This window comes from Pseudomonas sp. LS-2 (assembly GCF_003605735.1).
Taxonomy (GTDB): Bacteria; Pseudomonadota; Gammaproteobacteria; order Pseudomonadales; family Pseudomonadaceae; genus Aquipseudomonas.
The window spans coordinates 207,594-264,076 of record NZ_QXTJ01000015.1 but is presented as its reverse complement, the minus strand read 5'-3'; the positions used below and the strand labels follow the sequence as shown (position 1 = coordinate 264,076).

General features: G+C 58.1%; 55 protein-coding genes, 2 tRNA genes and 1 pseudogene (1 of these 58 only partly in view). 37 read left to right on the top strand and 21 right to left on the bottom strand.

Translation table 11 applies throughout. From position 1 onward, the window contains the following. The 4 genes from kdsA to ispD all read left to right on the top strand — a co-directional run. A protein-coding gene (kdsA, locus tag D3M70_RS09540; protein WP_120125524.1) for a 3-deoxy-8-phosphooctulonate synthase crosses the window boundary here: on the top strand, positions 1 to 742 show its 3' portion. It extends 104 nt beyond the left edge of the window; only the last 742 of its 846 coding nucleotides appear in the window; the start codon falls outside the window, past its left edge; its stop codon occupies positions 740 to 742. 171 nt (positions 743 to 913) lie between these two features. Further along, a complete protein-coding gene (gene eno / locus D3M70_RS09535) occupies positions 914 to 2,200 on the top strand; it encodes a phosphopyruvate hydratase (RefSeq protein WP_120125523.1) in 1,287 nt (428 codons plus the stop codon). Positions 2,201 to 2,357: 157 nt separating this feature from the next. Beyond that, positions 2,358 to 2,636, top strand: a complete 279-nt coding sequence (ftsB, locus tag D3M70_RS09530; protein ID WP_120125522.1) for a cell division protein FtsB — start codon at positions 2,358 to 2,360, stop codon at positions 2,634 to 2,636. A gap of 10 nt (positions 2,637 to 2,646) precedes the next feature. Continuing rightward, entirely contained in the window at positions 2,647 to 3,357 is a 711-nt protein-coding gene (gene ispD / locus D3M70_RS09525) for a 2-C-methyl-D-erythritol 4-phosphate cytidylyltransferase (protein ID WP_120125521.1), read from the top strand. Between the two features lie 95 nt (positions 3,358 to 3,452). Here ispD and D3M70_RS09520 read toward each other — a convergent pair whose 3' ends face one another. Further along, positions 3,453 to 4,346 carry a LysR substrate-binding domain-containing protein gene (locus D3M70_RS09520; RefSeq protein ID WP_120125520.1) on the bottom strand — a complete coding sequence of 298 codons (894 nt, stop codon included), beginning with the start codon at positions 4,344 to 4,346 and terminating at the stop codon, positions 3,453 to 3,455. 103 nt (positions 4,347 to 4,449) lie between these two features. On the opposite strand from D3M70_RS09520, the gene D3M70_RS09515 reads away from it, so the two are divergent. The 8 genes from D3M70_RS09515 (at position 4,450) to rpoS (ending at position 11,757) form a co-directional block, all read left to right on the top strand. Beyond that, on the top strand, positions 4,450 to 5,562 hold the full coding sequence (locus D3M70_RS09515) for an S-(hydroxymethyl)glutathione dehydrogenase/class III alcohol dehydrogenase (RefSeq protein WP_120125519.1): 1,113 nt from the start codon (positions 4,450 to 4,452) through the stop codon (positions 5,560 to 5,562). 100 nt (positions 5,563 to 5,662) lie between these two features. Next, complete coding sequence (fghA, locus tag D3M70_RS09510) at positions 5,663 to 6,508, top strand: S-formylglutathione hydrolase (RefSeq protein ID WP_120125518.1); 846 nt, start codon at positions 5,663 to 5,665, stop codon at positions 6,506 to 6,508. 110 nt (positions 6,509 to 6,618) lie between these two features. Then, entirely contained in the window at positions 6,619 to 7,092 is a 474-nt protein-coding gene (ispF, locus tag D3M70_RS09505; RefSeq protein ID WP_120125517.1) for a 2-C-methyl-D-erythritol 2,4-cyclodiphosphate synthase, read from the top strand. Further along, on the top strand, positions 7,089 to 8,147 hold the full coding sequence (truD, locus tag D3M70_RS09500; RefSeq protein WP_120125516.1) for a tRNA pseudouridine(13) synthase TruD: 1,059 nt from the start codon (positions 7,089 to 7,091) through the stop codon (positions 8,145 to 8,147). The genes ispF and truD overlap by 4 nt, the downstream gene beginning before the upstream one ends. Continuing rightward, the gene (gene surE, locus D3M70_RS09495; RefSeq protein WP_120125515.1) at positions 8,135 to 8,884 is read left to right on the top strand and encodes a 5'/3'-nucleotidase SurE; all 750 of its coding nucleotides are present in this window, start codon (positions 8,135 to 8,137) and stop codon (positions 8,882 to 8,884) included. The genes truD and surE overlap by 13 nt, the downstream gene beginning before the upstream one ends. Continuing rightward, the gene (locus D3M70_RS09490; RefSeq protein ID WP_120125514.1) at positions 8,884 to 9,561 is read left to right on the top strand and encodes a protein-L-isoaspartate(D-aspartate) O-methyltransferase; all 678 of its coding nucleotides are present in this window, start codon (positions 8,884 to 8,886) and stop codon (positions 9,559 to 9,561) included. Before surE ends, D3M70_RS09490 begins: the two co-directional genes overlap by 1 nt. Before the next feature lie 190 nt (positions 9,562 to 9,751). Next, positions 9,752 to 10,648, top strand: coding sequence for a peptidoglycan DD-metalloendopeptidase family protein (locus tag D3M70_RS09485; protein WP_120125513.1), 897 nt, complete (start codon positions 9,752 to 9,754; stop codon positions 10,646 to 10,648). A 104-nt stretch (positions 10,649 to 10,752) separates the two neighbouring features. Then, positions 10,753 to 11,757 (top strand): RNA polymerase sigma factor RpoS, encoded by a 1,005-nt coding sequence (gene rpoS, locus D3M70_RS09480; RefSeq protein ID WP_120125512.1) that lies wholly within the window; start codon positions 10,753 to 10,755, stop codon positions 11,755 to 11,757. A gap of 574 nt (positions 11,758 to 12,331) precedes the next feature. On the opposite strand, the gene fdxA is transcribed toward rpoS, so the two are convergent. Beyond that, complete coding sequence (fdxA, locus tag D3M70_RS09475; protein ID WP_120125511.1) at positions 12,332 to 12,655, bottom strand: ferredoxin FdxA; 324 nt, start codon at positions 12,653 to 12,655, stop codon at positions 12,332 to 12,334. 231 nt (positions 12,656 to 12,886) lie between these two features. Next, positions 12,887 to 15,454, bottom strand: a complete 2,568-nt coding sequence (gene mutS, locus D3M70_RS09470; RefSeq protein WP_165869771.1) for a DNA mismatch repair protein MutS — start codon at positions 15,452 to 15,454, stop codon at positions 12,887 to 12,889. Between the two features lie 518 nt (positions 15,455 to 15,972). Here mutS and D3M70_RS09465 point away from each other — a divergent pair. The 3 genes from D3M70_RS09465 to recX all read left to right on the top strand — a co-directional run bounded on the left by D3M70_RS09465 (position 15,973) and on the right by recX (position 18,102). Then, a complete protein-coding gene (locus D3M70_RS09465) occupies positions 15,973 to 16,473 on the top strand; it encodes a CinA family protein (RefSeq protein WP_120125509.1) in 501 nt (166 codons plus the stop codon). 85 nt (positions 16,474 to 16,558) lie between these two features. Beyond that, positions 16,559 to 17,623, top strand: coding sequence for a recombinase RecA (gene recA, locus D3M70_RS09460; RefSeq protein ID WP_120125508.1), 1,065 nt, complete (start codon positions 16,559 to 16,561; stop codon positions 17,621 to 17,623). Positions 17,624 to 17,631: 8 nt separating this feature from the next. Beyond that, entirely contained in the window at positions 17,632 to 18,102 is a 471-nt protein-coding gene (gene recX, locus D3M70_RS09455; RefSeq protein ID WP_120125507.1) for a recombination regulator RecX, read from the top strand. Between the two features lie 72 nt (positions 18,103 to 18,174). Here recX and D3M70_RS09450 read toward each other — a convergent pair whose 3' ends face one another. Further along, entirely contained in the window at positions 18,175 to 19,290 is a 1,116-nt protein-coding gene (locus tag D3M70_RS09450; RefSeq protein ID WP_120125506.1) for an LOG family protein, read from the bottom strand. Between the two features lie 494 nt (positions 19,291 to 19,784). On the opposite strand from D3M70_RS09450, the gene D3M70_RS09445 reads away from it, so the two are divergent. Continuing rightward, on the top strand, positions 19,785 to 19,976 hold the full coding sequence (locus D3M70_RS09445; RefSeq protein WP_120125505.1) for a hypothetical protein: 192 nt from the start codon (positions 19,785 to 19,787) through the stop codon (positions 19,974 to 19,976). A gap of 9 nt (positions 19,977 to 19,985) precedes the next feature. On the opposite strand, the gene D3M70_RS09440 is transcribed toward D3M70_RS09445, so the two are convergent. Continuing rightward, positions 19,986 to 20,411, bottom strand: a complete 426-nt coding sequence (locus D3M70_RS09440; protein WP_120125504.1) for a PA3611 family quorum-sensing-regulated virulence factor — start codon at positions 20,409 to 20,411, stop codon at positions 19,986 to 19,988. A 218-nt stretch (positions 20,412 to 20,629) separates the two neighbouring features. Between D3M70_RS09440 and D3M70_RS09435 the strand changes: the two genes are divergently transcribed. Then, the gene (locus tag D3M70_RS09435; protein WP_120125732.1) at positions 20,630 to 21,340 is read left to right on the top strand and encodes a tRNA-uridine aminocarboxypropyltransferase; all 711 of its coding nucleotides are present in this window, start codon (positions 20,630 to 20,632) and stop codon (positions 21,338 to 21,340) included. 88 nt (positions 21,341 to 21,428) lie between these two features. Here D3M70_RS09435 and D3M70_RS09430 read toward each other — a convergent pair whose 3' ends face one another. Continuing rightward, positions 21,429 to 22,319: a DMT family transporter gene (locus tag D3M70_RS09430; RefSeq protein ID WP_120125503.1), complete on the bottom strand. Its 891-nt coding sequence runs from the start codon at positions 22,317 to 22,319 to the stop codon at positions 21,429 to 21,431. A gap of 226 nt (positions 22,320 to 22,545) precedes the next feature. On the opposite strand from D3M70_RS09430, the gene erdR reads away from it, so the two are divergent. Both erdR and D3M70_RS09420 read left to right on the top strand, forming a co-directional pair. Further along, complete coding sequence (gene erdR / locus D3M70_RS09425) at positions 22,546 to 23,193, top strand: response regulator transcription factor ErdR (RefSeq protein WP_120125502.1); 648 nt, start codon at positions 22,546 to 22,548, stop codon at positions 23,191 to 23,193. 106 nt (positions 23,194 to 23,299) lie between these two features. Next, complete coding sequence (locus D3M70_RS09420) at positions 23,300 to 23,668, top strand: diacylglycerol kinase (RefSeq protein ID WP_120125501.1); 369 nt, start codon at positions 23,300 to 23,302, stop codon at positions 23,666 to 23,668. 131 nt (positions 23,669 to 23,799) lie between these two features. Here the strand turns inward: D3M70_RS09420 and D3M70_RS09415 are convergent, their stop codons facing one another. Beyond that, entirely contained in the window at positions 23,800 to 24,726 is a 927-nt protein-coding gene (locus tag D3M70_RS09415; RefSeq protein ID WP_120125500.1) for a LysR family transcriptional regulator, read from the bottom strand. Between the two features lie 122 nt (positions 24,727 to 24,848). On the opposite strand from D3M70_RS09415, the gene fpr reads away from it, so the two are divergent. Then, complete coding sequence (fpr, locus tag D3M70_RS09410) at positions 24,849 to 25,628, top strand: ferredoxin-NADP reductase (RefSeq protein ID WP_002554680.1); 780 nt, start codon at positions 24,849 to 24,851, stop codon at positions 25,626 to 25,628. 275 nt (positions 25,629 to 25,903) lie between these two features. Here the strand turns inward: fpr and tsaA are convergent, their stop codons facing one another. From tsaA to rimO, 5 genes are all read right to left on the bottom strand, one after another. Continuing rightward, a complete protein-coding gene (gene tsaA, locus D3M70_RS09400; protein WP_120125498.1) occupies positions 25,904 to 26,608 on the bottom strand; it encodes a tRNA (N6-threonylcarbamoyladenosine(37)-N6)-methyltransferase TrmO in 705 nt (234 codons plus the stop codon). 17 nt (positions 26,609 to 26,625) lie between these two features. Further along, complete coding sequence (locus tag D3M70_RS09395) at positions 26,626 to 27,087, bottom strand: DUF1456 family protein (protein ID WP_120125497.1); 462 nt, start codon at positions 27,085 to 27,087, stop codon at positions 26,626 to 26,628. Between the two features lie 69 nt (positions 27,088 to 27,156). Continuing rightward, complete coding sequence (locus tag D3M70_RS09390; protein WP_120125496.1) at positions 27,157 to 27,867, bottom strand: rRNA pseudouridine synthase; 711 nt, start codon at positions 27,865 to 27,867, stop codon at positions 27,157 to 27,159. Positions 27,868 to 28,030: 163 nt separating this feature from the next. Then, positions 28,031 to 28,486 carry a GNAT family N-acetyltransferase gene (locus D3M70_RS09385; protein ID WP_120125495.1) on the bottom strand — a complete coding sequence of 152 codons (456 nt, stop codon included), beginning with the start codon at positions 28,484 to 28,486 and terminating at the stop codon, positions 28,031 to 28,033. A gap of 111 nt (positions 28,487 to 28,597) precedes the next feature. Then, positions 28,598 to 29,935: a 30S ribosomal protein S12 methylthiotransferase RimO gene (gene rimO / locus D3M70_RS09380; RefSeq protein ID WP_120125494.1), complete on the bottom strand. Its 1,338-nt coding sequence runs from the start codon at positions 29,933 to 29,935 to the stop codon at positions 28,598 to 28,600. Between the two features lie 271 nt (positions 29,936 to 30,206). Between rimO and D3M70_RS09375 the strand changes: the two genes are divergently transcribed. Continuing rightward, positions 30,207 to 32,105 (top strand): potassium transporter Kup, encoded by a 1,899-nt coding sequence (locus D3M70_RS09375; RefSeq protein WP_120125493.1) that lies wholly within the window; start codon positions 30,207 to 30,209, stop codon positions 32,103 to 32,105. A gap of 244 nt (positions 32,106 to 32,349) precedes the next feature. Here D3M70_RS09375 and D3M70_RS09370 read toward each other — a convergent pair whose 3' ends face one another. From D3M70_RS09370 to D3M70_RS09355, 4 genes are all read right to left on the bottom strand, one after another. Continuing rightward, positions 32,350 to 33,651, bottom strand: coding sequence for a virulence factor family protein (locus D3M70_RS09370; protein WP_120125492.1), 1,302 nt, complete (start codon positions 33,649 to 33,651; stop codon positions 32,350 to 32,352). Then, complete coding sequence (gene mprF / locus D3M70_RS09365; protein WP_120125491.1) at positions 33,651 to 36,293, bottom strand: bifunctional lysylphosphatidylglycerol flippase/synthetase MprF; 2,643 nt, start codon at positions 36,291 to 36,293, stop codon at positions 33,651 to 33,653. The genes D3M70_RS09370 and mprF overlap by 1 nt, the downstream gene beginning before the upstream one ends. Positions 36,294 to 36,629: 336 nt before the next feature. Beyond that, positions 36,630 to 36,706 (bottom strand) — tRNA-Met (locus tag D3M70_RS09360). A gap of 250 nt (positions 36,707 to 36,956) precedes the next feature. After that, positions 36,957 to 37,033, bottom strand: a tRNA-Met gene (locus D3M70_RS09355). 243 nt (positions 37,034 to 37,276) lie between these two features. On the opposite strand from D3M70_RS09355, the gene dinB reads away from it, so the two are divergent. Continuing rightward, the gene (gene dinB / locus D3M70_RS09350) at positions 37,277 to 38,335 is read left to right on the top strand and encodes a DNA polymerase IV (RefSeq protein ID WP_120125490.1); all 1,059 of its coding nucleotides are present in this window, start codon (positions 37,277 to 37,279) and stop codon (positions 38,333 to 38,335) included. A gap of 8 nt (positions 38,336 to 38,343) precedes the next feature. On the opposite strand, the gene D3M70_RS09345 is transcribed toward dinB, so the two are convergent. The 3 genes from D3M70_RS09345 to D3M70_RS09335 form a co-directional block, all read right to left on the bottom strand. Then, positions 38,344 to 39,300 (bottom strand): hypothetical protein, encoded by a 957-nt coding sequence (locus tag D3M70_RS09345; RefSeq protein WP_120125489.1) that lies wholly within the window; start codon positions 39,298 to 39,300, stop codon positions 38,344 to 38,346. Positions 39,301 to 39,384: 84 nt separating this feature from the next. Further along, entirely contained in the window at positions 39,385 to 41,100 is a 1,716-nt protein-coding gene (locus tag D3M70_RS09340; protein WP_120125488.1) for a proline--tRNA ligase, read from the bottom strand. Positions 41,101 to 41,274: 174 nt separating this feature from the next. Further along, positions 41,275 to 42,597 carry an OprD family porin gene (locus D3M70_RS09335; RefSeq protein WP_120125487.1) on the bottom strand — a complete coding sequence of 441 codons (1,323 nt, stop codon included), beginning with the start codon at positions 42,595 to 42,597 and terminating at the stop codon, positions 41,275 to 41,277. Positions 42,598 to 43,599: 1,002 nt separating this feature from the next. Here D3M70_RS09335 and D3M70_RS09330 point away from each other — a divergent pair. After that, positions 43,600 to 44,031 carry an HIT domain-containing protein gene (locus D3M70_RS09330; RefSeq protein WP_120125486.1) on the top strand — a complete coding sequence of 144 codons (432 nt, stop codon included), beginning with the start codon at positions 43,600 to 43,602 and terminating at the stop codon, positions 44,029 to 44,031. Next, positions 44,028 to 44,234 (top strand): SlyX family protein, encoded by a 207-nt coding sequence (locus D3M70_RS09325; RefSeq protein WP_120125485.1) that lies wholly within the window; start codon positions 44,028 to 44,030, stop codon positions 44,232 to 44,234. The genes D3M70_RS09330 and D3M70_RS09325 overlap by 4 nt, the downstream gene beginning before the upstream one ends. A gap of 50 nt (positions 44,235 to 44,284) precedes the next feature. Here D3M70_RS09325 and D3M70_RS34125 read toward each other — a convergent pair whose 3' ends face one another. Both D3M70_RS34125 and D3M70_RS34120 read right to left on the bottom strand, forming a co-directional pair. Continuing rightward, complete coding sequence (locus D3M70_RS34125; protein WP_218568412.1) at positions 44,285 to 44,506, bottom strand: cold-shock protein; 222 nt, start codon at positions 44,504 to 44,506, stop codon at positions 44,285 to 44,287. Between the two features lie 60 nt (positions 44,507 to 44,566). After that, positions 44,567 to 44,890 (bottom strand): annotated as a pseudogene (locus D3M70_RS34120) (cold shock domain-containing protein membrane protein); the annotation flags it as partial. A gap of 461 nt (positions 44,891 to 45,351) precedes the next feature. Between D3M70_RS34120 and D3M70_RS09315 the strand changes: the two are divergent. From D3M70_RS09315 to D3M70_RS09255, 13 genes are all read left to right on the top strand, one after another. Further along, entirely contained in the window at positions 45,352 to 45,825 is a 474-nt protein-coding gene (locus D3M70_RS09315) for a Dps family protein (protein ID WP_120125483.1), read from the top strand. 418 nt (positions 45,826 to 46,243) lie between these two features. Then, on the top strand, positions 46,244 to 46,585 hold the full coding sequence (locus D3M70_RS09310; RefSeq protein WP_120125482.1) for a ribbon-helix-helix domain-containing protein: 342 nt from the start codon (positions 46,244 to 46,246) through the stop codon (positions 46,583 to 46,585). Between the two features lie 281 nt (positions 46,586 to 46,866). Next, positions 46,867 to 48,642: an aspartate--tRNA ligase gene (gene aspS / locus D3M70_RS09305; RefSeq protein WP_120125481.1), complete on the top strand. Its 1,776-nt coding sequence runs from the start codon at positions 46,867 to 46,869 to the stop codon at positions 48,640 to 48,642. 127 nt (positions 48,643 to 48,769) lie between these two features. Next, positions 48,770 to 49,516 carry a YebC/PmpR family DNA-binding transcriptional regulator gene (locus tag D3M70_RS09300; RefSeq protein ID WP_120125480.1) on the top strand — a complete coding sequence of 249 codons (747 nt, stop codon included), beginning with the start codon at positions 48,770 to 48,772 and terminating at the stop codon, positions 49,514 to 49,516. 126 nt (positions 49,517 to 49,642) lie between these two features. Next, on the top strand, positions 49,643 to 50,167 hold the full coding sequence (gene ruvC / locus D3M70_RS09295) for a crossover junction endodeoxyribonuclease RuvC (protein WP_120125479.1): 525 nt from the start codon (positions 49,643 to 49,645) through the stop codon (positions 50,165 to 50,167). 114 nt (positions 50,168 to 50,281) lie between these two features. After that, complete coding sequence (gene ruvA / locus D3M70_RS09290) at positions 50,282 to 50,890, top strand: Holliday junction branch migration protein RuvA (protein WP_120125478.1); 609 nt, start codon at positions 50,282 to 50,284, stop codon at positions 50,888 to 50,890. Further along, the gene (gene ruvB / locus D3M70_RS09285) at positions 50,891 to 51,946 is read left to right on the top strand and encodes a Holliday junction branch migration DNA helicase RuvB (RefSeq protein WP_120125477.1); all 1,056 of its coding nucleotides are present in this window, start codon (positions 50,891 to 50,893) and stop codon (positions 51,944 to 51,946) included. It abuts the gene before it with no gap. Positions 51,947 to 52,084: 138 nt separating this feature from the next. Next, entirely contained in the window at positions 52,085 to 52,555 is a 471-nt protein-coding gene (gene ybgC / locus D3M70_RS09280; protein ID WP_120125476.1) for a tol-pal system-associated acyl-CoA thioesterase, read from the top strand. Further along, a complete protein-coding gene (gene tolQ / locus D3M70_RS09275) occupies positions 52,545 to 53,240 on the top strand; it encodes a protein TolQ (protein ID WP_081565917.1) in 696 nt (231 codons plus the stop codon). Before ybgC ends, tolQ begins: the two co-directional genes overlap by 11 nt. A gap of 14 nt (positions 53,241 to 53,254) precedes the next feature. Then, entirely contained in the window at positions 53,255 to 53,719 is a 465-nt protein-coding gene (gene tolR / locus D3M70_RS09270; RefSeq protein ID WP_062382730.1) for a protein TolR, read from the top strand. Next, on the top strand, positions 53,719 to 54,789 hold the full coding sequence (tolA, locus tag D3M70_RS09265) for a cell envelope integrity protein TolA (RefSeq protein ID WP_120125475.1): 1,071 nt from the start codon (positions 53,719 to 53,721) through the stop codon (positions 54,787 to 54,789). The genes tolR and tolA overlap by 1 nt, the downstream gene beginning before the upstream one ends. Next, the gene (gene tolB, locus D3M70_RS09260) at positions 54,786 to 56,087 is read left to right on the top strand and encodes a Tol-Pal system beta propeller repeat protein TolB (protein WP_120125474.1); all 1,302 of its coding nucleotides are present in this window, start codon (positions 54,786 to 54,788) and stop codon (positions 56,085 to 56,087) included. Before tolA ends, tolB begins: the two co-directional genes overlap by 4 nt. Before the next feature lie 52 nt (positions 56,088 to 56,139). Next, on the top strand, positions 56,140 to 56,483 hold a 344-nt coding region (locus D3M70_RS09255), incomplete at its 3' end, for an OmpA family protein (RefSeq protein ID WP_256659801.1).

Below are 56,483 nucleotides of genomic sequence, written 5' to 3'. Positions count from 1 at the left end.
GCAGGTCTGCGAAGAGTATGTGCGGGTTACCGAGAAACTCGGTATCCCTTATGTGTTCAAGGCCAGCTTCGACAAAGCCAATCGTTCTTCCGTGACCTCGTACCGTGGTCCGGGCCTGGAAGCGGGCATGCGCATTTTCGAAGAGATCAAGAGCACCTTCGGTGTGCCGGTGATCACTGACGTGCATGAGCCTCATCAGGCTGCGACCGTCGCTGAAGTCTGCGACATCATTCAGTTGCCGGCTTTCCTGTCGCGCCAGACCGATCTGGTCGTCGCCATGGCCAAAACCGGTGCGGTCATCAACATCAAGAAAGCCCAGTTCCTCGCGCCTCAGGAGATGAAGCACATCCTGAACAAGTGCGAAGAAGCGGGTAACGACCAGTTGATCCTCTGCGAGCGTGGTTCGAGCTTCGGCTACAACAACCTCGTGGTGGACATGCTTGGTTTCGGCATCATGAAAGCGTTCGAATACCCTGTGTTCTTCGACGTCACTCATGCATTGCAGATGCCGGGTGGTCGTTCGGATTCTGCCGGTGGCCGTCGCGCTCAGGTAACTGACCTCGCCAAGGCCGGTATCAGCCAGGGTCTGGCGGGTCTTTTCCTCGAGGCGCATCCGGATCCGGACAACGCCAAATGCGATGGTCCTTGCGCATTGCGCCTTAACAAGCTGGAGCCGTTCCTGACCCAGCTCAAGGCGCTCGATGACCTGGTCAAGAGCTTCCCGACAATCGAAACGGCTTAAAACCCGCTTCTCCGGCACTGACGCCTCCGGTACAGTGCCGTGCGCTTTCTTTCCCGACCAATGGGTCGGGGATTTTTGTCGTCTCGGGCCTGCCCGCTGTCTAGTGCCTCGGGACGTCAGTCGTTTTTTCCCAGCTGCGTCGTTTTCGTCAATCTTGGAGTGTTAACAACAATGGCAAAAATCGTCGACATCAAAGGTCGTGAAGTTCTCGACTCCCGTGGCAATCCCACCGTGGAAGCAGATGTGCTCCTCGACAACGGCATCATCGGCAGTGCGTGCGCGCCGTCCGGTGCTTCCACCGGCTCGCGTGAAGCACTTGAGCTGCGTGATGGCGACAAGAGCCGTTACATGGGCAAGGGCGTTCTGAAGGCAGTGGCCAACATCAACGGCCCCATCCGCGACCTGCTGCTGGGCAAGGACCCGGTTGACCAGAAAGCGCTGGATCACGCGATGATCGAGCTCGACGGCACCGAAAACAAAGCCAGCCTGGGCGCCAACGCGATCCTCGCTGTTTCTCTGGCTGCTGCCAAGGCTGCTGCTCAGGATCAGGACCTGCCGCTCTACGCACACATCGCCAACCTGAACGGCACGCCGGGCGTTTACTCGATGCCGGTTCCGATGATGAACATCATCAACGGTGGCGAGCACGCCGATAACAACATCGACATCCAGGAATTCATGGTTCAACCGGTCGGCGCCAAGACCTTCTCCGAAGGCCTGCGCTGGGGCACCGAGATTTTCCACCACCTCACGGCCGGCCTGAAGGCCCGTGGCCTGACCACCGCTGTCGGTGACGAAGGCGGTTTCGCACCGAACCTGAACTCCAACGCCGATGCTCTCGACGCAATCGCCGAGGCTGTTGCGAACGCCGGCTACAAGCTGGGCACCGACGTGACCCTGGCTCTGGACTGCGCCGCGAGCGAGTTTTACAAGAACGGCAAGTACGTGTTGAGCGAAGAAGGCGAGTACGACTCAGCCGGTTTTGCCGACTACCTGGCCGATCTGGTGAGCAAACACCCGATCATTTCCATTGAAGACGGTCTGGACGAGTCCGACTGGGATGGCTGGAAAGTCCTGACCGACAAGATCGGTGACAAGATCCAGCTGGTGGGCGACGACCTGTTCGTGACCAACACCAAGATCCTGAAAGAAGGCATCGAGAAGAAAATCGGTAACTCGATCCTGATCAAATTCAACCAGATCGGCACGCTGACCGAAACGCTCGAAGCTATTCAGATGGCCAAGGCTGCCGGATACACCGCCGTGATCTCCCACCGTTCCGGTGAAACCGAAGACTCGACCATTGCCGACCTGGCCGTAGGCACGTCCGCTGGTCAGATCAAGACCGGTTCGTTGAGCCGTTCCGATCGTATCTCCAAGTACAACCAGTTGCTGCGTATCGAAGAGCAACTGGGCGCCAAAGCTGTATACCGTGGTCGCGGCGAGTTTCGCGGCTGACTGCAAGATGGTAAAAAGGCAGCAGGCGCAGTAGGGAAATTCGCTTAAAGCGATTTATCCTGACGTCCTGATCCATGAGCCCGGTGACCACCGGGCTCATGGTCATTTGAAATGGTCGGTTTTGCTGTCTTTCTCCACCGGGTAACAGATATTCACAATGCGCAGTCCTAACTGGTTGTTCCTCGTTCTGCTCTTGCTGCTCGCTGGCTTGCAATACCGCTTATGGGTGGGTAACGGCAGTCTCGCGCAGGTCGCCAGTCTGACCCAGCAAATCGCCGATCAACATGCCGAAAACGAAACGCTGCTGGAGCGCAACCGGGTCCTGGATGCGGAAGTGCTGGAGCTGAAGAAAGGCCTGGAGACCGTGGAAGAGCGTGCCCGTCACGAGTTAGGCATGGTCAAGGACGGCGAGACCCTTTATCAGTTGGCACAGTGACGTTGGCGTAATGACACAATTGCTTCCTGCCTTCTGGGCAGTGATTCCCGCAGCGGGCGTTGGTGCTCGCATGGCGGCAGACCGTCCCAAGCAGTACCTGCAACTGGGCGGCCTCACGATTCTTGAACACAGCCTGCTTTGCTTTCTCGATCATCCTCGACTCAAGGGTCTGGTGATCAGTCTGGCTGTGGATGACCCTTATTGGCCCACGTTGCCTTGCGCTCTGGATTCGCGAATCCAGCAGGTCGCGGGTGGCAGGGAGCGTGCGGACTCGGTGCTCAATGCCCTGCTGCATCTGCACGCCAATGGTGCCGATGACAATGACTGGGTGCTGGTACACGACGCCGCACGACCGAATCTGGCGCGTTCGGATCTGGACAACCTGCTCAACGAACTCAAAGACGATCCGGTCGGTGGCTTGCTGGCCGTCCCTGCCAAAGACACCCTCAAGCGGGCAGATGCGCATGGTCGCGTGACCGAAACCGTTGATCGCAGCCTGATCTGGCAAGCCTATACGCCACAGATGTTTCGTCTGGGGGCGTTGCATCGGGCCTTGGCGGACAGTCTTGTGTCGAACGTTTCGATCACTGACGAAGCGTCGGCCATTGAGTGGGCGGGGCAGTCGCCTCGTCTGATCGAAGGTCGGGCTGACAACATCAAGGTCACACGGCCCGAAGACCTCGAATGGCTGCGTCAGCGTCGTGGTGAATTCAAGCGGTAGGGATATTTCCATCCTGTAGCAGTCCGGCTTGCCGGCGGTAGCGATCGTGAATTCATCACCGCCGGCAAGCCGGACTGCAGGGTAGATGAACGCTGCTACCGATACTCATCCCTCAACGCCAACCCCGACTTCAGATAATCCACCAGCTTTCTGACCTTCGGCGACAGATGTCTTTGCTGTGGATATAACGCCCACACCGCAGTATTGGGCGGCTGGTGCGCGTCGAGCAGTGAAATCAGCGCGCCGCTCTTCAAATGTTCAAGCACGTAATAGTCCGGCAACTGACACAATCCCACGCCCAGCAGTGCGGCGTCCAACACGGCCTGGCCGCTGTTGCAGCGCCAGTTTCCATGGATTCGCTGGGAAAATTCCTTGCCGTTCTGTTGCAGCAGCCAACTGTCGGAGCTACCGATCAGACAGTTGTGCCGGTTCAATTCCGACACGCTGTGCGGGCGGCCATAACGTTCTAGATAGGACGGCGAAGCACACAGATACATCCGGCGAGGCGCCAGACGCGTTGCAACCAGTCGGGAGTCCTGCAAGCGACCCAGCCGGATCGCCAGATCCATCCCTTCATGCACCAGATCCAGGGTGTTGTTCGTCAATTCAATGTCGACCCGCAGTTGCGGGTATTCGTCCATGAATCGCGTCACCAGCGGCGCAATGAAGCGTTCGCCATAGGCGACCGCGCAGGTCATGCGCAGCAGGCCCTTGGGCTCGCTTGTCAGGTCGACCACGGCACGCAATGCCTCTTCACGACTGTCCTGCAAGCGCTGGCAATGATGGAGAAAGGTCTGGCCCGCCTCTGTGAGCGCGACTTTTCTCGTGCTTCGGTACAGCAGGCGTGTTTGCAAGCGTTCTTCAAGACGGGCAATTTGCCGGCTGATGTGTGAGGACGACACGCCCAGTCGTTCCGCTGCCGCCGTGAACTGCCCACACTCGGCTACAGCGACGAATTCATCGAGGCCTTCCCAGCGATTGGTGTACATCGATTGTCCCTGTGCAGCATTAATGTTTTGCTTTTGCGCAGATTATTAATCAAACAGCACTGCTTTACACTCGTCGCTCGTTTTTACTTCGCTGGAGATCATGATGATCAAGTCACGTGCTGCCGTCGCTTTTGCGCCCAACCAACCGCTGCAAATCGTCGAAGTGGACGTCGAGGCGCCGAAGGCAGGTGAGGTGTTGATCCGTACCGTTGCCTCCGGTGTCTGCCACACGGATGCCTACACCTTGTCCGGCGCTGATTCGGAAGGCGTATTCCCGTGCATTCTGGGTCACGAAGGTGGCGGTATCGTTGAAGCGGTCGGCGAAGGTGTGACCTCGCTGGCGGTCGGTGACCATGTCATCCCGCTTTACACGGCCGAATGTCGCGAGTGCAAATTCTGCAAATCCGGCAAGACGAACCTCTGCCAGAAGGTTCGCGCCACGCAGGGCAAGGGCCTGATGCCTGATGGCACCACACGTTTCAGCTACAACGGTGAGCCGGTCTACCACTACATGGGCTGCTCGACCTTCTCGGAATATACCGTGGTTCCGGAAATCTCCCTGGCCAAAATCCCTAAAGAGGCGCCGCTGGAAAAGGTCTGTCTGCTGGGTTGCGGCGTGACCACCGGCATCGGCGCCGTGCTGAACACCGCCAAAGTAGAAGAGGGCGCCACCGTGGCCATCTTCGGCCTGGGCGGCATCGGTCTGGCGGCGATCATCGGCGCGAAAATGGCCAAGGCCTCGCGCATCATCGCCATCGACATCAATCCGGCGAAGTTCGACGTCGCACGTGAATTGGGTGCCACCGACTTCATCAACCCTAAAGAACACACCAAGCCAATCCAGGACGTCATCGTCGAATTGACCGATGGGGGTGTCGACTACAGCTTCGAGTGCATCGGCAATGTTCAGTTGATGCGTGCCGCGCTGGAGTGCTGCCACAAGGGTTGGGGTGAATCGATCATCATCGGCGTCGCGCCGTCCGGTCAGGAAATCGCGACTCGTCCGTTCCAACTGGTCACCGGTCGCGTCTGGCGCGGTTCCGCATTCGGTGGCGTCAAGGGCCGTACCGAGCTGCCAAGCTACGTCGAAAAATCCCAGACCGGCGAAATCCCGCTGGACACCTTCATCACCCACACCATGGGTCTGGACAAAATCAACGAAGCGTTTGATCTGATGCATGAAGGCAAGAGCATTCGTTCGGTCATCCATTTCTAAGAAGCCGCACTGAGCTTCAGGCTTCAAGTTGCAGGAAGGCACGCCACTGTCCCTTTTTGCAACGTGTGGCTCATCGCTCATCGCTGGGAGGAACGACCCTATGAGTCTGGAAAATCTCTCGTGCCAGAAAAGCTTCGGCGGCTGGCATAAACGCTATAAACATCACTCCGATGTGCTCGGCTGCGACATGGTGTTTGCCGTTTACCTGCCGCCTCAGGCAGAGCAGGGCGGCAAGCTGCCGGTGGTCTACTGGCTGTCGGGGCTGACCTGCACCGATGAGAACTTCATGCAGAAGGCCGGCGCGCAGCGCATCGCCGCTGAGCTTGGGCTGATCATTGTCGCCCCGGACACCAGCCCGCGTGGCGCCGACGTGCCGGGTGATCCGGACAACGCCTACGATTTCGGTCTGGGCGCAGGCTTTTATCTCAATGCCACGCAGCAGCCCTGGGCTCGGCACTACCGCATGTACGATTACGTGGTCAGCGAGCTTCCTGCCCTGATCGAAGCGCATTTTCCGGCTTCGGAGAAACGCAGTATCAGCGGTCATTCGATGGGCGGTCACGGGGCGCTGGTCTGCGCGCTGCGCAACCCTGGTCGTTACAAATCGGTGTCGGCGTTCTCGCCCATCACCAACCCGATGGATTGCCCATGGGGGCAGAAGGCCTTTTCGCGTTATCTGGGGGAAGACCGTTCGCGTTGGCGCGAATGGGACGCCAGTGTGCTGATCGCCGAGGCCACCGAGCGTCTGCCGTTGTTGGTGGATCAGGGGGACCGCGACGACTTTCTTGCCAACCAGCTCAAGCCACAGGCGTTGGTGCAGGCGACGAAGGCCGCAGGTCATCCGCTGGAGTTGCGCATGCAGCCTGGTTATGACCACAGCTATTTCTTCATCGCCAGTTTCATCGAGGATCACCTGCGCTATCACGCAGTGGCATTGGCAGGCTGACGAAAAGGGCATTCAATCGCAGCAAGCTCGCCCGCAATTGAGTGCCACCAGGCCCTAATGTCCGACAAAGTAGGTAGAATCACGCCCTGACTTTTTCAGGGCGTTTTTTTATGCGTATTGGCCACGGCTACGATGTGCACCGTTTCGCTGAAGGCGATTTCATTACCTTGGGTGGGGTGCGGATCGCGCACACGTTCGGTTTGCTCGCGCACTCCGATGGCGATGTCCTGTTGCACGCATTGAGCGACGCCTTGCTGGGCGCGGCGGCGCTGGGCGACATCGGTAAGCACTTTCCCGATACCGATCCGCAGTTCAAGGGCGCAGACAGCCGTGTATTGCTGCGTCACGTGCTCAAACAGGTACAGGCCAAGGGCTGGAAAGTCGGCAATGTCGACGCCACCATCGTCGCCCAGGCGCCAAAGATGGCGCCGCACATCGACACCATGCGCGCGCTGATTGCAGAAGATCTGCAGGTTGAACTCGATCAGGTCAACGTCAAGGCCACCACCACCGAAAAGCTCGGGTTTACTGGCCGTGAAGAAGGCATCGCGGTTCACGCCGTTGCGCTGTTGATCGCAGCATGACTGAACTCGAACTGTTGGGCCCTCGGGCCTATGGTGATGCGTTGGGCACTGCAGTTCTCAAGGCGAGCGCCGAAGATTTTCAGGTGGATGAGGTACTCGACATTCCTCTGTCCGGCGATGGCGAACACCTGTGGCTATGGGTGGAAAAACGTGGTCTGAACACAGAAGAAGCAGCCAGGCGACTGGCCAAGGCTGCTGGCGTACCTCTGCGAACTGTGGCCTACGCGGGTCTGAAAGATCGCCAGGCCCTCACGCGGCAGTGGTTCAGTATCCAGTTGCCGGGCAAGGCCGATCCGGACATGGCGGCGGCGGAGAACGACACCCTCAAAATCCTCGATAGCAAACGGCACAAGCGCAAACTGCAACGCGGCGCCCATGCGGCCAACGGGTTCACCCTGCGCCTGACCCGGTTACAGGCTGACAAGGCTGCGCTGGATGCTCGTCTCGAAGCGATCAAGCTCGACGGTATCCCCAATTATTTCGGTGCGCAACGTTTCGGCTACGAGGGCGGGAACGTCGGCGAAGCCAGGCATTATGCCGAGCGCCAGGCCCTTCCTGAACAGCGCAACGTGCGTTCTCGGCTGCTCTCCACCGCTCGCAGTTATCTGTTCAATCAGGTGCTGGCTGAGCGTGTCGGCGACGGTTCCTGGAACAAGGCTCAGGTGGGCGACTTGCTCGCATTCACCGACAGCCGCAGTTTTTTTCCAGCCGGCGAGGCCGAATGCAGCGATCCGCGTCTGGCAATTCTGGACCTGCACCCGACAGGCCCTCAATGGGGCGAGGGGCCTTCCCCGGCTTGCGGCGCAACTGCCGAGCTTGAAAACAGCGTCGCGCTGCGTGAATCGTCGCTCTGTAACTGGCTGATCAAGGCCGGGATGGAACACGAACGTCGCATCCTGCGACTGCCCATCGGGCGGTTGACGTGGCATTATCCCGAGCCTGACATTCTGCAACTGGAATTCGTCCTGCCGGCCGGATGCTTCGCCACCGCTTTGGTGCGTGAACTCGTCGATCTGGCGCCCGCAGGACAGACGGACAGCTCATGCGTATTCTGATTTCAAATGATGATGGGGTCTCGGCACCCGGGCTTGCTGCGCTCTACAGGGCGATGGCGGGCTATGCCGAGTGCGCGGTCATCGCTCCCGATCAAGACAGAAGCGGCGCCAGTAGCTCACTGACTCTTGATCGACCGCTGCATCCCCATTGGCTGGACAACGGCTTCATCAGCCTCAATGGCACCCCGACCGATTGCGTGCATCTGGGCATTCATGGCTTGCTGGAGCACGAACCGGACATGGTGGTATCAGGCATCAATCTGGGCGCCAACCTGGGCGACGATGTGCTGTATTCCGGCACCGTCGCTGCGGCGCTTGAGGGACGCTTCCTGCAACGCCCGTCGTTTGCTTTTTCATTTTTGTCGCGGCAGGTCGATAACCTGGCAACCGCCGCGCATTACGCTCGGCTTCTGGTCGAGGCTCACGAGCAGCTCGATCTTCCACCTCGTACCGTATTGAACGTGAATATCCCAAACCTGCCGCTGGAACACATACGCGGTATTCAACTGACTCGCCTGGGGCATCGGACCCGCGCTGCGGCGCCGGTGCGCGTGGTCGATCCCCGCGGCAGGGCCGGCTACTGGATTGCCGCTGCCGGAGACGCCGAAGATGGTGGCCCTGGTACGGACTTCCATGCCGTGATGCAGGGCTACGTGTCAATTACACCGTTGCAACTGGATCGGACCTATCAGGATGGTTTCAACAGCCTGAACGCATGGCTGGAGGGAATGGCCTGATGTCGCGTGAGCAAGATGATCTGTTACGTCGTGGCGTGGGTTTTACCTCGCAGCGTACCCGTGAGCGGCTGATTCAACGGCTGTACGAGGAGGGCATCAGCAACACCCAGGTGCTGGACGTCATTCGCAAGACGCCTCGGCATCTGTTCGTCGATGAGGCGCTGGCCCATCGCGCCTACGAAGACACGGCACTGCCAATCGGCAATAACCAGACCATTTCCCAGCCTTACATGGTCGCTCGCATGAGCGAATTGCTCCTGGCAGCGGGGCCGTTGGACAAAGTGTTGGAAATCGGTACCGGGTCCGGGTATCAAACGGCGGTGCTGGCGCAACTCGTGGAGCGAGTGTTCTCCGTGGAGCGGATCAAGGTACTGCAGGATCGGGCCAAGGAGCGTCTGGTCGAACTCAACCTGCGCAACATGGTGTTTCGCTGGGGCGATGGCTGGGAAGGCTGGCCTGCGCTTGCGCCGTACAACGGGATCATCGTCACAGCAGTCGCCACCGACGTGCCTCAAGCGTTGCTTGATCAACTGGCGCCGGGAGGTCGGCTGGTGATCCCGGTGGGGGCAGGTGAAGTCCAGCAGTTGATGCTGATCATTCGAGAAGAAAACGGTTTCTCGCGGCATGTGCTCGGCGCGGTACGCTTCGTACCTTTGCTCAACGGGCCGCTGGCGTAAGCGTTGTTTTGCAGCTGCAATGAATTCCGCGAGGTGCCGCCTGTCTACAGGCTGGCGATTTGCGATGAGGGGTTACCCGCACGCTACACGCCGAGATGAACATTTTTCGACACCGTTTTTCCATGGCTGCCTGTCATCATCACGACACATAAGGCAGCTTTAATTCAGTCACCAGTAAAGGGAGTGGCGGGTGAGTCTCACAGTCATTCGGCAGCGTAGGTCTTCAACAAGTTTTCAGCGTCTGGTGATTGGCATTGCCCTGAGTGTCCTTCTGGTCGGCTGCTCCAGCACGCCGTCGGGCGGAGTTCGCGTCGTTGATCGAAATGGTGGCAAGCCTTCAGCGCCTGTCCGCCAGCCGGTGACTACCGGTCAGTATGTGGTCAAGCGCGGCGATACCCTGTTTTCCATTGCATTCCGCTACGGTTGGGACTGGAAAGCGCTGGCCGCGCGCAACAATATCCCGGACCCCTATACCATTCACGTCGGTCAGGCGATTCGCTTCGACGGGCGCTCGAGCTCGACTTCTACGGCGGTAGCGGCAGCGCCGGTGGTGGTTCCGCAAACCACCACCGGCAGCTCGAGTTCGCCATCGGGTTCAATCAAGACCACGGTCATTACACGTCCAGTAGGAGCAACTTCGGGCACTACGGCGCCTGCTGCAACGACACCGGTAACCACTCCTGTTAATACGCCCGTAGTTGCCGGAGCGCGTTCGGCGAGTGGTTGGGCGTGGCCAACTAACGGCGTTTTGATCGGCAAATTTTCTTCAAACGGTAGTTTGAATAAAGGAATTGATATCGCCGGAGATTTGGGACAGCCTGTTTTGGCCGCGTCTGATGGTTCAGTGGTTTACGCCGGAAGTGGATTAAGGGGCTACGGCGAGTTGGTAATCATCAAACACAGCGATACCTATGTCAGTGCTTACGGTCACAACCGTAGGTTGTTGGTTCGGGAGGGGCAACAAGTCAAGGCAGGGCAGACAATTGCCGAGATGGGATCCACGGGGACTGACCGGGTCAAGCTGCATTTCGAGATTCGCCGTCAGGGTAAACCGGTAGATCCGCTGGAATTTTTGCCACGTCGTTGATTTGTTTCCAGCCTGTTCCTGACATAGAGGGGACAGGCTCAAGTGATGCCATGGAAAAAGGTGCCACTGGAGCTTGAGGTCGAACTCACCAAAGGACTATAACAATGGCTCTCAACAAAGAAGTGCCGGAGTTTGACATAGACGACGAAGTTCTCCTGATGGAGCGCGGGATCGTCCTGGATTCTGCAACGGATGAGAAGCCAGCTACACCTTCTGTTCGTGCGAAGACGAAAAACTCCGCAGCACTCAAGCAGCACAAGTACATCGACTACACGCGGGCACTGGATGCCACGCAGCTGTATCTCAACGAGATCGGCTTTTCTCCCCTGTTGTCCCCGGAAGAAGAGGTCCATTTCGCGCGGTTGTCGCAAAGTGGTGATCCGGCCGGACGCAAACGCATGATTGAAAGCAATCTGCGCCTGGTGGTCAAAATCGCCAGACGCTACGTCAATCGTGGCCTGTCATTGCTGGACCTGATCGAGGAGGGCAATCTTGGCCTGATTCGAGCGGTCGAAAAATTCGATCCGGAGCGCGGTTTCCGCTTCTCCACGTACGCGACCTGGTGGATTCGTCAGACCATCGAGCGCGCGATCATGAATCAGACACGGACCATCCGTTTGCCGATTCATGTGGTCAAGGAGCTCAACGTCTATCTGCGCGCCGCGCGAGAGTTGACGCAGAAGCTTGATCACGAACCTTCACCCGAAGAGATCGCCAACCTGCTCGAGAAGCCCGTGGGCGAGGTCAAGCGCATGCTGGGCCTTAACGAACGAGTGTCTTCGGTCGATGTGTCCCTGGGGCCAGACTCCGACAAGACCTTGCTCGATACCCTGACCGATGATCGTCCTACCGATCCTTGCGAACTGCTTCAGGATGATGACCTGTCCCAGAGCATCGACCAGTGGCTGTCCGAACTGACCGACAAGCAACGGGAGGTGGTGGTGCGCCGCTTCGGCTTGCGCGGGCATGAGAGCAGCACGTTGGAGGATGTCGGCCTGGAAATCGGTTTGACTCGCGAGCGGGTGCGGCAGATCCAGGTTGAGGGGCTCAAACGTCTGCGTGAGATACTTGAGAAGAATGGCCTGTCGAGTGAGTCACTGTTTCAGTGAGTCCTGGCCATACTAATGGCTAACGAGTGTCACCTGAAAAGCCCCGATTGTTCGGGGTTTTTTTATTGTTTCGGAACAAGGTACATACGAGAATATTCAATTAATCAACCCTCTATATGTCACTTTTAATATGGATGAATGCGTAAGTGACACTTACTTTGGTTGTAAGCGTTTTCTTACGTAAGGTGTGAGACATCGCATTATTTCTCGAGGGTAAACGGTAGCGGTCAATCATCAATCATAGTTATCCGCTTGATTTGGCATGCCTTTATTTTCACAGCCGCGATGGGTTGGTATTTTTTTGAAAAGTCTCGGGTGTTGCTCTGTCTCGGTAAATCACTAATATCAGAACTGTGCCAACGGACTGGCACAGGCGGTCAAGGAAGACTGCTTCAGGGACATCGCAGGATGCGATTCATCAGGATGATGAAAATGGATTAAAGGGATTATGGAAAAAATGTGGGCGGGTCATACCGCCCCTTTTTTTTGCCTGCGAAAAAGACCCGCGGATATTTCCCGGCTTCTGAAACGCAAAAAGACCCCGAAGGGTCTTTTTCGCAGTTCGCGCGGGAGCTTAGCGTTCCAGGTCAGCGATCTTGCCAGTTTTGCCGTCCCACTCCTCAGCATCCGGCAGCGCGTCTTTGCGCTCGGTGATGTTGGGCCAGACGTCAGCCAGCTCGGCGTTCAGCTCGATGAAGTTTTCCATGCCTGCCGGGATTTCATCTTCCGAGAAAATCGCATTGGCGGGGCATTCAGGCTCGCACAGAGCGCAGTCGATGCACTCATCCGGGTGAATCACCAGGAAGTTCGGGCCTTCGTAAAAGCAGTCCACCGGACACACTTCTACGCAGTCGGTGTACTTGCACTTGATGCAGTTGTCGGTGACGACGAAGGTCATTTCTAATTCTCTCCTCAGGCGGCGGCAGCAGAGCCCTTCACGGTAGGGTTGCTCGGTTGGGAACGTTCCCGGGCCATTCAGAACGCAGTCAGCCCGGCTCCAGACCAGTGAGGCCCGCGAGCGGAGCTTTGGTTCGCTGCGTTCGAACGCGGCTCGGATCTCTTACTGCCCGGCTAGAGGCTGTACCGTTCCCAAACCGCGCGGGATTCTAACAGCTTGTTACGGATACCGTTAGATCCGGTTTTGCAGTCCATATAACCATTCGATAGCTTGGCGTGGCGTCATATCGTCGATTTTCAGCTTCGCTAACTCCTCCAGTACCGGGTGCGGCAGGCTGGCGAACATATCGCTCTGCATCGGTACGGGCGGCTTGCCAGGTTTCGGTTTGGGCTGTTCATGGGGCAGGCTGGTGGTTTCCAGGCGCTGCAAATGCTCCTTGGCGCGACTGATAACCTTGCCTGGAACCCCCGCCAGTTGGGCGACCGCCAGGCCATAGCTCTGGCTCGCCGGTCCCGGGAGCACCCGATGCAGGAACACGATGCGTTCATTGTGTTCGGTAGCGTTGAGATGCACGTTCGCCACCAACGGCTCGCTTTCCGGCAGTACGGTCAATTCGAAATAGTGTGTCGCGAACAAGGTATAGGCACGCAATTGGGCGAGGCATTCTGCCGCAGCCCATGCCAGCGACAGACCGTCGAAGGTACTGGTGCCGCGTCCGACTTCGTCCATCAACACCAGACTCTTGTCCGTGGCATTGTGCAGGATGTTCGCGGTTTCGCTCATTTCCACCATGAACGTCGAACGCCCGCCGGCCAAGTCATCGCTGGAGCCGATACGCGTGAAAATGCGGTCGACCAATGAAAGTTTGCAACTGGCCGCCGGAACGAAACTGCCGATATGGGCCAGCAGTACGATCAATGCTGTCTGGCGCATGTAGGTGGATTTACCACCCATGTTCGGACCTGTGATCACCAGCATGCGGGTGTCGTCGTTCAGGTTCAGGTCGTTGGCCACGAATGGTGACGACAGCACTTGCTCGACCACTGGGTGGCGACCTTGCTCGATGCGCATGCATGGCTCATCGGTGAAGCGCGGGCGATTCAGATCCAGATTGAGCGCGCGTTCGGCGAGGTTGCTCAGCACGTCCAGTTCGGCCAGGGCGGCAGCAGTGTCCTGCAGCGGTGCCAGATGCCCGATCAGATCTTCGAGCAGCGCTTCATAGAGCATTTTTTCCCGAGCCAGCGCGCGGCTCTTGGCTGACAGTGCCTTGTCTTCGAACTCTTTCAGCTCCGGGGTGATGAAGCGCTCGGCGCCCTTGAGCGTCTGACGTCGAATGTAATCGGCAGGGGCTTGTTCGGCCTGCTTGCTCGGCAGCTCGATAAAGTAGCCATGCACGCGGTTGTAACCGACTTTCAGATTGGCGAGGCCGGTGCGCGCTTTCTCACGAGCTTCCAGGTCGATCAGAAACTGACCCGCGTTTTCGCTAAGGGACAGCAGCTCATCAAGCTCGCCGTCATAGCCGGTTTTCAGTACACCGCCGTCGCGGATGACGGCTGGTGGGTTATCGATGATTGCCCTTTGCAACAGGTCGGCCAGTTCCGGGTAAGTGCCGGCGGCTTTTGCCAATTGTTGAATGTGCGGCGCTTCCAGTTCGGCCAGCGCCAGTTGCAGCTCCGGCAAGGCACCCAGGGCGTCACGCAGACGCGCCAAGTCTCGCGGCCGCGCGTTGCGCAGGCCGATTCGCGCCAGAATGCGTTCGATGTCGCCAATTTCTTTCAATTGGGGCTGCAGGTTTTCGAAACGGTAGCGCTCAAGGAAGCAGCTGATCGATTCCTGCCGTGCCTCCAGGACTTTCAGGTCTCGCAACGGGCGATTCAACCAGCGTGTCAGTAGCCGCGTGGCCATGGCAGTCTGGCAACGGTCCATGACCGACTGCAGCGTGTTGTCACGTCCGCCCGACAGGTTGGTGTCCAGCTCCAGATTGCGGCGGCTGGCACCGTCGAGGATAACCGTATCGTCCATCCGTTCATGGCGCAGGCTGCGCAGGTGTGGCAGGGCAGTGCGTTGTGTTTCCTTGGCGTAGCCCAGCAGGCAACCGGCAGCGCCGATTGCCAGGGTCAGCATCTCGCAGCCGAAGCCTTTCAGATCCTGGGTCGAAAACTGCTGACACAGACTTTTATGTGCCGAATCTCGCTCGAAATCCCAAGGCGCACGACGACGTGAACCACGACGCCTCTCGGCGGGCAGACCCTGCGGCCAGTCATCGGGAATCAGCAATTCAACCGGGTTGATACGTTCCAGTTCCGCCAGCAAGTTCTCCCAACCCTTGATCTCCTGAACGGTGAAGTTGCCGCTGGTGATGTCCAGCACTGCCAAACCGAACAGACGCTCGTCGCCCAGTACGGCTGCGATCAGGTTGTCGCGTCGTTCATCGAGCAGCGCCTCGTCGCTCACCGTACCCGGCGTGATAATGCGCACGACCTGACGCTCGACCGGGCCTTTGCTGGTCGCCGGATCACCGATCTGTTCGCAGATGACCACGGACTCGCCCAGCTTTACCAGTTTGGCCAGATAGCCTTCGGCCGCGTGATAGGGGATGCCGCACATGGGAATGCTCTGCCCGGCAGACTGCCCGCGGGCGGTCAGCGTGATATCCAGAAGCTTGGCCGCCTTCTTGGCGTCTTCGTAGAAAATCTCGTAGAAGTCGCCCATGCGATAGAACATCAACTGGTCTGGATGCTGGTTTTTCAGCTTCCAGTACTGCTGCATCATGGGGGTGTGCGAAGAGAGGTCGGAAATTGCTTTATTCATCAGTTATTTAGGCAAATTCGTTGGGAGATTGAGGCAAATGAGTAGCGCCGCGTGGAACACCACCTACGTGGGCCGACGTCAGATCCGATTGCTTTTGCGATGGGCGCAAGGTTACCACGCACGTTCGCAGGCCGCAGGTTCCGGTTATTCGTGACGACTCGTTTCCAGACCTTCATTACCCGCTCCGGGCTGGCTAGGCTGTGGCGGTCGCTGTCCGATTCCGGGCAGCCAGTGTGAAAAAAAGGATTTTGTATGCGACGCAAACGTGGAAGGGATTCAACCAACGGGCGCTTCATCACCCTTGAAGAGGCGCGTCAGCGTCCTCGTGAAACCATCGTTGAAACAGTCAAAAAACCGTGTCCCGACAAGAAACAGGGATCAGCCACGCAACAGGAGAACGCATAGGCACTCACGCAGGCGTGGCAGCATTCGGGCGCGTACTGTCTTGCGCATGAATGAGGCTCGTGTAGCGTGTCTTCATTGCTTGAACGATAGGGAGAATCCTGGTGGATGACATCACTCAACTGGCTGCGCAATTGGGGCAGCTTCTGCTCGAGGCGGGTGCGCAGGTCAGCACCGCTGAATCCTGTACGGGCGGAGGCATTGCCGAAGCCATTACCCGGATTCCTGGCAGCTCGGCGTGGTTCGAAGCCGGCTATGTCACGTATTCAAACCGCCAGAAGACTCGGCAACTGGGCGTTCCGCAAGAGTTGTTCGGCCGGGTCGGTGCGGTCAGTCGGGAAGTCGTCGAGGCCATGGCTCTCGGTGCACAGGCCGGCAGTGCTTCTCGATTCTCGGTTGCCGTCAGCGGCGTGGCCGGTCCCGAGGGTGGTTCTGCAGAAAAGCCGGTAGGTACTGTCTGGATCTGCTGGGGTGTGGCAGAACGGCTGATCGCGGAGCGTTTTCAATTTGCCGGTGATCGTGATGCCGTGCGCCGACAAACGGTGAAGGCCGCCCTAGAGGGGCTCATCCGGCTCACTCGTGGAGAAATACCAAATCGGGGGTAGGCGCGCGCGAAACCCTGTGGAATAATACTGGCTACTTATACAGTTATATCGGCCGTCAGGCCTAACCGATTACGAGAGGACTTCAATGGACGACAACAAGAAGAAAGCCTTGGCTGCGGCCTTGGGTCAGATCGAGCGTCAGTTCGGCAAAGGCGCCGTGATGCGCATGGGCGACCACGACCGCCAGGCTATTCCTGCTATCTCCACCGGTTCGCTGGGCCTTGATATCGCACTGGGTATCGGCGGCCTTCCAAAAGGCCGGATCGTTGAAATCTACGGTCCGGAGTCTTCCGGTAAAACCACCATGACCCTGTCGGTCATCGCTGAAGCTCAAAAGATGGGCGCTACCTGTGCGTTCGTCGATGCCGAGCACGCCCTCGACCCTGAGTACGCCGGCAAGCTGGGCGTCAACGTCGACGACCTGTTGGTCTCGCAGCCGGACACCGGTGAACAGGCGCTGGAAATCACCGACATGCTGGTGCGCTCCAATGCCATCGACGTCATCGTCGTCGACTCCGTTGCCGCTCTGGTGCCAAAGGCTGAAATCGAAGGCGAAATGGGCGACATGCACGTTGGCCTGCAAGCCCGTCTGATGTCCCAAGCGCTTCGTAAGATCACCGGTAACATCAAGAACGCCAACTGCCTCGTTATCTTCATCAACCAGATCCGTATGAAGATCGGCGTCATGTTCGGTAGCCCGGAAACCACCACCGGTGGTAACGCACTGAAGTTCTACGCATCGGTTCGTCTGGACATCCGTCGTACTGGCGCAGTGAAAGACGGCGACGAAGTGGTCGGTAGCGAAACCCGCGTCAAGGTCGTGAAGAACAAGGTAGCCCCACCATTCCGTCAGGCTGAATTCCAGATTCTGTACGGCAAGGGCATCTACCGCAACGGCGAAATCATTGACCTGGGCGTCTTGCACGGTCTGCTGGAGAAATCCGGTGCCTGGTACAGCTATCAGGGCAGCAAGATCGGTCAGGGTAAAGCCAACTCGGCCAAGTTCCTGCAAGACAACCCGGAAATCGGTGCGACTCTGGAGAAGCAGATCCGCGAGAAATTGCTGACCGCCGCTCCTGATGTCAAAGCTCAGTCGTCCCGCGTTGCCGAAGACGATATGGCTGAAGTCGAAGCCGACGCCGATCTCTGATTTCAGTCATGTCGGTAGTGCTTGATACGCCCGTCGCCGTACGGCGTACCGCAATGGACCTGCTCGCACGTCGCGAGCACGGTCGAGTCGAGCTGACGCGCAAGTTGCGTCAGCGCGGCGCCTCCCCAGAAATGATCGAAGCGGCCCTCGACCGTCTCACGGAAGAGGGATTGCTTTCAGAATCGCGTTACCTCGAAAGCTTTGTCTCCTACCGTGCTCGTTCGGGCTACGGCCCTTTACGTATTCGCGAAGAACTCGGCCAGCGAGGTCTGCAACGTTCCGATATCGAGCAGGCGTTGCGCGAGTGCGGGATCGATTGGCGAGAGAAACTCGAGGAGTCCTGGCAGCGCAAGTTCGCAGGGCAATTGCCTAAAGACGCGCGTGAACGAGGGCAGCAGATGCGCTTCCTGAGTTATCGCGGGTACCCGCCTGAGTTGATCAGCCGTCTATTGAGTGGGAAGGGTTACGACGATTACTGATTGATAGCGCGAGATTCTCCGTAGCAACCGTCGGCAAGCCGGCTGCTACGGAAGTTTCTTCCGCCTGTTTGATCATGTCGCTTGCAGCGGCTCTCGGCCTCTGGCTTGCTGAGGCTGAATGGGTTTGGCCCAGTTTTCACTCAGGTTGATGTAGTCCACCAGTTCTCGCAGCCGCCCGTGATTCCGACCATTGAACGTGAAAGCCAGCCGCGTGAGATGGCTGAACTGTTCTTCATCGTGTTCTTCCTGATAACCGTGCTGATGAAACTCGTCGCTCAGACGGAGATCGGCGAACGCCTCTTGCATGTGAGCCAGGGCTTTCTCGCTGAGAGCGTGATGCATGCGAATCACGAAGGTGTTCTTCAGCCAGCGGCTTGAATGGAAGTTGCTGTAGAACTGGTTGATTTCGGCGACGGCCTCGTCGGCGCTGTACACCAGTTTCAACAGGTTCATGTCAGTGGGCAGAATATAGCGGTTAGCTTCCAGTTCGTTTTTGATGAACGTCAGCGCGCCTTCCCAGAACGTGCCGCCTGGTGCGTCGAGCAGTACGATCGGAACGAGTGGGCTCTTGCCCGTCTGAATCAGCGTCAACACCTCCAACGCTTCATCGAGCGTGCCGAAACCACCGGGGCACAGCACGAGAGCGTCTGCTTCCTTGACGAAAAACAGCTTGCGGGTAAAAAAGAAGTGGAACGGCAGCAGATTGCCGGTGCCATCGACCGTGGCGTTGGCATGTTGCTCGAAGGGCAGGGTGATGTTGAAGCCCAAGCTGTAATCCAGTCCTGCGCCTTCATGGGCTGCGGCCATTATGCCGCCACCAGCTCCGGTAATGACCATCAGGTCGGAGGCGGCGAGTTTCATGCCCAGTTCTCGGGCCAGCGCATACATCGGATGTTCGACAGGGGTGCGGGCAGACCCGAAAACCGTCACTTTGCGGCGCCCGCGAAACTGCTCCAGAACACGAAAGGCGTTATCCAGTTCGCGCAGGGCTTGCAGGGTGATTTTAGCGTTCCAGCGGTTGCGATCATCCTGCGCCATACGGAGCACGGTGAGCATCATGTCGCGGTACAGCGGAAGGTTGGGGCTGTTGGGGGCAACCAGATTAAGTTGTTCTTCGACCTTGCTGGCGAGGTCGATGCCGCCACTCTGGAAGTGACGAGATAACAGGTCATTGGGTACGTAAGGCATTCAAACTTTCTCCTTATGCAGAATCATCGATCCTGTGTCGCGACAGGATCACGACGCCTCATGCGTCGCTGCTGCTAGCCCACCTCTGGCGATGGTCAGTTATGAATGGCGACAGATAACGCCACACTGATTCTGCCTATGTCCTTGGGTTGAAAAGAAAAAATAATCGAGAAACGACGACAGTGAAAGGCAACCCCCTTTTTTGCTTTGATAGCGTGACGACTGCATGACTGTCCAAAAAACAATGACCTGATGATGTCCCTGAACATCAAGGCTGGCAACGACTCTTTGCGGGCGGGGGCAACGATTTCCCGCTGGTCGGCCAGCGCAATCAGACGTGCCAGCTCTGATTTACTGAATGAAAGGGCAAGATAAACGCCACTGCAACCAAGATAGCGCCGTCGTGAGAGTCGCGTGTCGACCGCGTCGGACGGAAGTCATTATGGTTTGCCCCCCCACAGGAAAGCGGCTGTGGACGGGCCAGGGAGGGAAAAATGGAGATCATCAGGCTGGAAATCGATCAGGATCTGTTCCGCTCACTGACCGAAGCGGCGCGCAACAGCGATTCGACGCTTGAGCAGGAATGCATGAGGCGCCTGAAGCAGAACGCAAGCCGCTCTTATTATCTTCAGGCGCTGGTGGCGGAGTTGCGCGCCGAAGATCAACAACGGCGCGCGACGCACTAGGGGGGCTGATTACTTCTTCTTGACGGGCGGTTTGGCGGCGCAATCCGCTGCGGTGATTTGCTGCGTGGTGATCGGGCGATCGGTTTTGTATTCTCTGAACTCGTAACGCAGGATGGCGCCCTTGGCCATCAGTTGGCGGTAGCCTGGGTTACGGCAAACGCTTGTGCCCAGTTGACGACCCACCAGCTCAGGGTTTTCGCGCATTTGCGCGGCCTGGCCCGCTTGCACACTCAAATGGTCGATAAGGATTTTTCCGTCGACCGTGTAGCCTTGATCGAGGATGTCCTCGCTGATTGCATTAGGCTTTCCGACGTTGCTTTTCGCCGCGACTTGTTCCAGCTCTTTGTTCAGTTCGTAATCCTGTTTGGACGCCGCGTTGGCGTACAGCGGAGCGATGAGCAAAAGCGTGAGGGCGGGGGCGATGAGGCGCAGCATTGGATTCTCCTGGGGCAGTGAACGTTGTTGGACCGGCGACATGCGCTGGCGTTCACTGGTGACATGGGGCTTTCAAGCCGGCAAGTATAGGTGAGTCCCCTCGGCGGACACCAGAGAACCGGGTGCCTCTGATAGACTGCAACGACTTTTTTCCGCCGGATATCCATCGTGCCGCTGCCTTTCTGCCGCCCATCGCCGTTACTTGGATGGTTCGCCCCATGAGTCATGCCGTTTCGCGCCTGCGCGCCGACCGCCTGGCCCGCACCACCAGGCCTTTCATCGCACGGGGATCCCGGGCGCCACGTTGCCCGGGATGTCGGGTAATCGACAGTTACTGCCTGTGCGCCTGGAAACCCACCGTTCAGGCGAAGTCCGCAGTGTGCCTGTTGATGTACGACACCGAGCCGCTGAAACCCACAAATACCGGTTGGCTGATTGCCGATGTCATCAAGGACACCGAGGCGTTCACTTGGTCACGGACAGAGGTGGACGAAAGGCTCCCGGCGTTGCTGGACGATCCGCAATGGCAGCCTTACATCGTCTTTCCGGGCGAGTTCGTTGCTGCTGAAAGGGTGGTGACAGAGGTCAGACTGGAGGAAGGCAAGCGCCCGCTCTTTATCTTGCTGGATGCCACCTGGCCCGAAGCGCGGAAGATGTTCCGCAAGAGTCCGTATCTGGATCATTTGCCGGTGCTGAGTCTGGAGCCGGAGCAGATGTCTCGTTATCGCCTGCGCCGTTCGAAGCGCGATGACCATTTTTGCACCGCGGAAGTCGCAGCGTTGTGTCTGGAACTGGCAGACGATCACCAGGCCCGTGGTGTGCTGGATGCCTATCTGGACGTGTTCAGCGCCCATTATCTGGGTGCAAAATTTCAGCTGCCGATCGATCCTGACGATGCCCCGCACAGCTATCTCAAAGCCTTTATCTGAGCGAGTTTTGAACGCCGTAGCCATCCGCTTGGCGACGGCCGCGCACTCTAGATCGCCATCGCCGGCAAGCCGGACTGCTACAGACAGATCAATGTGCCGTTTCTGCCCTGCGCGGCCACAACTGCGCCAGCAGCATTCCTGCCAGCATCAGCGCGCAACCGACGTAGCCACGCGGCTGCAATGCCTCTCCCAGTAACCAGGCTCCGGCGATTGCCGCGAACACCGCTTCCAGGGAAAGAATGATCGCGGCATGGGAGGCGATGGCATGCTTCTGGGCAACCACCTGGAGGGTGTAACCGATACCCACGGCAACTACCCCGCCGTAAAGCAGGGCGGGGCCCGCAGCAATGATGGCGTCCATCGCGATGGGTTCGAATGCCAGCGCCAGAATGAGGCTGACCACCGCGCAGGTGACGAATTGCAGGAACGCCAGGCGAATCGGGTCATGGCGGCTGGCGAACAGTCCCACCAGAACCACATGCCCACCCCACACGAACGCGCCAATCAACTGCAGCCAATCGCCAGACGCCACGTGGAAGTTATCGCCCACACTCAGCAGGAACATGCCGATGACCGCGAGCATGCAGCCAAGCCATGTGCCCATCCCGGTCTTGTGGCCGAGGAACAGCCCCAGAAGCGGAACTACAATCACGTAAAGCCCGGTGATGAAGCCCGAGTTGGTGACGCTGGTAAACAACAGGCCTACTTGCTGCAGGTTGATTCCGAGTGCCAGCGCGAGCCCCATCACCACGCCACCTTGCAGCAGGCCGCGGGTCAGCAACGGCTCTGGAGCCGGGCCGGTTGCAGGGCGGCGCAGTACCAGAGGCAACAGGCAGATCGAGCCGAGGGCAAAGCGCAGCCCCGAATACAGGTAGGGGCCGATGTGGTCCATGCCGGCTGTCTGCGCAACGAATCCGGATCCCCAGATCATGGCAGTCAGGAGCATGAGCAGGTCCGCTCGCAGGGCGTGGTTTTGCATGATGGCACTCAGAAGAATCAGGGGCGCAGACTGTGCCGTAAAGCATCACGCTTGACCACCCCGGCTTCGCTGGGCATTCTTGGCGCCGCACGATTGCTTGAACGCCGTTTTCTGCCTGCTTTGGCGTTGATTGCGCCCGGTTGGGGCCACTTGTAAAGGCTGGCATTTTCGAATGCCATCGTGGGGGCTGAATCCGTCGGCGCTCACCTATAAACAGGATCATGAAATGACCTACGAAATCCTGATCGCCGATGACCACCCTTTGTTTCGCAGTGCCTTGCATCAAGCCTTGAGCCTGGGCCTTGGGCCGGATGCCCGGCTGGTAGAAGCAGAGAGCATTGCCGATCTGGAAGCTCGCCTGACCGAGAAGTCCGATTGGGATCTGGTGCTGCTGGACCTCAACATGCCCGGTGCCTATGGATTTTCCGGGTTGGTGCTGTTGCGCGGTCAGTACCCGCAAGTGCCGGTGGTGATGGTCTCGGCGCAAGAAGAAGCGGCGGTCGTGGTCAAGTCCAGAGAGTTCGGCGCCAGTGGTTTCATTCCCAAATCCAGCTCGCTGGAAATCATCCAGCAGGCCGTCCGTACCGTGCTCGACGGCGATGTCTGGTGGCCACCCCAAGTCAATGAAAGTGTCAGCGTCTCCCCCGAGGCAAAGGCCGCCAGCGAGGGGCTTGCCAGCCTGACCCCGCAACAGTTCCGCGTGTTGACCATGGTGTGTGAAGGCTTGCTCAACAAGCAGATCGCTTACGAGCTCAGCGTCTCGGAAGCCACCATCAAGGCCCATGTCACGGCAATCTTCCGCAAGCTGAACGTGCGTACTCGCACTCAGGCCGCGTTGCTGCTGCAACAGCTGGAGTCGATTTCACCGAACTGATATGGCTGCATCCCTCTGTTCCAAGGTTTTCAGTGGTCGGTCTTCACACTTTTTTGACTGCCGCTGAACTAGCCTCCACCGTCTTCATTTATCAGTAGTCTCTTTTATGACGTCGCCCTTCAAAGGCCAAACCGGCCTTAAACGTATTCTCAATGCTTCCGGCTATTCGATTGACGGTTTGACTGCCGCCTTCAAAGGTGAAGCCGCTTTTCGTCAGCTGGTGTTGCTCAACGTCATCCTGATTCCAGTGTCGTTCCTGTTTCATGTCAGTCGCGTTGAGCGTGCGATTCTCATCGCAGTCTGTCTGCTGGCGCTGATCGTCGAGTTACTGAACTCGGCCATCGAAGCGGCCATCGACCGGATTTCCCTTGATCGGCATCCGTTGTCGAAGAACGCCAAGGATATGGGCAGTGCGGCACAGTTCGTCGCGCTGAGCATGATTGCAGTGGTCTGGGCGCTGATTCTGCTGGGCTGAAACTTTCTGCCCGCATGAAATCTTCCTGGTGGTAGTACGTCTTGCTCGCGGCGACACTCTCTCAACCGCCACCGCCGGCAAGCCGTGCTGCTCCAGGAAAACAACGATGGAATCGTCCAGAAGTAAACGAGTCAGGCGATGCTGGGCAGCACGATCTCGTCGCTGCGCTGAACGCCTGCCGTGAACGACCGGCACAGGTCGAGAAACTCACGGATGGCCGAAGTCTGATATTTCTGTTTGTGCCAGATGAAATAGAACTGGCGCACCAGATCCAGCTCCGGCGTTTCTACCGCCACCAGACTGCCTCTGCGAAATGCGTCGCGCAGTGCAAGCCTTGAGATGCAACCGATTCCAAGCCCGGATTCCACGGCGCGCTTGATCGCCTCGGTGTGCTCCAGCTCCAGTCGAATATTGAGACTGTTCAAGTGATGACGCATGGCCTGATCAAAGGTCAATCGCGTGCCTGAGCCCTGTTCCCGCAAGATCCACGCCTCTAGGGTCAGCTCTGCCAGAGAGGCATGACCTCGCTTGGCCAGCGGGTGTTGAGGGGCGCAGAACACCACAAGTTCGTCTTCGACCCAGGTTTGAACCTCGATATCGGGATGGCTGCAATCGCCTTCGATCAGACCCAGATCGATTTCGTAATGCGCGACTTGCTGCACGATGTTGGCGGTGTTCTGCACATGCAGCTTCACCTGGCTTTCCGGATGGCGCTGCATGAAGCTGCCGATCAGTAATGTCGCCAGGTAATTGCCGATCGTCAGGGTCGCGCCGACCGCCAGCGAGCCGAATCCTGACTTGCCATTGAGAAGATCCTCGATCTCCTTGGCCTGGTCGAGGAGCGCGACCGCCTGAGGTAACAACTGTCGCCCGGTGGCATTGAGGCTCAGGCGTTTACCGGCGCGGTCGAACAATTGGCAGCTCGATTGCCGTTCGAGTTCGGTGATGGAGGTGCTCGCCGCAGATTGCGATAAAGACAGCTGCACGGCAGCGCGGGAAACGCTTTCCTGCTGGGCTACGGCGACGAAGACTTGCAGCTGACGGAGAGTGAATCGCATATCTATATAACCGATAACCCATATCTTGATAATTCAGTTAACAGATATTGTGTCTGCCACTAGAATATCGCGCAATGGCGCTTTCACTGGCGCACGCAAATTTTCAGGAGTTCCCACGTACCATGAGCAACATGAATCACGAGCGTGTCCTCAGCGTTCATCACTGGAACGACACCCTCTTCAGTTTCAAGTGCACCCGTGATCCAGGCCTGCGCTTCGAGAACGGTCAGTTCGTCATGATCGGTCTGCAGCAGCCAAACGGGCGCCCGCTCATGCGTGCCTACTCCATCGCCAGCCCCAACTGGGAAGAGCATCTGGAGTTCTTCAGCATCAAGGTGCCAGACGGCCCGCTGACCTCGCAGTTGCAGCACCTCAAGGAAGGCGACGAGATCATCATCAGCAAGAAGCCTACGGGCACGCTGGTTCTCGACGACCTGAAACCTGGCAAGCACTTGTATCTGCTGAGCACCGGTACGGGCCTTGCGCCGTTCATGAGCGTGATTCAGGACCCTGAAACCTACGAGCGTTTCGAGAAGGTCATCCTGTGCCACGGCGTGCGTTACGTGAACGAAGTCGCCTACCGCGAGTTCATCACCGAGCACCTGCCACAGAACGAGTTCTTCGGCGAAGCGCTGCGCGACAAGCTGATCTACTACCCGACCGTTACCCGCGAACCATTCGAAAATGAAGGCCGCCTGACCGACCTGATGCGCAGCGGCAAGCTGTTCAGCGATATCGGCCTGCCTCCGATCAACCCGCAGGACGACCGCGCCATGCTGTGCGGCAGCCCAAGCATGCTCGATGAGACCAGCGAAGTGTTGAACAGCTTCGGTCTGACGGTTTCGCCACGTATGCGCGAGCCTGGCGACTACCTGATCGAGCGCGCCTTCGTCGAGAAGTAACTGCATCGACCTGTCCCGAGACAGATCAGACCCAGTCGTGGATGAGCCGCCGTCACAGATCCTGTGAGGCTGGACTTGTCCGCGACCAAGTCCGTACAGGCACCAGTCATCTGGCGTCTGAAAAAAACCGCCTGGAGGTCACGGACCAGGCGGTTTTTTTGTGGGCGGTGGTATGTTCCATGCTTAACGGTGAATACAAGATCTGTAGCAGTCCGGCTTGCTGGCGGCGCATTTTCGACGCCACCGCCGGCAAGCCCAACAGCTACAAGGTCTGATCAAACGGAGGCCGGAACGACCTCAAGCACACGAATCAGCCCCGCTTGCGGATAGTGCCAGCGCACATCCAGATCCCAGAACTGCGCGCCGTAACGGCGCTCTGGAGAAGGCACTTGATAGGCCGGGCGTGGATCCTGGGCCAGGCATTGTTCAATCAGCGCCACCAGAGGCTCGGCAAGGCGCAAACCATGCTCTCGTGCCTGCAACAGGGCGGTGTCGTCCCATTGCACAGGTATCAGCTCGGGTGCGGCGGCGGCCATGCGATTGCTCGCATCGGCGATCACATCGGCGTAGGGCACGTAGGGTTTGACGTCCAGGATCGGCGTGCCGTCCAGCAGGTCGATGCCGGACAGCCAGAGTCGGCCGGCTTCGACTCTTTCCAGCTTGACCACGGACTGACCGATACCGTTGGGGCGGTGGGTGGCGCGAGTCGCGAACACCCCTATCGATTGATTACCGCCCAGGCGAGGCGGCCGCACTTTCAGGCGGGGCTTGTCTTCTAGAGCCTGATGAAACAGGAACAGCAGCCAGACATGACTGACCTGTTCCAGCCCTTGCACGGCGTCGCCTTGATCAAAGGGCGACACCAGCTCCAGTACGCCTCGTGCCGCAGGCGCCAGTTGCGGCTGGCGCGGGATCGCGAACTTCTCCTTGAAGCAGGAGCGCATGAAGCCGATGGGGGAGACGCTGTAGCTTTGATTCATCGAGTGGTCGACAACGCTCAGCCGCGAACGCGCAGAGTCAGGCCACGCAGGAAGTTACGCAGCAGCTGGTCGCCACACGGGCGGTAGTTGTTGTGACCGGCCTTGCGGAACAGGGCGCTCAATTCAGGCTTTGAGACCGGAAACTCGGCAGCCTTGAGAATCGCGTGCATGTCTTCTTCCTTGAGTTCGAAGGCCACACGCAGTTTCTTGAGCACGATGTTGTTGGTCATCGGCAGCTCGACCGGCAGATGTGGACGGCTTTCATCCTTGCCACGCTTGAAGAACACCAGACCGTCGAGGAAGTACGCCATGACCTCGTCGCTGCACGGCTCGAAGCCTTCCTCTTCATCTTTCTTCATGAAGGCCATCACTTGCGCCTTGGTGACTTCCATACCGCCCAGCTTGATGATGTCCACCACTTTGGCGTCGCTGATATCGAGCATGTAGCGGAGGCTACGCAGTACGTCGTTGTTCATCATGATGCGTGTTTCCTGATCAATCGGGTATGAGCGCGCGCAACGTCCGGCGCAACGCTGAAAAAAAGGGCGTCAGAATTTTTCTTTGTCGGTCATGTAGCGCCATTGGCCTTCCGGGACCTTGCCGATGGACACGCCGCCGACCCGGATCCTGCGGATCGACACGACCTTCAGGCCGACCGCTTCGCACAGCTGGGAGATGACGCCGGGCTGCGGGTTCTTCATGGCGAAGCGCAGACGGGTTTCGTTCTGCCAGCTGGCTTTGACCTTGGGCAGTTCCTTGCCCTTGTACATCAGGCCATGGTTCAGACGGTTGAGGCCGTGAGCGACCATCTCGCCGTCGATCTCGACCACGTATTCCTGTTCGATCTTGCTGCGGTCGTCGGTCAGCTTGCGCAAGATTTTCCAGTCCTGGCTGAACACCATCAGGCCGCTGGCGTTGGCCTGGAGGGTCGAGATCGCTTCCAGACGCAGAAAGTGGCCCTTGAGCGGGCGCTTGCCAAAACTGTGTTCGGCCGACAGGGATTCAGGGGTAATCAAGGGCAGGGCCTGTTCAGGGCTCATGCCGGCGGGGACGTTGAACAGGATGGTCACCGCCTCTGGGGTGACGGCCTTGGCGTCCGGGCTCAACGCGACGGTCTGGTTCTCGACCTTGAACTGAGGCTCGTCGACGACAACGCCGTCCACCGTGACCCAGCCGCCTTCAATGAACAGCTCGGCTTCGCGGCGCGAGCAGCCGACCAGCTCGATAAGGCGTTTGGAAAGGCGAGTGGGGTCAGTCATGAGAAAAGCCGTTACAGAAAGGAAAGACGCCCATTGTACCCGCGCAGGCCGTGTTAATCGCGGCAACATTCAAAATGCTTATCGAGTCAGCGCCCATTCGGGGGATATTTTTCAATTGCCATGGGGTTGTTTGCTCCCGCAGCCTCGAACGCCCCCCGCTCCATCAGCGCGTGGGTTTCAAGCGCATCCGCAACATCGGGTAAGGTCTGCCCAGCCCATCCACCTCGGATCGGCCGACGATTTCAAACCCCTGCTTTTCATAGAACCCCAGTGCTTGAGGGTTTTGCTCGTTCACATCCAGTTCGGTCACCCGATAGTTTTCAATCGCGTAGTGCAGAAGCTTCTTTCCAAGCCCCATCCCGCGATAATCCGGTGCGATGAACAGCATCTCCAGTTTGCCTGGGGTAGTCCCGCCAAAACCGGTGATGTTCAGGTGCGAGTCGCGGGTAGAGAACAGATTCACGGCATCCAGATACTGCGTTTCCAGCAGGTTTCGGAGCAGCGTGATGTAGTTCTCCGGGAGAAAGTCGTGGGTGGCGCGCACCGACGCCTCCCACACCCTGGCCAGTTCCGGGTAATCGTGCTGCCGTGGCAGGTAAATGACCGAGTGGTGGGTCATGTGGCCTCTTCTCCTGTCTGTTTATTGTCCCGATCTGGAGACGATAGCCAGAAAAAATAAACCCCGCCGTTTGAAGGGCGGGGTGGATTCGAAGCACGATCAGCCAGTCGCTTAGATTGGCTCAGCCCACAGATCGTATTCGTCGGCATCGACGACACGGCACATGACCTTGTCGCCCGGCTTCAGGTCACGGTCGCTCTCGACGAACACGTTGCCGTCGATTTCCGGCGCGTCGAAGAACGAGCGGCCGACGAAACCTTGCTCGTCCACTTCGTCGATCAGCACTTCGATCTCCTTGCCGATTTTCATCTGCAGGCGAGCGGCGCTGATGGCCTGCTGGTGCGCCATGAAACGGTCCCAGCGGTCCTGCTTGATATCGTCCGGCACGATAGGGGCGTCAAGCAAGTTCGCCGGGGCGCCTTCGACCGGCGAATACTGGAAGCAGCCGACGCGGTCCAGCTGAGCTTCTGTCAGCCAGTCCAGCAGGTACTGGAAGTCTTCTTCGGTCTCGCCCGGGAAGCCGACGATGAACGTCGAACGGATGATCAGGTCAGGGCACTGCTCGCGCCATTTCTTGATGCGCGCCAGGGTCTTGTCTTCGAAGGCTGGACGCTTCATCAGCTTGAGGATTTTAGGGCTTGCGTGCTGGAACGGGATGTCCAGGTACGGCAGGATCTTGCCCTCGGCCATCAACGGGATGATCTCGTCGACGTGTGGATACGGGTAGACGTAGTGCATGCGTACCCAGACGCCCAGCGAGCTGAGGGCCACGCACAGTTCGGTCATGCGGGTCTTGACCGGCTGACCGTTCCAGAAACCGGTGCGGTACTTGACGTCGACGCCGTAGGCGCTGGTGTCCTGTGAGATCACCAACAGCTCTTTTACGCCGGCTTTGACCAGTCGCTGGGCTTCGTCGAGCACATCGCCGACCGGACGGCTGACCAGCTTGCCCCGCATGGACGGGATGATGCAGAAGCTGCAACTGTGGTTGCAGCCTTCGGAAATCTTCAGGTACGCGTAATGACGCGGGGTCAGCTTGATACCTTGTGGCGGCACCAGATCGATCAGCGGGTTGTGATCGAGTTTCGGCGGCGCGGCGTCGTGGACGGCATTGACCACCTGTTCATACTGCTGCGGGCCGGTGACCGCCAGCACGCTTGGGTGCACACTGCGAATGACGCTTTCGTCAACGCCCATGCAGCCAGTCACGATCACCTTGCCGTTTTCGGCGATGGCTTCACCGATGGTGTCCAGGGATTCGGCCTTGGCGCTGTCGATGAAACCGCAGGTGTTGACCACCACGACGTCGGCGTCTTCGTAGGTCGGCACGACCTGATAGCCTTCCATGCGCAGCTGGGTAAGGATGCGTTCGGAATCGACCAGAGCCTTCGGGCAGCCGAGGCTGACAAAGCCGACCTTGGGGGCGGCAGACGTGGTGACGGTGGACATTGACTAACCTCGGCGTAGGTATGCCTGGGCGACTGGCCGAGGCATTGACTGGGCGCTTGGTGCGCCTCTGATCAAAAAGTGCGCAATTCTAGCGATGAGCGCGGCGATTGACCAGTGTTATACCGAGAATTACGACGAGTGCTGCGCTATGCTTCGCGCCTTGAACCCGGCGGGCCTTGTCGGCCGGGTGCATCGGAATTTACAGGTGCGGCGCGGGTCAACCTGACAGCACCGCACCGTTGTGCTCGAGTCATGGTTTCAGGAGTGGTAAATGGGTCACGCAACTAGTCAGGCCGAAGCCGGACATCATTCGGCGAAACCATTGAGTCTGCTGGTAGGGGCGGTGGGAGTGGCGTACGGCGATATCGGCACCAGTCCGCTGTACACGATCAAGGAAGTGTTCGTGGGTGGGTACGGTGTGCAGGCCGGTCACGATGCTGTGCTGGGCATTCTGTCGCTGATCTTCTGGGCGCTGGTCTGGGTCGTGTCATTCAAGTACATGGCCTTGGTGCTGCGCGCAGACAACGATGGCGAAGGCGGCATCATGGCCCTGACGGCGCTGGCGCGTCGGGCTTCCTCGAAGTTTCCGAAGTTACAGGCGACCATGATCGTCTTCGGTCTGTTCGGGGCAGCGCTGTTCTATGGCGACAGCATGATCACCCCGGCCATCTCGGTGCTCTCGGCAGTCGAGGGGATGGAGTTGGCGTTCGATGGACTGGACCACTGGGTCGTGCCGATTGCCTTGATCGTCCTGGTGGCGCTGTTTCTGATCCAGCGCCACGGGACCGCACGCATCGGCGTGATGTTCGGCCCGGTCATGGTGCTCTGGTTCGTGACGCTTGCGGCGCTGGGCATTCACGGAATCGTTCGTCAGCCTGAGGTCTTGCATGCGGTCAATCCGGTCTGGGCGGTGCGTTTCTTCATCGATCATCCGGGGATTGGCGTGGCGGTGCTCGGCGCGGTGGTCCTGGCACTGACGGGCGCCGAAGCGTTGTACGCCGACATGGGCCACTTCGGCCGCAAGCCCATTTCTCGTGCGTGGTTCGGTCTGGTTCTGCCCGCGCTCGTGCTCAATTATTTCGGTCAGGGCGCGCTGGTCATCGAGAATCCGGAGGCCGTACGCAACCCGTTCTATCTGCTGGCGCCGAGCTGGGCGCTGTTGCCACTGATCGGTCTGTCGACGCTGGCGACCATTATTGCCTCGCAGGCGGTGATTTCCGGTGCGTTCTCCATGACGCTGCAAGCGATCCAGCTGGGCTACATCCCGCGCATGTACATTCAGCACACCTCCAGCGATGCTCAGGGTCAGATCTATATCGGTGCCGTGAACTGGACGTTGATGGTCGGGGTCATCCTGTTGGTTCTGGGCTTCGAGTCATCTGGCGCGCTGGCTTCCGCGTACGGGGTCGCGGTGACTGGCACGATGCTGTGCACCACGATTCTGGTCGCCTCGGTCATGCTACTGGCCTGGAAATGGCCGCCAATGGTCGCTGTTCCGATCCTGCTGGGCTGTCTGTTCGTGGACGGGATGTTCTTCGCTGCCAACGTGCCCAAGGTGGTGCAGGGCGGGGCGTTCCCTTTCCTGGCCGGTATCGCGTTGTTCATCCTGATGACCACCTGGAAACGCGGCAAACAATTACTGGTGGAGCGCATCGATGAGGGCGGATTGCCGCTGCCGATCTTCATCAGCAGCATTCGGGTGCAACCGCCGCACCGCGTGCAAGGCACCGCGGTGTTTCTGACGGCGCGTCCTGACGCCGTTCCTCATGCGCTGTTGCATAACCTGCTGCACAACCAGGTGCTGCACGAGCAAGTCGTGCTTCTGACGGTGGTTTACGAGGATACCCCTCGGGTTCCCGCTTCCCAGCGTTTCGAGGTCGAGGCCTATGGTGAAGGGTTCTTCCGGGTCATTCTGCACTTTGGTTTCATCGATGAGCCGGATGTGCCGGCCGCGCTGAAGCTGTGTCACCTGGCCGAGCTGGACTTCAGCCCGATGCGCACCACCTACTTCCTCAGTCGAGAGACCGTGGTGTCGTCCAAGCTGGTGGGCATGGCGCGCTGGCGGGAGGGCCTGTTCGCCTTCATGTTGAAGAATGCCAATGGCAACCTGCGCTTCTTCAAGCTGCCGTTCAATCGGGTGATCGAGCTAGGGACGCAGGTGGAGATGTAAACAGCATCGGCAAGCAGGCCTCTGCCCGGAGGGCGTGGGAGTCCGGCTTGCCGACGATGTGCCGCGAAGCGGTAGTAAAATCTGGTCACGGGGTGCGTCAGGACGTTTGAGGGCGCAGGGGTTCACGACGACTTCGTCGCCGATCGTCAGCAAGCTGGCCCCCCACGCCTTCGGCAGAAACAGTTCGTATAAAAACGAAAATCCCCGCAGTCGTGAGAGTGCAGGGATTTTTTAAGCTCCGGATTTACTCGGCGCTGGCAGCTTCGGGCGGTTCCTTGCCTTTCCACTTGTCGATGACGGCAATCAAGCGTTTGGCCAGGGCGGGGTAGTCCTCGTCAAAGTGATGCCCGCCCGGCAGTTGTTGTTTCTGGCCGGGAGCAGTCGCTTCGGTGCAGCCACTCTCGTCCTTCTCTTCTACCCCATAGACGCAGAACACCTTGTCGCCTGGCAGCTTGGCCATTTCCGGGCCGGTGGCTGCTTCTTTGCCGGATGCGCCGAGCCAGCCTTCGACGGCGATCTCGAAACTGCCGCTGCGAGCAAAGGCCAGCAGAATGATGCCGTCGACCCGCGCTTTGTCATCTTCCGGCAGGCGATTGTAGATCGCGGGCAATACGTCGGCGCCGAACGAGTAGCCGGCGAGGACGAAGTGTTTCGCGCCCCATTTCTGCCGGTAGTGGGCCATCAGTTCGCTCAGATCGGTGGCGGTCTGCTCCGGGGACTTGTGTTCCCAATAGTAGCGCAGGGTGTCGATGCCGACGACCGGATAGCCGCCCGACTTCGCCATGTCGCCTGCCACGTCCTTGTCCAGGTCGCGCCAGCCGCCATCGCCGGAGAGGAACAGGGTGACTGTGTCCGATGGCTGGCTCGAAGGCACTTCTACGACAGGAATGTTCAGACCGCCGCTGGAATCGTCGGCAATCAGCAGATGACGCACTTCGGTGTTCAGAATCTGCGGGTACTTGATGTCATAGTCACTGATTTTGGTTTCGGCGTTAGGCGTATCGCGAACGAACACCGCAGTGTCGTCGTCCGGGCCGTCGTTCCAGGCCACAGTCCATTTGCCATGGGCGGCAGCTTTCGGTGCCGGGACCTTGCAATCAGGCTGATTCAGGACGAAGTTCACCGAGATGGCCTGGGCCTTGTCGTTGGTCTGAGCGGCCAGCCAGCTCCAGGCCACCGAGCCGCCGGCACTGATGCCTGCCACGACGTCCGGCGCACCGTCGAGCTTTTGCAGCGCGGCGTTGAAGGCCTTTTCCTGTAACTGACAGTCATCTTTCGGCAGAACGACCTGAATGACCTGAGCCGATGCGTCGTAGCTCAGGGCGAGCACCTGCTTGTCCGTCATCGCGTCTTCGGTGGTAACGGCCAGGGCCACCCGTGTCTTGACCTTGGTCGACGGAGTGGCACGAATCAACGCAGAGCCGTCGTCCAGCGTCATGCGTTCAAGCGTCGGTTGTGCGGCGGGGCGGTTCCACAGCCAGAAACCCAATGCCACCACCAGAATTACCAGGGCTGCAAGCAAAAAGCGCCAGTAGCGTTGAATCATCAGCGTTTCACCAATCCAGTCAGGCCGCCCGCGATAAGGGCGGCGGTATCTGCCAGTGCCACCAGCGGATCGAGTCCCGCAGGCACGGCCATATAACGAGGTTCCCAGTCAGGCTGGAATTTGTCTTTGAAGCGGCGAAGGCCCTGGAAGTTGTAGAGCTGCTCACCGCGGCTGAAGACCATCGAACCCAGACGTTGAGTCAATGGCGCGCCGCGGCGGGGTTGCAGGCCCGACAACGGCACCATGCCCAGGCTGAAGCGTGCGTAGCCTTCCTTTTTGTAATGCAGAATGAGGCCGACCATCATGAACTCCATGGTCAGCTTCGGCGCGTCCGGGTGCGAACGCATCAGATCAAGGCTTGCCAGGTCGTGGCGCGAGGTTTCAAGCAAGTTGGAAAACGCCACGGGCTTGCCTTCGAAATGAACGATGGCGATGCGGAAATGCTTGAGGTAGTCCAGGCTGAAACGACCCAGAGAGAAGCCTTTTTCGCGCACGTTCTTGCCGGTCAGCCAGGCATCGGAAATCACTTTCAGCTCATCCATCGGCGCCTGACCGACTTCATAGATCTCCAGCGAAAGACCGTCGCGACCACCCCGGTTCCAGGTGTAACGCAGGTCCTTCATCTCCTTGCCTTTAGCCTCGATGTCGAACTTGAGCAAGTCGACACGTGCCTCTTCGCCCAGTTTGATCGCCGTCAGGCCGATGTCCATGTAGAACGGCAGATTCTCGGCACGCACCTGATAGAACACGGGGCGCGCGTGGTGGACGTCACACAGGTCGCGGAATTGCCAGATCAGCTCGGCACGTTGCTGGGTCGGGCCGATCGGGTCGTACAGCGCCACAAGGCTACGGCCACGATGGGCATACATCAGGAACGCGTTGCCATCGGGGTGCATGAGCACGGCTTTATCGCCCGTCAATACCAGACCGCCGTCCGGCTGATTGGACGCCTTGATGATCTCTGCAGCCTTGGCCAGCTGTGCTTCGTCCGGCAGGTCGATCTGGGGGCGGGCGGTGCGCAGCAGCCAGGTCAGTGAAACGATGACCAGTAGCACCGCGCTGCCCAATGCCGAGCGCAGACCCCGCGGAGCGTCGGCGTCCAGCGTGAACTGCCACCACAGTTGGTGGCTGTACGGGACGTCCTGGTAAGCGAACAGTAGCAGCCAGAACGAGGCGCCCAGCACGCAGATGCTGGCGACCAGGTAAAGAGGGGAGAAGGGCAGTTCCAGCAGACGGCTTGGGCGGTAGAACGAGCGGCGGAAGATCGCCAGCAGGCACGCCGTCAATAGCAGCAGGCTGGCCTCTTCCCAATCGAAGCCCTTGAGGATCGACAGGATCGAGCCGACGAACAGCAGAATCGTGGTCAGCATCCAGGCAGCCGACAGACGCCGGCGCAGGCCTTGCGCCAGCAACAGACACAGCACGCCAATCAGGCTCGCGCCGAAGTGTGATGCGTCGATCAGGCGGTGCGGGATGAGGAACCCCAGGCTTTCAAGACGGGTATCGATCTCAGGCGTCGCGCCGGAGAACAGCAGTACCACGCCCGAGAGGAACACCAGCAATGCCAGAATCGGCGCGCCCAGTCCTGACGCCACGCGCATGGCCTGGCGAGCGAACAACAGACGCCTGGCCTCGCTGAACAGCAGCACAAGACAGGCAATCAGCAGCGGAAGAACCACATAGATCAGTCGATAGAGCAGCAGCGCCGCGGCTAGCGGAGCGGCACCCAGCTCATCGGCGAATGCTGTCAGCAGAATGGCTTCGAAGACCCCGACACCTCCTGGGACGTGGCTCAGTACACCGGCGGCCAGCGCCAGCAGATACACCAGCAGGAATGCACCGAATGGCGGGGCAGATGGCAGTAATAAATAGAGCACTGCCGCAGCTGCAGCGACATCCAGCGCGGTGATCACCAGTTGCATCAGGGTCAGACGCAGGCCGGGGAGTCGCAGTGTGCGGCGACCGGCACGCACCAGCAGATTGTGCGGGATGGTCTGTTCAGGCAGTCGGCGACGGTAGATCGCAACGCCGATGATCAGACTGATCGCCAACACCGCGACGGCAATGGTTGCCAGTACGGGAACTGAAAGGTGCAGCGCCAGTGAGGCGGCTGGAAGATCGCTCAATGTCGCCAGCGCGGCCAGCGGGGGAAGGGCGCAGCCAAGGGAAAGGCTGGCAAACAGAGTCATGTGTGCGACTTCGCCCGCGCCAAGGCCCAGTCGGGAATACAGGCGATAGCGTACAGACCCGCCGGACAGCATCGACAAGCCGACGGCGTTACCGATGGCAAATGCGCAGAATCCACCCATGACCAGGCTTTTTGCGGGCAGCTCGACGTTGGCGTAACGACTGGCGGACCATTCGTAGCCGAGCAGAATAGTGAAGCCAATGACGGTCGCCAGTACTGCGCCGCCCAGAGAAGGCAGCGGAACGCTGAGCAGAGAGTCCTGCAGGGCGTAGATGTCCAGCTCGGTGAGCATGTGCCGACAGGCAATCAGCGCCAGTGCGAACAGAATGATGGTGATGGCCAGCCCGATAGGTTGACGGTATTTGCTCACCAGTTCGCGTACGCGCAGTCGGGCAGGGGGAGCCGGAGTGTGCTCCGGAGCTGCTTCGTTTGTGTCGGATGGGTTGGCGCGCATCAATCACTCCTTGGATCGTGCGCGACAGGATGGGGGTATACAGCCAAGTTACCAATCCCTACGCAAAAAATAATTCAGGATGTTAGCGCTTCAACGTCTAACGGGCGAATACGGCAGATACGTTTCGGTGACCATTCAGTCTAGGTTCAGTTACTGGCAAGCGTATCGGCAGGACGGACAAAAACTGTCGCGAGCGGCAACATACAGTAACAACCCTCCGGGATCAGAATGAAACCTTCCCGACAACGAAATGTGACCAGCGTTTGTCCATGCTGTTCGCGCACTTTTCGTCGGGGCAAAAAAAAGGCCACTCTTTCGAGTAGCCTTTTTTGATGTTGGTTGCGGGAGCCGGATTTGAACCGACGACCTTCGGGTTATGAGCCCGACGAGCTACCAGACTGCTCCATCCCGCGTCTGTGTGGCGGCATTCTACAGTCGAACGACGAGGTGTCAACCTTTAATGCTCGAGATCGACAAATTAACCGCATTCGTTGTATTGGTACGCCTAAGTAGCAGTCCGACAAGGCTTTTATCGCGACAGGCACCTATCGGCAGGTGGCCATCATCGGCGAGCAGTGTTTCAGTTGTATTAAAGGCGAAGAACGGCAGGAAAACAGGCGCGCACAAAAAAGGCCACTCTATCGAGTAGCCTTTTTTGATGTTTGGTTGCGGGAGCCGGATTTGAACCGACGACCTTCGGGTTATGAGCCCGACGAGCTACCAGACTGCTCCATCCCGCGTCTGTGTGGCGGCATTCTACAGAGGAACGCAGGACTGTCAAGCATTCGCCGGAAAAAAGTGCTTTTTCTTCAAAAGGTTAGCGGCTGATAAGGGCTTCAAAGCAGCGCGAGGGCTTGCCGCACGGGCCTGACAGGGCGGTCAGGTTATTTGCTTGTGCATTCTGCAAGACCATTTGCCGTAGTGAGTGTCAGACCCTTACGTGAGTGAGATACTGCGCGACCCGATTCCTACGACCGTCCGTTATGCCGCAGCGCAAAATCATCCATATCGACTGTGACTGCTTCTACGCCGCCATCGAGATGCGCGACGACCCGCGCCTGGCAGGCAAGCCACTGGCCGTGGGTGGTTCGGCGGATCGTCGCGGGGTCATCGCTACTTGCAACTACGAAGCTCGCGCCTATGGAGTTCGTTCGGCAATGTCATCGCGACACGCATTGTCTCTGTGCCCGGACCTGACCATCGTCAAGCCGCGGATGGATGCCTATAAAGAAGCCTCAAAGGAGATTCACACGATCTTTCGCGATTACACCGATCTGATCGAGCCGTTGTCGCTCGATGAGGCCTATCTCGATGTTTCCGAATGCGGCCATTTCTCCGGAAGTGCCACGCGCATCGCGCAGGACATCCGCAGGCGTGTGTCCAGTCAGTTGCACATTACGGTGTCGGCGGGCGTGGCGCCCAACAAGTTTCTGGCCAAGATCGCCAGCGACTGGAGAAAGCCAAATGGCCTTTTCGTGATCACACCGGACCAAGTGGAGGACTTCGTCGCCGAGCTTCCCGTTTCCAAGCTGCATGGCGTGGGTAAGGTGACGGCTGACAAGCTTGGGCGGCAGGGCATCATCAGTTGTGCAGATCTGCGTGGCTGGAGCAAATTATCACTGGTACGTGAGTTCGGCTCATTCGGGGAGCGGCTTTGGCACCTGGCCCATGGAATCGACGATCGCCCGGTGCAGAATGACAGTCGTCGTCAGTCGGTCAGCGTGGAGAACACCTATGACGCCGATCTGCCTGATCTGGCGAGTTGCCTGGAAAAGTTGCCGGCGCTTCTTGAGACCCTCAATGGTCGCATCGCGCGCATCGATACGCTCTACCGGCCGGGAAAGCCATTCGTGAAGGTGAAGTTCCACGATTTTACCCAGACGACGCTCGAGCAGGCGGGTGCCGGCCGGGATCTGGGGAGTTACGAGCAATTGCTCACCCAGGCATTCGCACGCGGTGGTAAACCGGTGCGATTGCTCGGGATAGGCGTGCGCTTGCATGATCTGCGCGCCACCCACGAACAGCTTCAGCTGTTCAACTGATCGAATCGCTATTCGCTGCCGACAGGAACGGCAACCAGACGGCCAGCATCCTTGGCCAGCGAGCGCAGAAATTCATGCTGCAGTTGGGGGTCGTTTCGGGTCATTTCGATCAGGGATTGTTCAAGATCGCTGGCCTCTTCTTCCAGGCCCAGTTCCGACAGACGTTTGACCCGGTGTACCCACTGGCTGACTTCATCGTCTTCAAGATCGTCGTAGATCAGGTCGTGAGCCTCCAGCAGCTTGCCGCGTAACGACTTGCTCAGTGGCAGGATGGCGGTCGCCTGCACATTGCTCTGTTCATCCTCTACTTTCAGGCCCAACTGGGTGATGTGGCTCAGGTCCTGCTCAGCGAACGGGCTGTCCAGCAAGTTGATGCGTAGCACGCCACTGCGGTCAGTGGTCAGCTCACTGGTGTCCTTGCCTGTCTTGATTTCAACCGGACTTTCGCTCCACGGCAGACTGGAGTGCTCGACGCGGTGATCGCGCTGCGTCTCGTCGATACCGGCCAGATTCTGTTGAGCACGTCCGTGGGACGGGGCGTTCATGAACGGGTTGATGCCCGCAATCCCGTAAGCGAGCCAGTCCTTCGTGACACTGTCGGGCAGGCTGCCAAAGGTCAGTACGTTGACGACATTGGCACCGACACCCGCGACGATGGCGACGGCTCCAAGGGGAATCTCGTAGATTTCGCGCCATGGCTGATAGGGTGTATAGCGATCGTAATGACGAGTGACATCATATTCGGTGATATCGAAAGTTTTCAGCTCGTGGATACGGACCCGACGTTGCGGCAATTCAAGGGTCCTGGGTTCGCCGACGTCGATTTGAAAACTGTGATCGAGCAGTTTGCGATCGATTCGCTCTTCATGCTCGCTGCGTTGAGACAGATGATTGGCGCAACCACTGACGAACAGACTGCCGCACAACACGGCGCCTGCGAGGCTTGAGGAACTTCGCTTGAACATGAGATCTCTTGGTGCAGGTAAGGCCTGACTCAGGCAATACAGGTCTGAAAAGGCGCACCCGCCAGAAGCGGGTGCGCCATCGACTCAGCGCTTGATCCGATCTTTGATGAAGGACAGTACGTCGGCAACCGGCAAGGCCTGAGCTTCAGACTCGGTGCGGCTCTTGTACTCCAGATTGCCTTCTGCCAGGCCGCGGTCACTGACCACGATGCGATGCGGAATGCCGATCAGCTCCATGTCCGCGAACTTGATGCCCGGGCTGGTTTTCTTGTCGCGATCGTCCAGCAATACTTCGAAACCGGCAGCGGTCAGCTCTGCGTACAGTTTGTCAGTGGCTTCGCGAACCGCGTCGGTTTCGTAGCGCAGCGGTACGAGGGCGATCTGAAACGGCGCCAGTGCGTCACTCCAGATAATGCCGTTGTCATCGTTGTTCTGCTCGATGGCAGCAGCGACCACGCGGGACACGCCGATGCCGTAGCAGCCCATGGCCAAGGTCACAGGCTTGCCATTCTCACCCAGCACCTGGCATTTCATCGCATCGCTGTACTTGGTGCCCAGCTGGAAGATGTGGCCGACTTCGATACCGCGCTTGATGATGACGTTGCCTTGGCCATCCGGGCTTGGGTCGCCTTCGACGACATTACGCAGGTCGGCGACCTCCGGCACTGGCAGGTCACGCTCCCAGTTCACGCCAAAGTAGTGCTTGTCGTCGATGTTGGCGCCGATGCCAAAGTCGCTCATCAGTTCGACCGAGCGGTCGATGATGCAAGGCAGTGGCAGATTCAGCGGGCCGAGAGAACCGGCGCCCGCGCCAATGGCTGCGCGCAGCTCGGCTTCGCTCGCCATGACCAGGGGGCTGGCAACCAGCGGATGGTTGGATGCCTTGATTTCGTTGAGTTCGTGGTCGCCACGAATGATCAGCGCAATCAACTTGCCTTCTTCAGCGGCATGAACCACCAGCGTCTTGACCGTTTTCTCGATCGCCAGGCCGAATTGCTCGACCAGTGCCGCGATGGTCTTGGCGTTTGGTGTGTCGACCAGGCGCAGCTCTTCGGTCGCGGCGCCACGGGATTTCTCCCGTGGAATCGCTTCGGCCTTTTCAATGTTGGCGGCGTAATCGGACGTATCGCTGAACACGATATCGTCTTCGCCGGACTCGGCCAGTACGTGGAACTCATGGGAGCCCGCGCCACCGATGGAACCGTTGTCAGCCACCACCGGGCGGAAGTTCAGGCCCAGGCGAGTGAAGACATTGCAGTACGCCTGATGCATGCGGTCGTAGGTTTCCTGCAGGGAATCCTGGGTCGCATGGAAGGAGTAGGCGTCTTTCATGATGAATTCGCGGCCACGCATCAAGCCGAAGCGTGGGCGAATCTCGTCACGGAATTTGGTCTGGATCTGATACATGTTGATGGGCAGCTGTTTGTAGCTGCTCAACTCGTTGCGCGCCAGATCGGTAATGACTTCTTCGTGGGTGGGGCCTGCGCAGAAATCACGATCATGACGGTCTTTCAGGCGCAGCAGCTCAGGGCCGTACTGCTCCCAGCGCCCGGACTCCTGCCACAGTTCCGCAGGCTGGATACCGGGCATCAATACTTCCAGTGCACCTGCTGCGTTCATTTCTTCGCGAACGACGGCTTCGACCTTGCGCAGAACCCGCAGGCCCATCGGCAGCCAGGTATAGAGACCGGAAGCAAGCTTGCGAATCATGCCGGCACGAAGCATCAGCTGATGGCTGATCACGACCGCATCGTTTGGCGTTTCTTTTTGTGTGGCGAGCAAATATTGACTGGTACGCATGGTCGGCCGTTGTCGGTTGCTGTGACTGGGAAATGACCTGGCATTGTACGGTGGTGATACGGTCGAGTACAGGGCGGGCGGGCTTTAGGCACGTCCGGTTTACGATTGCGCCGATAACGAAAAAGCCCGGCACTGGGCCGGGCTCTTCTTGTTCAGTAATGAATTACAGCGTAATCACAGAACCGAGATCGGGTAGTCAACGATCAGACGGAATTCGTTGACATCGCCTTCGCCCTCGTCCGTGTTGGCACGGTGGAACGCTTGACGGATGCGGAACGACAGGTCTTTCGCCGGGCCAGTCTGAACAACGTATTTAGCTTCAACGTTGGTCTCGTGGTGGCTACCATCAGCACCGTACAGACCGGTGTAGGTGCTGTTCGATGGAGTGTGGGTGCCGTCGATGTCGGTACCGCTGATGTAACGCGCCATGAAACTCAGACCAGGTACGCCGTACGGAGCCATGTTCAGGTCGTAGCGAGCCTGCCAGGATTTCTCGCCAGGACCGTTGAAGTCAGAGTACTGGATGGAGTTGGCCAGGAAGATCGAGTCGCCACCGCGGTTGTTGTCGCCGATACCGATGTAGTCGAACGGTGTATCACCGTTAACTTTCTGGAAGGCCAGGGTCACGGTATGTGCAGCCAGGAACGAGTACGCTGCAGACAGGGAGAAGGCGTTGTTGCTGATGTCGCCTGCTTTCTTGCTGCCAGTGTCCTGGGTGTTGTAGTAGTTGACGTCAAACGCCAGAGCCTGGTCGTCGGTCAATGGCAGTGCGTAGTTCACGTTGCCATAGTACTGGTTCCAGACGTCTTCCAGTTTCGAGTAATAGAAACCAACGCCGAGGTTGTCGGTGATCGAGTACTTACCGCCGCCGTAGGTAGCGGACTTGGAAGTCACACCAGCGTAGGTTGCCCAGATGTCGCCGTTACGGTTGGTTTCGTCCTGGCTGGTGCCGGAAGTGAAGCGACCTGCTTCAACGTCCAGACCCTTGATCTCGCTGCTCTGCAAAGTCACGCCGGTAGCAGTTTGTGGCAACAGGCGGGAACCGCCGACTGCGAAAACCGGGTTTTGCGGCTGCATGTCGCCGATTTTCAGTTCGGTTTTCGATACGCGGAACTTAACAGCGCCACCGGCTTTGCCAAAGCTGTCTTCGTTTTTGCCTTGGCTGTCGGTAACCAGGTTGCCCGAACCTGAGTATTTGTCGGAGCCGTCCAGCTTGAAGCCGGCGTAACCGAACGCATCTACGCCCACGCCGATCAGGCCTTGAGTGTAACCGGAGCTATAGTTAGCCCAGAAACCTTGAGTCCAGTCTTTGTCGTCTACAGCACCGTTTTTCTTGTCACGGTTGTAGTAGTAGTTGCGGGCTTTGACGTCCAGCTTGCTACCTTCCACAAAACCAGTTGCTTCGGACTGGTCGCTCACGAATGCCGCAGCCGATGCCAATTGGGTGCTGGCCGCAGTAACTGCCAGTGCGATTGCGCTCCACTTCATCACTCTCATCGTGACTTTGCTCCTTTGGTTTTAAGAAGAGTACTGCCGTCCACCTGTTTTTTTATCTGGGCGGCTCTTTCTTTTTGGTGTCGGCGAAACTTATAGCACGCTGACATTATTGGCGATAGTTACTAACCTATCCTTTCAATTTCTTTACGGCGATGTCGCAAAACAGCCCTGTCCATGTCGCTACTGAACAGCTCCACATCAATAGACGCCTAACTACCGCAGTACTTTTCGACGAACTGGATTTTATCCGCAAGGATCTGGATCCAGCCATTCCGAACGCCCCCAGGAGCTTGCTCGCCATTTTTTACGTTTCGACCGCTGCCCAGGTCTATGCCCGTGCTTCTCGATCCTGTGTGTGACAAAGCAACAACCGTGCACAAAGTTCCCACGGCTGGTAAAAAAATCTGCGCTGGTAGGTAAATACCTGTCTGTTCAACCCTAACCCTATGTTTATAAAGGGTAAAAAAAATAAAATAAATTGCTTGTGAGGACCTGACTGGATGAGGTTACCGCTTGAAAGTGTCACTGACGTTACCTGTTACAGACAGGAAGTGGGTAAATCACGGATAGGTAGGGTTCCTGGGTATCTGCAATGTGAGTCGTTTTGGTGCGCAGACGTTGTTTTTTGCATGAAATTGGGACGTGCGTTCCTGTGAGGTTCGGGCGCCTGACTCAGGAGTCAACGCGTTGTGTCGCGAACATCATGCAAACCCTTGAGACAGAAGAGCTGCAGCGATTATATCGGTATGTTTCCGCCGCCGGCAGTCGCTCAGTTCGATGCGTCATGTCAGTGCGCCCCCCGGTCCGTCGAGCCCTGCTGGTGCGCCGCGGGTCACCAGCACTGTTCGCCTATCAACAGCGGTTGAGCAAACTGCCCCCCCGAGGGCGGTAATCCACGTGATTCTCGCTGCTGGCCCGAGTATCCTTCTCGCAGAATGCTTAAAGTGCTGAGACGGCCACATCCGTCGATGCACATCATCTACAACCGGTCAGGAGTTATCAGTGTTCGTTTTGGATCAGCGCTTGTTGCAGGACACGGTCCCCGTGGGCGACTTTCCATTGTCCCGCCTGTTGTTGTCGAATGACTCACAGTATCCGTGGTTCATCCTGGTCCCACGCAGGGCGGATATAAGCGAAGTATTCCAGTTGTCCGAGGCTGACCAGGCGCAACTGTGGAGCGAAACGAACTCCCTGTCGCAGACGCTGCAGCGGTTGTTCAATGCTGACAAGATGAATGTGGCAGCGTTGGGGAACGTCGTCAGTCAGTTGCACATGCATGTGATCGTTCGTCACAAGACCGACGTGGCATGGCCAGCTCCAGTCTGGGGCAAGCATCCCGCGGTGCCTTATTCAACGGATCAATCGGCGGCGATCATTGCTCGTCTGAAAGACGTGCTTTTAGACGATTTCACTTTCGTGGAGGGGCAGGTATGAGCCTGGACGAACGGGTCATGGAGCTGGAAAGTCGTCTGGCATTTCAGGACGACACTATTCAAGCGCTCAATGACGTGTTGGTAGCTCAGCAGCGAAGCCTGGACCGAATGCAGTTGCAAATGGCTGCGCTGGTCAAGCGTCAGGAGGAAATGGGCGGGCAGTTTGAAACACTTGAGGAGGAAGCTCCTCCGCCGCATTACTGATGCCTGTTGGTTAAAAAAACCGCGCCCTGGAGCGCGGTTTTTTATAGTGCCTAGCGCCGAGGGAGGGCGGCGATCACGTCTTCCGCTTGAAGTCCCTTGTCGCGATTCATGACGGAGAATTCAACACGCTGGCCTTCGACCAGTACGCGGTGACCCTCGCCGCGAATTGCACGGAAATGCACGAAGATGTCGTCCCCCGAGTCGCGTGAAATAAAGCCGAAGCCCTTCGAGGTATTGAACCACTTCACGGTGCCGGTATCGCGTTGGCCCAATTCATGCGGCAGCGAGGCGGCCGATGGGGTGTGTCTATAAAAGCTGACCCCCAGATGAACGGCGACTGCGATGACCACCGCGAGGAGGCTGACCAGAACCGCGGGTTGACCTGCAATAGTTTCAAGTGGGACGAGCAGGGTGAGAACTTGCAGAACGACGGCCAGAACCAGCAATGCGCTGACCAGGTTTTGCAGCTGATGACGCGGACCCTTGTTCCAGTATGGGATTACGGGGGCAAGCACCAGATTGATCAGGCCGAAGAATGCCAGATACAGCGCATCAGGTTGAGACAGGTAAGAAGACAATGCTTCACTACGCAGGCTAGGTATGAATGAAAGCAGCAGGGCAGCTGCGCCCGTTAGCAAGTGGACTATTTTCAACATTTTGATGGCTCACGTTTAAGATGGATCGCAAAGGAAATAGCTGGAAACGTTCGGTACGCTTCTGAAAAAGGAAAGCGAGACCCACGACCGTCGAACCAGCCTATGCGCTACAGCCTGTTGGCACGTCAGTAGCGACACATCCGTATTTAACAGCAAAGCCGAGAGCTACTCAAATCAAGCGCTTAGCGCCGACGATCGAAGCTGATGCTGGCGATTTGGCTCGCATTCAGAGGGGAAGGGCAAAGGCTTGTTCCAGAGCCATCAGTCGCGTTGGATACGGCTGATTGTGATCGGTGGTTGCCTTCCAGTTTTGAGCATTCATGCCTGGTCTGCATCCAGCATGCGCGATCCAGAGCCGTTGATAGCGGACAAATACCGACAGGTGGCTGCGCGGCGGCTCCCGCCTTGCTAGAGTGGCTGGCAGTTGCATTGGAAAAATCGTCATTTAAAGAGGATGAAGCATGGCAATCGATATCGGCATCAGCGAAGAAGATCGCAAGTCCATCGTGGACGGTCTCTCCCGCCTGCTGGCAGATACCTACGTGTTGTATCTGAAAACCCATAACTTTCACTGGAACGTCACAGGGCCGATGTTTCGAACCCTGCACCTGATGTTCGAAGAGCAGTACAACGAACTGGCGCTGGCCGTCGACTCCATCGCCGAGCGTATTCGTGCTTTGGGTTTCCCTGCTCCGGGCACCTATTCTACCTACGCTCGACTCTCGTCTATCAAGGAGGAGGAAGGCGTTCCAGCAGCTGAAGACATGATCCGTTCGCTCGTTCAGGGGCAGGAAGCCGTCGCACGCACTGCTCGCAGCATTTTCCCTCTGCTGGATAAAGTCAGTGACGAACCGACTGCAGACCTGCTGACCCAGCGCATGCAGGTCCACGAAAAAACGGCCTGGATGCTGCGGGCGATGCTTGAAGGCAAATAATTGCCGGTGTGAGCGGTACACAGTGCCGCTCACACGTTAAAAAAATCCCTTGTGCTCTATTTGAATCATCAGTCATTGGAAAGCTAAATAACGCATACTTTTGCGCGAGAATTCCAAATGACTTTAAGTGCTGAAGCGTTTAAGCCAATTTATATTGTCATGCTAATTGAGCGATTCTAGTTCTCTCTGGTTTCGGTGTTAAACATGGGAAAAATATATATTTACCACCTTTAATGATCTTGTTTGTTTTCAAGCATTGTTTCTCAAAAATCGCCTTGTAATAGTGGCGATGTCCTACGCCCCCTGAGTATTGCTTCTACTGGCTAAGCCTCGATGAATAGGGCTTGATAGGCGTGCTGTGTATTTAATTTCAAATGTTTCCAACGATGAGTTGAGGAACTGCATCCAAGGGGTATTCATGGGTCAAAATACTGCACGAGACGTCAGGGATGTGCATCGATGTCTTAAAATTCAGAATCATCCTTTTATCGAGAATTTCAATATGGACCTGGCGCAGCCGCATTCGCGCTCGGTGAGGCTCAATGGTCTGGCGACATGCCTGCGGCTGGAGGAGGTGTACTGGAACATACTGTCGGAAATCGCAAGTTGCAATGGCTGTTCTATCAATGCGGTGTTGTCCTACGTTGATCGGGAAGTGCACCTGCGCTATGGCGGGGTAAAGAACTTCAGCGGTTTGATTCGCGTGGTGTGTGTGGCTCATCTGTTGAAAACCGAGGGCTTCCAGCTGTCCTCCGCCTGATTCCGGCAATACCCCCATTTCAGCGGGCTCGCTTCGTGCGGGCCCGCGTTCGGCCAAGGTCGTTCGGGAGCGGCAATCGCCCGCTCCGGATGACTTCTTTATCGGTATTGGCCCGCGCGGCTGCACAGCCTTGATTAACCCTATATAATCCCCCGCCTTACTATGGAAGGCAGGGACTGACCATCGGGTTGGACTGCATGCCAAGGCTCCTGCACCATTGCGCACTGGCGACGGGCGAGAGCTCCACCGAATTCCGAATTACGAGAAGTGAACACACGATCATGATGCGCAGCCATTATTGCGGCCAACTGAACGAAAGCCTGGAAGGTCAGGAAATTACCCTTTGCGGATGGGTCCACCGCCGTCGCGACCACGGGGGAGTGATTTTCCTCGATATCCGCGATCGTGAAGGTCTGGCTCAGGTGGTGTTCGATCCTGATCGCGCTGATACATTCGCCATCGCTGACCGCGTTCGCAGCGAATACGTCGTCAAGCTGACCGGCAAGGTTCGCGCCCGTCCGGCCGGCGCTGTCAACCCGAACATGGCGTCCGGCGCCATCGAAGTTCTGGGTTACGAGCTTGAGGTTCTCAATGAGTCGGAAACGCCTCCGTTCCCGCTGAACGAGTATTCCGACGTCGGCGAAGAAACCCGTTTGCGCTATCGCTTCATCGACCTGCGTCGCCCGGAAATGGCCGAAAAGCTGCGCCTGCGCTCACGCATCACGTCCAGCATCCGTGGCTTCCTCGATGGCAACGGCTTCCTGGACGTCGAAACGCCAATCCTGACGCGCGCCACTCCTGAGGGGGCTCGCGACTACCTGGTGCCAAGCCGCACTCACGCGGGCAGCTTCTTCGCCCTGCCGCAATCGCCACAGCTGTTCAAGCAACTGCTGATGGTCGCCGGCTTTGACCGGTACTACCAGATCGCCAAATGCTTCCGTGACGAAGACCTGCGTGCCGACCGTCAGCCTGAGTTCACTCAGATCGACATCGAAACCAGCTTCCTCAACGAATCCGACATCATGGGTCTCACCGAGAGCATGATTCGCAAGCTGTTCAAGGAAGTGCTGGACCTGGAATTCAGCGACTTCCCGCACATGACCTTCGAAGAGGCCATGCGCCGTTACGGTTCCGACAAGCCTGACTTGCGTAACCCGCTGGAACTGGTTGACGTTGCCGACCAGTTGAAAGATGTTGAATTCAAAGTGTTCAGCGGTCCTGCCAACGACCCGAAATGCCGCGTGACCGCATTGCGCGTTCCCGGTGGCGCAACCATGCCGCGCAGCAAGATCGACGACTACACCAAGTTCGTTGGCATCTACGGCGCCAAGGGCCTGGCTTACATCAAGGTCAACGAGCGCGCCAAGGGTGTCGAAGGCTTGCAGTCGCCTATCGTCAAGAACATCCCGGAAGCCAACCTGAACGTGATCCTGGATCGCGTCGGTGCGGTTGACGGCGACATCGTGTTCTTCGGTGCCGACAAGTTCAAGATCGTCAGCGAGGCGCTGGGTGCGCTGCGTATCAAGCTCGGTCATGACCTCAACCTGCTCACCTGCGAGTGGGCACCGATGTGGGTCGTTGACTTCCCGATGTTCGAAGAGAACGAAGATGGCAGCTTCACTGCGCTGCACCACCCGTTCACCGCGCCGAAGTGCACACCGGAAGAGCTCGAGGCCAACCCGGCCACCGCGCTGTCCCGTGCCTACGACATGGTACTCAACGGCACTGAGCTCGGCGGCGGCTCGATCCGTATCCATCGCAAGGAAATGCAGCAAGCGGTATTCCGTCTGCTGGGTATTTCCGAAGACGAGCAGCAAGAGAAGTTCGGCTTCCTGCTCGACGCACTGAAATACGGTGCTCCACCCCACGGTGGTCTGGCGTTCGGTCTGGATCGTCTGGTCATGCTGATGACTGGCGCCCAATCGATTCGTGAAGTCATTGCCTTCCCGAAAACCCAGAGCGCTGCTGACGTCATGACTCAGGCGCCGGGCCTGGTCGATGCAAAACAACTGCGTGAATTGCACATCCGCCTGCGCGAAACGCCAAAGGCCGAGTAATGAAAGGGCAGGGCGGATCATGCGGTTCGTCCTGATTCCCCCGCCCTGATCGGGCACGAATTCGAGTGAAGCGTCCCTGTTCGCCATATTGAGCGGGGCGTGAGTGTTTCAAGGTTTGGAGCGTGTTATGGCTGGTCATTCCAAGTGGGCGAACATCAAGCACCGCAAAGAGCGTCAGGATGCCAAGAAAGGCAAGATATTCACCAAGTGGATTCGTGAGCTGACCGTTGCTGCCCGTCAGGGCGGTGGTGACCCAGCTTCGAACCCGCGTCTGCGTCTGGCTCAGGACAAGGCGCTGGGCGCCAACATGAGTCGCGACATCATTGACCGGGCGATTGCACGCGGTGCTGGCGCTGCCGACGCCGACGACATGGTCGAGCTGGGTTATGAAGGCTACGGTCCTGGCGGCGTGGCGGTCATGGTCGAAACCATGACCGACAACCGCAATCGGACAGCTGCGGCAGTGCGTCATGCCTTCAGCAAGTGTGGCGGCAATCTTGGTACTGACGGGTCTGTTTCCTACCTGTTCGAGCGCAAGGGGCAGATTTCCTTTGCTCCAGGTGTCGATGAAGACGCACTGATGGAAGCGGCGATGGAGGCAGATGCCGATGACGTCGTCACTCACGAGGATGGCTCGATCGACGTTTTCACGTCTTTTGCCGGCTTCTACGCCGTGCGGAACGCGCTGGAGGCCGCAGGCTTTGTCGCGGCCGATGCCGAAATCGTGATGCAGCCGACGACCAGTGCGGTGCTGGATCTGGAAACGGCAGAAAAGGTACTCAAGCTGATCGACATGCTCGAGGATCTGGATGACGTGCAAAACGTTTATTCCAATGCGGAAATCCCGGATGAGGTGATGGAGCAGCTTGGCTGATCCTCAACCTGTTCTGGACTTGAGGCCGGAGGCACGGAGCGTTGACTCGATCAGCGCTATCGGCCTCCGGCTTCTGCCTTTATGCTGCGTTCAATCGTGCGCTTTACCTCTCAAGCTGCAGGCGTTATGACTCTTATTCTTGGTATCGATCCCGGTTCGCGAATTACCGGCTTTGGCGTGGTGCGTGATACCGGGCGTGGCTGCGAATACGTGGCTTCGGGCTGTATTCGTACGGGCAGTGGCTTGTTACACGAGCGTTTGCAGATTGTTTATCGCGGTGTGCGTGAGGTCATTCAGACCTATGGTCCGGTCACCATGGGCATCGAAAAGGTATTCATGGCCCGCAACGCCGATTCGGCGCTCAAGTTGGGGCAGGCGCGCGGGGCTGCGATCGTGGCCGCGGCAGAAGAAAGCCTGGAAATCGCTGAGTACACGGCGACTCAGGTCAAGCAGGCCGTTGCAGGGACAGGCGGGGCGAACAAGGATCAGGTGATGATGATGGTCATGCATCTGTTGAAACTGACCAAAAAGCCTCAGATAGACGCGTCGGACGCCCTGGCGATTGCCTTGTGCCATGCGCACACCCGCTCGAGTCTTATCCCGCATGGCCTGAACACCGCTCGCAGTCGTGGTGGTCGGCTGCGTCTCTGATAGCATCATTCGCTTATAAATTTTCACTTGCAGCTCACGTGAGTCCTGCAAACATGGCGACCAGGGCTCGGCCCGGTCCATCGCAGTGACGGGCTACTGGAAAGGATCTGATTCGTGATTGGACGTTTACGCGGAGCGTTGGTAGAGAAACAACCGCCGCACCTGGTGCTTGATGTCAACGGTGTGGGTTACGAAATCGAAGTGCCCATGACCACGCTTTATCGTCTGCCACATGTGGGCGATACGGTGACGCTGCACACCCACCTGGTGGTGCGGGAAGACGCCCATCTGCTGTTCGGTTTTTACGAGAAGCGTGATCGCGAGATGTTTCGCGAATTGATTCGACTCAATGGCGTGGGTCCCAAACTGGCGCTGGCCTTGATGTCGACCCTTGAGGTAGACGAGCTGGTGCGCTGCGTTCAGGCGCAGGATACGTCCGCGCTGACCCGTGTTCCGGGCGTGGGCAAAAAGACTGCCGAACGCCTGCTGGTCGAACTCAAGGATCGTTTCAAGGCCTGGGACGCATTGCCGGGCACGTTTACGCTGGTGTCCGAAGGTCCTGGCGCGCCGTTGCAGATCGCGACCGCCGAGTCCGATGCCATCAGCGCACTGGTTTCCCTGGGCTATAAGCCTCAGGAAGCCAGCAAGGCAATTACGGCCATCAAAGACAAGAACCTGAGCAGTGAAGATCTGATTCGCCGCGCACTGAAGGGGATGATGTAAGTGATCGAAGCAGACCGCCTGATTGCCGCCACCGGCCGTGATCGAGACGAGCAACTGGACCGTGCCATCCGGCCATTGAGTCTCGCCGATTACATCGGTCAGCCAACCGTCCGCGAGCAGATGGAGTTGTTCATCCAGGCTGCACGGGGGCGTAGCGAGGCACTGGATCACACCCTGATTTTCGGGCCGCCGGGGCTGGGCAAAACCACCCTGGCCAACATCATCGCGCAAGAAATGTCGGTGTCGATCAAGAGCACTTCGGGCCCGGTGCTCGAGCGACCGGGTGATCTGGCCGCAATTCTTACCAACCTTGAACCCCATGACGTGCTGTTCATCGACGAAATCCACCGTCTGTCGCCCATTGTCGAAGAGGTTTTGTACCCCGCGATGGAAGACTTTCAACTGGACATCATGATCGGCGAAGGCCCGGCTGCGCGCTCGATCAAGCTGGACCTGCCGCCCTTTACCCTCGTCGGGGCGACCACTCGCGCAGGTATGCTCACCAATCCGCTGCGTGACCGCTTCGGAATCGTCCAGCGTCTTGAGTTCTACAACACCGCCGACCTGGCGACGATCGTATCTCGATCCGCAGGCATTCTCGGGTTGCATATCGAGGATGAAGGCGCGTTTGAAATCGCCCGTCGGGCGCGTGGCACGCCGCGGATCGCGAACCGTCTGTTGCGTCGAGTGCGGGACTTCGCGGAGGTCCGGGCGCAAGGCCAGATCACCAAGGCCATCGCAGATCTGGCGCTGAATCTGCTGGATGTGGATGAGCGCGGTTTCGACCATCAGGACCGTCGTTTGCTGCTGACAATGATCGAGAAGTTCGATGGCGGCCCGGTGGGGGTCGACAACCTTGCGGCGGCAATCAGCGAAGAGCGCCATACGATCGAGGATGTGCTGGAACCCTATTTGATCCAGCAAGGCTATATGATGCGCACGCCGCGAGGACGCATGGTCACGCGGCACGCGTATCTGCACTTCGGCCTGAATATACCTTCACGAATGGGGGAGCGTCCGGTTTCGGACGAGCCGCTTGACAGTGGCGACGAATAAAAGCGGCATCGACCGATTTATTCGGGCGTTTGGTGGTCAGACGGCAGTCACGGCAATATGACCGCTTGCCGTGCAATGAAAAACGATGAAAAACAGTTGCCTGGCCGGATTGGCAACCCGAGGAGTAAGCACTAGAGTATGCGCGCGCAAAACGGGGCTCAGTCGTTCGCACATCGCTGTCGCGTTTATTACGAGGACACCGATGCTGGCGGCATCGTGTATTACGTCAATTACCTGAAATTCATGGAACGGGCTCGGACCGAGCGGTTGCGGGAATTGGGCTTCGCTCAATCCGCCATGGCCGGTGACGAGAACCTGTTGTTTGTCGTGCATTCCAGCGAGGCGCGGTACCACAAGCCAGCGAGGCTTGATGATGAGCTGCTGGTCAGCGCCGAAGTGATCGAATTGAACCGCGTTAGCCTGCGCTTTCAGCAAGAAGTCAGGCGGGCGGTGGATAATGTGCTGCTCTGTGAAGGGCAGTTTTTGGTGGCGTGTGTGCGCGCCGATAGTTTGAAACCCCGGGCCATTCCCGAAGCTCTGCGCGCGGCCTTTGCCGGCCAGAGCGGCGCGGGTACACATTCAGAGCAGGAGATACAGCGTGGAAGCTAACGTCGTCGACCATTCCTCCATGTGGAGTTTGGTCAGCAATGCCAGCGTGGTCGTTCAGTTGGTGATGCTGATCCTGGTGGCCGCATCGGTCACTTCGTGGATCATGATTTTTCAGCGCAGCTCCATGCTGCGCGCCGGGCGCCGTGCGCTGGACAGCTTCGAAGAGCGCTTCTGGTCAGGTATCGATCTGTCCAAGCTGTATCGTCAGGCTGGCAGCAATCCTGATCCGGATTCAGGCGTGGAGCAGATCTTCCGCGCAGGCTTCAAGGAATTCTCCCGTCTGCGTCAGCAGCCTGGCGTCGATCCTGATGCCGTCATGGAAGGTGTTGCCCGTGCCATGCGTGTCGCCATTTCCCGTGAAGAAGAAAAGCTCGAGCAAAGCCTGCCTTTCCTCGCGACCGTGGGTTCCACCAGCCCCTATGTCGGTCTGTTCGGTACCGTCTGGGGGATCATGAACTCCTTCCGTGGTCTGGCCACCGCTCAGCAGGCCACTCTGGCCACCGTCGCACCCGGCATTGCCGAAGCGCTGATCGCGACCGCCATCGGCCTGTTCGCAGCAATCCCTGCAGTAATCGCCTACAACCGTTTCGCTGCTCGTGGCGAGAACCTGATTGGCCGTTACTACACATTCGCCGACGAATTCCAGGCCATCCTGCACCGTAAAGTGCACACCAGCGAAGACTAAGCAGGTATTTCCCAATGGCTTTAATCGCTCGCGGCCGACGCAGCAAACGCAAGCCGGTCGCCGAAATGAACGTGGTGCCTTACATCGACGTGATGCTGGTACTGCTGGTCATCTTCATGGTGACCGCTCCGATGATTAACCAGGGCGTGAAAGTCGATCTGCCCAAGGTCTCCAGCGAGGCCTTGCCGCAGGACAACAACAATCAGGTCCTGACCATTTCGATCAAGGCTGACAAGACCTATTACTGGAACCTTGGCAGCGAAGTCGATACCGACAAGCAGATGGACAAGGCCATGACCTTGCCGCAACTGACCAGCGCCGTGACCAAGATCATTGCGGCAGGTCGTGAAGCCGGCAAGCAGACTCAGGTGTTCATCCGTGGCGACAAGACCGTCGATTACGGTGCCGTGATGGGCACGATGGGCGGGTTGCAGAAGGCCGGAGTCGGGAACGTTGGTCTGATTACCGAGGCGCCCTGATGCAGCCGATTCGAGAGCCGTCAGCCTCGGAAAGCTACTTCTGGCCCTCGGTCTGGGCTGTGGCGCTGCACGTCCTGATTTTCGGCCTGTTGTTCGTTAGCTTCGCAATGACGCCGGAGTTGCCGGAAGCCAAGCCGATCGTTCAGGCCACGCTTTATCAGTTGAAGTCTAAAAGTCAGGCGACTACCCAGACCAACCAGAAGCTCGCTGGCGAGGCGAAGAAATCCGCTGCGCGACAGACAGAAGTCGAGCAGATGGAGCAGAAAAAAGTTGAACAAGAGGCGATAAAGGCGGCGGAACAAAAGAAAGCCGATGCCGCTCAAAAAGCCGAAGAGCAAAAGGCTGAGGAAGCGAAGAAAGCGGATGAGGCCAAAAAGGCTGATGACGCGAAGAAAGCCGAGGCCAAGAAGGCGGACGACGCCAAGAAAGCCGCAGAAGAGAAACAATTGGCTGATATAGCCAAGAAGAAAGCCGAAGACGACGCGAAGAAGAAAGCCGAGGAAGACGCTAAACGCGCGGCCGCCGAAGAAGCCAAGAAACAGGCTGCCGAGGACGCGAAGAAGCAGGCTGCTGAAGACGCGAAGAAAAAGGCCGCCGAAGACGCGAAGAAAAAAGCGTCTGAGGATGCCAAGAAAAAGGCTGCTGACGACGCGAAGAAAAAGGCACAGGACGCTGCCCGTAAATCGGCGGAAGAGAAGAAGGCGCAGGCACTGGCCGATCTGCTTTCCGACAAACCCGAACGCCAACAGGCGTTGGCCGATGAGAAGGGTGACGAGGTTGCCGGCAGCTTCGATGACTTGATTCGCTCGCGAGCGGCGGAAGGTTGGGCACGTCCACCTTCAGCACGCAAGGGCATGACAGTCGTTTTGCAGATCGGCATGTTGCCGGACGGTACGGTTTCTTCGGTGACCGTAGCCAAATCCAGCGGCGATGGTCCTTTCGACAGTTCGGCAGTAGCAGCGGTCAAGAATATTGGTCGTTTGACAGAGATGCAGGGTATGAAACCTTCGGATTTCGCACCTTACCGTTCATTCAAGATGACATTCACACCTGAGGACCTAGCCTTGTGATTAACCTTCTTCGAGGATTGCTTGTCGTTCTTTGTTGCGCAGCGGGTTTCGCCGCTGCTGACGAAAAGAACATTCTGGTCACAAGCGGCAGTGACCGTGCCACGCCTATCGCAATCGTGCCGTTTGGCTTGCAGGGCGGCAGCGTATTGCCGGAAGACATGGCTTCGATCATCAGCAACGACATGCTGAACTCGGGCTATTACTCGCCGATTCCAAAGGAAAACATGATCAGCCAGCCTAGCCAGGCCAGCGAAGTCATCTTCCGCGACTGGAAAGCGCTGGGTGCGCAATACGTCATGGTCGGCAGCATCGCCCCCGCGGGCGGACGCCTGCAGGTTCAGTACGCACTGTTCAACGTAGCGACCGAACAGCAGGTTCTGACCGGCAATGTGTCGGGCACCACCGACCAGCTCCGGGACATGGCGCACTACATCGCTGACCAGTCTTTCGAGAAACTGACCGGCATCAAAGGTGCGTTCTCTACGCGCATGCTGTACGTCACTGCCGAACGTTTCGCCGCCAACAACACTCGTTACACGCTGCAGCGTTCGGATTACGACGGCGCCCGTGCAGTGACGTTGCTGCAATCGCGTGAGCCGATTCTCTCGCCTCGCTTCGCACCGGACGGCAAGCGCATCGCTTACGTTTCGTTCGAACAGAAACGTCCGCGCATTTTCGTTCAGCATATCGACACCGGTCGTCGTGAGCAGATCACCAACTTCGAAGGCCTGAACGGTGCGCCTGCATGGTCTCCGGATGGCAGCAAGCTGGCGATGGTTCTGTCGAAAGACGGCAACCCTGAAATTTATGTGATGAACCTGGCTTCGCGTCAGCTCTCGCGAGTCACGAATGATTCTTCCATCGATACCGAGCCCTTCTTCGGTAAAGACGGTTCGACCATTTACTTCACTTCCGATCGTGGTGGTAAACCACAGATCTATAAAACGAGCATTAATGGTGGCGGCGCCGAGCGAGTCACTTTCATTGGTAATTACAACGCCAACCCTAAGTTGTCGGCTGATGAAAAGACTCTGGTCATGATCCATCGTCAAGATGGTTTCACTAACTTCAAGGTGGCAGCTCAGGATTTGCAGCGCGGTAGCGTAAAAATCCTTACAGACAGCAACCTTGATGAGTCGCCTACTGTTGCGCCCAACGGCACCATGGTAATCTACGCCACCCGCCAGCAGGGCCGGGGAGTCTTGATGCTCGTGTCCATTAATGGACGCGTAAGGCTCCCGCTTCCTACCGCTCAAGGCGAAGTCAGAGAACCTTCCTGGTCCCCTTACCTGAACTGACGCGGCGCTTTACGTTTTACTTAACACACTGGGGTTCATTAGGAGTTTCACGATGGAAATGCTGAAGTTTGGTAAATTTGCTGCGCTGGCTCTGGCCATGGCTGTAGCTGTAGGTTGCTCGTCCAAAGGCGGCGACAATGCCGGTGAAGGCGCTGCTGTAGATCCAAACGCTGGTTACGGCGCAAACACGGGTGCCGTTGATGGCTCCCTGAGCGAAGAAGCTGCTCTGCGCGCAATCACCACTTTCTACTTCGAATACGACAGTTCTGACCTGAAACCAGAAGCCATGCGCGCTCTGGACGTTCACGCCAAGGACCTGAAAGCCAACGGCGCTCGCGTAGTTCTGGAAGGTAACACCGACGAACGCGGTACTCGCGAATACAACCTGGCACTGGG

Coding starts and splice junctions, on each gene's coding strand:
- recX (WP_120125507.1), top strand. CDS start 17,632: ATGTCGGTAGTGCTTGATACGCCCGTCGCCGTACGGCGTACCGCAATG.
- tsaA (WP_120125498.1), bottom strand. CDS start 26,608: ATGAATCAAAGCTACAGCGTCTCCCCCATCGGCTTCATGCGCTCCTGC.
- rpoS (WP_120125512.1), top strand. CDS start 10,753: ATGGCTCTCAACAAAGAAGTGCCGGAGTTTGACATAGACGACGAAGTT.
- D3M70_RS09445 (WP_120125505.1), top strand. CDS start 19,785: ATGGAGATCATCAGGCTGGAAATCGATCAGGATCTGTTCCGCTCACTG.
- D3M70_RS09515 (WP_120125519.1), top strand. CDS start 4,450: ATGATCAAGTCACGTGCTGCCGTCGCTTTTGCGCCCAACCAACCGCTG.
- D3M70_RS09345 (WP_120125489.1), bottom strand. CDS start 39,300: ATGTTCAAGCGAAGTTCCTCAAGCCTCGCAGGCGCCGTGTTGTGCGGC.
- erdR (WP_120125502.1), top strand. CDS start 22,546: ATGACCTACGAAATCCTGATCGCCGATGACCACCCTTTGTTTCGCAGT.
- D3M70_RS09315 (WP_120125483.1), top strand. CDS start 45,352: ATGGCAATCGATATCGGCATCAGCGAAGAAGATCGCAAGTCCATCGTG.
- surE (WP_120125515.1), top strand. CDS start 8,135: ATGCGTATTCTGATTTCAAATGATGATGGGGTCTCGGCACCCGGGCTT.
- D3M70_RS09370 (WP_120125492.1), bottom strand. CDS start 33,651: ATGATTCAACGCTACTGGCGCTTTTTGCTTGCAGCCCTGGTAATTCTG.
- truD (WP_120125516.1), top strand. CDS start 7,089: ATGACTGAACTCGAACTGTTGGGCCCTCGGGCCTATGGTGATGCGTTG.
- aspS (WP_120125481.1), top strand. CDS start 46,867: ATGATGCGCAGCCATTATTGCGGCCAACTGAACGAAAGCCTGGAAGGT.
- D3M70_RS09395 (WP_120125497.1), bottom strand. CDS start 27,087: ATGATGAACAACGACGTACTGCGTAGCCTCCGCTACATGCTCGATATC.
- D3M70_RS09385 (WP_120125495.1), bottom strand. CDS start 28,486: ATGACCCACCACTCGGTCATTTACCTGCCACGGCAGCACGATTACCCG.
- eno (WP_120125523.1), top strand. CDS start 914: ATGGCAAAAATCGTCGACATCAAAGGTCGTGAAGTTCTCGACTCCCGT.
- D3M70_RS09325 (WP_120125485.1), top strand. CDS start 44,028: ATGAGCCTGGACGAACGGGTCATGGAGCTGGAAAGTCGTCTGGCATTT.
- D3M70_RS09430 (WP_120125503.1), bottom strand. CDS start 22,319: ATGCAAAACCACGCCCTGCGAGCGGACCTGCTCATGCTCCTGACTGCC.
- mprF (WP_120125491.1), bottom strand. CDS start 36,293: ATGCGCGCCAACCCATCCGACACAAACGAAGCAGCTCCGGAGCACACT.
- D3M70_RS09335 (WP_120125487.1), bottom strand. CDS start 42,597: ATGAGAGTGATGAAGTGGAGCGCAATCGCACTGGCAGTTACTGCGGCC.
- D3M70_RS09520 (WP_120125520.1), bottom strand. CDS start 4,346: ATGTACACCAATCGCTGGGAAGGCCTCGATGAATTCGTCGCTGTAGCC.
- D3M70_RS09415 (WP_120125500.1), bottom strand. CDS start 24,726: ATGCGATTCACTCTCCGTCAGCTGCAAGTCTTCGTCGCCGTAGCCCAG.
- ybgC (WP_120125476.1), top strand. CDS start 52,085: ATGCGCGCGCAAAACGGGGCTCAGTCGTTCGCACATCGCTGTCGCGTT.
- recA (WP_120125508.1), top strand. CDS start 16,559: ATGGACGACAACAAGAAGAAAGCCTTGGCTGCGGCCTTGGGTCAGATC.
- D3M70_RS09340 (WP_120125488.1), bottom strand. CDS start 41,100: ATGCGTACCAGTCAATATTTGCTCGCCACACAAAAAGAAACGCCAAAC.
- D3M70_RS09435 (WP_120125732.1), top strand. CDS start 20,630: ATGAGTCATGCCGTTTCGCGCCTGCGCGCCGACCGCCTGGCCCGCACC.
- fpr (WP_002554680.1), top strand. CDS start 24,849: ATGAGCAACATGAATCACGAGCGTGTCCTCAGCGTTCATCACTGGAAC.
- dinB (WP_120125490.1), top strand. CDS start 37,277: ATGCCGCAGCGCAAAATCATCCATATCGACTGTGACTGCTTCTACGCC.
- tolA (WP_120125475.1), top strand. CDS start 53,719: ATGCAGCCGATTCGAGAGCCGTCAGCCTCGGAAAGCTACTTCTGGCCC.
- D3M70_RS09450 (WP_120125506.1), bottom strand. CDS start 19,290: ATGCCTTACGTACCCAATGACCTGTTATCTCGTCACTTCCAGAGTGGC.
- D3M70_RS09420 (WP_120125501.1), top strand. CDS start 23,300: ATGACGTCGCCCTTCAAAGGCCAAACCGGCCTTAAACGTATTCTCAAT.
- D3M70_RS09440 (WP_120125504.1), bottom strand. CDS start 20,411: ATGCTGCGCCTCATCGCCCCCGCCCTCACGCTTTTGCTCATCGCTCCG.
- ispD (WP_120125521.1), top strand. CDS start 2,647: ATGACACAATTGCTTCCTGCCTTCTGGGCAGTGATTCCCGCAGCGGGC.
- D3M70_RS09490 (WP_120125514.1), top strand. CDS start 8,884: ATGTCGCGTGAGCAAGATGATCTGTTACGTCGTGGCGTGGGTTTTACC.
- D3M70_RS09375 (WP_120125493.1), top strand. CDS start 30,207: ATGGGTCACGCAACTAGTCAGGCCGAAGCCGGACATCATTCGGCGAAA.
- tolR (WP_062382730.1), top strand. CDS start 53,255: ATGGCTTTAATCGCTCGCGGCCGACGCAGCAAACGCAAGCCGGTCGCC.
- ruvC (WP_120125479.1), top strand. CDS start 49,643: ATGACTCTTATTCTTGGTATCGATCCCGGTTCGCGAATTACCGGCTTT.
- fdxA (WP_120125511.1), bottom strand. CDS start 12,655: ATGACCTTCGTCGTCACCGACAACTGCATCAAGTGCAAGTACACCGAC.
- D3M70_RS09390 (WP_120125496.1), bottom strand. CDS start 27,867: ATGACTGACCCCACTCGCCTTTCCAAACGCCTTATCGAGCTGGTCGGC.
- ispF (WP_120125517.1), top strand. CDS start 6,619: ATGCGTATTGGCCACGGCTACGATGTGCACCGTTTCGCTGAAGGCGAT.
- fghA (WP_120125518.1), top strand. CDS start 5,663: ATGAGTCTGGAAAATCTCTCGTGCCAGAAAAGCTTCGGCGGCTGGCAT.
- D3M70_RS09300 (WP_120125480.1), top strand. CDS start 48,770: ATGGCTGGTCATTCCAAGTGGGCGAACATCAAGCACCGCAAAGAGCGT.
- D3M70_RS09310 (WP_120125482.1), top strand. CDS start 46,244: ATGGGTCAAAATACTGCACGAGACGTCAGGGATGTGCATCGATGTCTT.
- ftsB (WP_120125522.1), top strand. CDS start 2,358: ATGCGCAGTCCTAACTGGTTGTTCCTCGTTCTGCTCTTGCTGCTCGCT.
- rimO (WP_120125494.1), bottom strand. CDS start 29,935: ATGTCCACCGTCACCACGTCTGCCGCCCCCAAGGTCGGCTTTGTCAGC.